A 57,671-nucleotide genomic window follows, 5' to 3' on the forward strand; every position below is an offset into this window, starting at 1 on the left:
ACGCATCAAGTCACTCTTTGCCGACACGCCATACGAACTGATTAAGGACCTCGAGAACCATTACCAGAATCAGGTGTGGCTGCTGCACAAACTCCTGGGCATGCACGTCCAGGCAGAGTATCACACAAGCAATGGCCGCATCGACATGGTGTTGCAGACGCCGCAATACTGCTATGTCATTGAGTTCAAGTTTGACGGCACAGCCCAGGATGCCCTCGACCAGATTTCGCGCAAAGATTACCCCCTGCCCTTCGCCCTCACCGGCCAGCAGATAATCCGCATCGGAATGAATATCTCCCGTGAAACCCGCAACATCGAGGACTACATAATCGGTTAATCCCATTTACTTGATATAAACAGGGTACGCTACAACTAAGTAACGTACCCTGTATTTATTATTTATTTGGGACTAATTGTCAATCGTGTCGTGAAAACGGTATTAATCACCTACATAGACCGGACGAATATTATATCCATACCAACGCGCATCTATAACATCTCTTAAATTCATCATATCCCAACCCACATCGTATGCGGATTCAAACACATATGCTCGAGTCGGATTTTCTTTTCTCCAAAGAGTACGCGTCCAGACTTCAAAGCATCTGTAAGATCCCAGCTTGTAATCATAATAGTTATCTACAGGAATATAAATGCACCTGCCGTTGATTCGGCTTGTTATTTTACTCAACTTTAGCATTTGAAAAAAACAGTGGAACTGGGCATAAAAAAAGCCAAGGAATTTTAGGTTAAATCCCTAAAAATGTGTATCTTTGTAATAGCTACAAAACAAGACACAACTTCCTTAGCTATGCACAAAGATACAACAATTTTCTCAGAACTACAGGAATTTTTCCTGCAAAATAATGCCCACAAGGCTATAAATCGCATTTCTGACGTAATGAACAGCCTTAAACTGCATAAAAGCAAGATAGGAATAGAGAAGGCCGATAACTGCAAATTTACCACCAGCCAAATCCTGCATCTTCTTCTGCTGTTTCCTTTCTTTGCGGTAAAGGATGCCTACAGCTACAGCAGCTCTGCGCTAGGCAAGGTATTTCATCTGGAGAAGGACACATTCTACCGCTTCATGCGCAATGACGACATCAACTGGCGCAACATCATGTACCTGATAAATCTTCAGTTGATAAACCGCATTGCCTGCCGTGCTGACAACAAAAAGATCGGCAATCCTGTGTGTCTTGTGGCAGATGACACAGACTTGCCAAAGACAGGTACTCACATTGAACTCATCGGCCGTATCCATTCGCATGTCAAGAATAGCAGCATCCTAGGATACAAGGGACTTTTTCTTGCTCGCACAGACGGCAAGACACAAACTATCCTAGACCATTCTCTGCATGGCGAAGACGGCAAGAATCCAGACAAGCCGCAAGGTATGACAAAAGAGCAGATCAAGAGGCGATATGCCAAGGAGCGTGATGAGAAGAGCTGCGGTCAGAAAAGGATTGATGAGTACACGGTTGACAAGCATACATGACTGCGCGAAATGATAAGCAACGCCATCAAGCGCGGTATCAGGTTTGACTATCTGCTTGTGGATAGTTGGTTCACATGCAAGGAATTAGTACACTTCATAATGCGCAGACACATCAAATGCCACTTCCTTGGCATGATCAAGATGGGCAACACAAAGTACGATACAAAGGCGTACGGTGCACTTACGGCCAAGGGCTGCATAGACAAGCTGAAGAGAATAAAAAAGGGTATCAAGTACAGCAAGAAGCTTCATTGCTATTACGGGGAGATGCAGGTAACTTTTGATGGCGTTCCCGTCAAGCTTTTCTTCTGTCGCAGAGGCAAGCATGGAAACTGGAAAGGGCTGCTTACAACCAATACCGACCTGGACTTCTTCAAAGCATACGAGATATATGCCATGAGATGGAGCATCGAGGTATGCTTTGCAGAAATGAAAGGACTACTGAATCTCGGCAAATGCCAGGCAAGAAATTTCACGGAACAGATCGCTAGCATATCTCTCTGCGCCTTGCAGTATAACATACTCGGATACGTTAAGCGCTTCGACTCGTATGAAACCATCGGAGGGCTGTTCGCGGATATAACATCTGGAACAAAAGAGCTATCAATCGTGGAAAAAATCTGGCTGCTCATCATCGAGGTTGTCACATCAATCGCCGAGCAGATATCTGCTGATTATGAAGAACTGATGACATCTGCCATCAATGGGAACAAGCACCTCAAAATGCTTTTTAATCCATATCTGACAGGTGCAGAGGCAGCGTGAAAGTCAAATGCTAAAGTTGAGTCACTAATAGTAAGAACAAATTTCTCATAATGTTTACATTTAAGTTACTACACACCAAGAATTTCTCTTTTTGGAAGTTTCCCACGCAGATTTCACTGATTTTTCTGCAAAAATAAACTTATCATTTTATCAGAACGAAATCTGCGTGAGATTATCACTTTGCTGAATAGTTGAGTGTTTACAGGAGAGCGTCGATTTTGGCTTTAAGGGTGTCTTTTGCTGCAAAGCCCACGTGCTTGTGCTTGTCAACACGCTGCCCGTTCTTGAAGAACAATACTGTGGGGATACTGTGCACGCCGTTGTCCATGGGGAAATCGCCGTCTTGCTCGATGTCATACTTGCCTATCACCACTTTGCCTTCATACTCGGCAGCAAGTTCTTCCACGATGGGTGCAAGGCTCTTGCAAGGTCCGCACCACTCGGCCCAACAGTCAACAACTACTGGCTGACCAGTTTCAATAGCCTGCTGGAGATTCTCGTCATTAAATTGAATTGCCATAATAATCTTATTTTTAATTGTTAAACATTGATTTCAAACTTCATATCCAAGTCCTGAAGAGCTTCCACGACCTTCTTGCTCAATGGTATCTTCAGTTTTGACTTTAATTCAACCGAACGCATGTTGCGGCAGTCGGTAATAGAAAAGAAAAGGTCGCAGCGATTCTCGGTTGACTCGGTCATCATGTCCTTGATGACATTCATCTTCGAAATATCATCGTCGTTGAGATAAATCTTGATGCTATGCACCATCTTGCCTTTTTTCTCTGTGAGCAAGTCGATGGATCTGATTTTAAAGCTTATCCTGTCGTTGAACTTGCTCTTCTGGAATCCTCCATTTATAATAACGGGAAGACCGATTTGGCCAAACTTGGCAAACTCAAGATAATCCCTGTCAAAGAGCATAAACTCAAAGGAGCCGCTGTAATCCTCTACTTTGAGACGGCCATACTGGTTCCCGCGCTTGGTCATACCCGAGGCAAACTCGGTGACAATGCCACCCACGATGATGGGCTTGCCGGTCTCGGCATATTCTTTCTGCACTTCCTCAAGCGATGCAAGTTCAAGATTGCAACCATATTTCATCTCAAGGAAATAGTCGTCGAGCGGATGGGCCGAGAGATACATACCCACCAGTTCACGCTCCTTGTCCAGAAGAATCATGGTGTTCCATCGCTCAGCATTGGGGATGGGCGGCTTGGCAATCTCGATGGGTTCCAGGTCACCAAAGAGCGACCCTGTCATAGTATCGGAACCAGCTTGGAATTTCTGTCCGAACCTGACAAGAACTTCGCTGAAAGTCTCGTTCTTGATATTCTTTTCAAAGAAATCCTCGCGCTTGATTTCGTTAAAGCAATCAAATGCACCAGCATAGGCAAACGACTCAATGGCCTTGCGGTTGCAAGAGCTCAGGTTAACGCGCTCGACCACATCGTAGATATCCTTGAACGGACCGCTCTTTTGGCGTTCGGCGATAACCGCTTCTACGGCACTGGTGCCCACGCCCTTGATACCTCCTAGGCCAAAGCGTATCTCACCCTTTGCATTAACAGAGAAATCGATAAATGACTCGTTAATGTCGGGGCCCAGCACACGTATGCCCATAGACTTACATTCATCCATCAGCTTTGAGATTTCCTTAATATCCGATTTGCGGCGAGTCATTAGTGCCGCAAGGAACTGCGCCGGATAATGGGCTTTGAGATAAGCAGTCTGGTAAGCCACCCAGGAATAACATGCGGCATGCGACTTGTTGAACGCATAAGAAGCAAACTTTTCCCAGTCGGCCCAGATCTTATTCAGGATCTCGGGGTCATGGCCGTTCTTCTTGCCACCCTCGATAAAGAGAGGCTTCATCTGGTCAACGATATCCTTTTTCTTCTTACCCATTGCCTTACGCAGTGCGTCTGACTGGCCGCGGGTAAAATTAGCAAGTTGTCGTGACAGCAACATCACCTGCTCCTGATAGACAGTGATACCGTATGTGTCTTTAAGGTACTTCTCCATGCAGTCGATATCGTAAGTGATGGGCTCGTTGCCATTCTTACGGGCGATAAATGAAGGAATATAATCCATAGGTCCCGGACGATAAAGCGCATTCATCGCAATAAGGTCTTCAAACACAGTGGGATGCAACTCGCGCAGATACTTCTGCATACCAGCCGACTCAAACTGGAATGTGCCTATCGTGCGCCCCTCTTGATACAGTTTGTAGGTCAATTCATCATCAATAGGGATATGGTCAAGATCCACGTCTATGTCAAGCGTCTTCTTAACCAACTTCACGCACTCCTTCATCTCCGACAGGGTTTTCAATCCCAAGAAGTCCATCTTAATGAGGCCAGTAGATTCAATCACATGGCCGTCATACTGCGTCACAGCAGTTTTGAGTTCGGGGAAATCAGGGTCGTCGGCAGTTGACACCGGAACATGGTCAGATATCGGGTCGCGGCAGATGATGAATCCGCAAGCATGGATACCCGTATTGCGAACGGTTCCTTCAAGCATCTGCGCATAGGTGATCGTGTTGCGTTCATTTTCGGTTGGCGAAGACGCTGCATTCTGCAATTCTGGCGTGCACTTCAGATAATTGGCAAGCTTTGGTTTCATGCCGTCGGGCAGTCTGTCGGGCATCGCCTTGCACCAGGCATTAACAACGCCCAGAGGCACCTGCTCTACCCTGGCAACATCTTTGAGGGAGTTCTTTGCCGCCATGGTACCGTAAGTAATGATGTGGGCGCAATTCTCATGCCCATATTTATCCATTACCCATTGCAACACTTTTCCACGTCCATCGTCATCGAAATCGGTATCGATATCGGGGAGTGAGATACGGTCAGGGTTGAGGAAACGCTCAAAAAGCAAGTCATACTTCAATGGGTCGAGTTTGGTAATACCCAGGCAGTAAGCAACAACCGAACCTGCCGCAGATCCACGACCGGGACCTACCCACACACCCAGTTTCTCGCGAGCAGAGTTGATAAAGTCTGACACAATAAGGAAGTAACCAGGGAAACCCATGGTCTTCATGATGTGGAGCTCAAACCTTATTCGGTCCTCTACGTCGGCTGGGATGCCATAAGAACCAACTATCAGCTTATCGGCGGTGATGTTGTCAGAAGTACCCGAGCCATATATCCTTTGCGCTCCTTCGTAAGCGAGTTTTGCAAGATAGTCGGCTTCAAACTTTATGCGGTAGAGTTTGTCATAGCCACCAAGTTTCTTAATCTTGGCCTCGCCCTCTTCACGTGGCATGGGGTTCATTCCATTTTCGTCGGAAGTAAACTCCTTGAAAATGTCTTCCTCCGTATATTTGCGCCTCCATTCTTCTTCTGTACCGAAGTCTTCGGGAATGGGGAAGAATGGCATGATGGGGTTGCTGTCAATATCGTAGGTTTCAACCTTGTCGATGATTTCAAGCGTGTTGCTGAGAGCTTCAGGAATGTCGGCAAAGATTTCATTCATCTCTTCCTGCGTCTTGAACCATTCTTGTTTAGAATAACGCATGCGGTTAGGATCATTCAAGTCCTTGCCTGTGGAAAGACAAAGCAGGTGATCATGAGCCTCGGCGTTATCTTCATCCACAAAGTGAGAATCGTTAGTGCAGATGATCTTGATGTCATATTTGCGAGCAAGCTTGATCAGGTATGGTTCAATCGCAATCTGCTCCTCGTAGGTCTCGCGATTAGCGAGAATACTGGGATTTGTCACCTTGTGGCGCATCAATTCCATGTAATAATCCTCGCCAAACAAATCCTTATACCATTTCACCGCATCATCAGCCTTTTGGAAAAGCTCTTCGGGAGTGAGAGGTTCGTTGGCATACCTGCCCAAACGCAAAGCTCGGCGAATGTATTCGTGAGGCTCGCCTGCCAAGCAAGCTGCACTCACAATTAGATCCTCATGAAACTCCATCAGGTCTTTATGGTCGGTACGGGGACGGCCATAAAAGCCATCAGTCCAAGCCCTAGAAACCAGCTTGATAAGATTTTTATAGCCATTGAAATTCTTGGCAAGCACAATCAAGTGGTTACCGCCACGGTCGCCATTAGCAGCCACCATGTCCTCCTTGTTGTGCCTTGCGACATACATTTCACAACCAAAAATCGGTTTAAACGGTTCTAACCCCTCTTTTTTCCTACCTTTATTAATTTTCCCGCAGTAGTCAAAAAATTCCTTGATTCCGAACATATTGCCATGATCGGTAAGCGCCATGCCCTTCATCCCGTTAGCAACGGCCTTATCTACCATCTTGGGGATAGATGACATACCGTCCAGGATTGAATATTGAGAGTGAACATGTAAATGTACAAATGGTATCATATATATCTATGTGTCTTTTGTAAATAATTCAGTTTGTAAAGTTACACAAAAAACAATACTTAATCAAACAAAAGACAGTAAAAGTTATCAACACTAGCGAAGATTGTGCTATAAAATACCGAAAACCGCGGGCACATGCTTGAAGCCCGTGTCCGCGGTTTTATCTTCTAAACCATCGTAATGCGCAGGGTATCAAATGTCATGGATACATCATGTGTCGCTTGCTCATTTGCTCCACGTCGAGTTTCTTGAGTCCGGCATTATCCATCGTGCGGAACTCGTTGTGGTCGTTGACATACATGCGAGGAGTAACTTTGAACGCCTCATTGCTCACAGCATGCTCGGGCACGTAATGCTTTGCCTTGACGCCAGCCAGGTCAAGCAAGGTGTGGAATACGACCATACTGGTTGACACGGATTTACAAGTATTTGATTGCAGAGTTTCCCATTTAGCTGCATACTGTGTGCGGTAAGCATCAGAACCCCACACCACGAGCGGCACGTGCAGCTGGTAATAAGTGGGTATGGGCGAAGCATGCAGGAAGCGCCCACGCTCGTCGTCAAAGATATCCTCGCCATGGTCGCTTGTGAATATCAAGGCCGACGGCACATGAAGCGAGTCAAGACGCGACATGATTTCTGTCAAGAACTTATCGGTTTTCACGATAGTGTTATCATAGGCGTTGATAATATTAGGACGATGTTCTGCCTTGGCCGACGGAATCTCGTCGGGGGTGAATGTTCGCTCGGTGTCAGAATACCTGTCGGTGTATTTGAAGTGTGACCCATAGCAGTGCAGCACAATAAACATCTTGCCGCCCTTGTATTGCTTGATTCGCTGGTTAAAAAGACCTAGCAACACGTCATCATTGAGCACATTGCCCACGGTAGTGTTGTCTTGCGCAAACACAACATCCTGTGCCTCGCTGCCCAGGTTGTCGATAAACGAGTGATTGCGCGCTTGATTGCTCAAGAACGCAGTTTTGTAACCAGCCTCGTTAAACACGGTGAAGATGCCACGCTGCGTGTAAAGGCTGTCAAATTTCTCGCTAGCCACAGGCGAAAGCAGCAACGGCACACTCTTGTGGGTAGTGTTAGACATGGTGATAGCGTCCTTGAATACAGCAATCTTGCTGCCCATTGCCGAGAGCCCGGGCGTGGTGTTGCGTTCATAACCGCATATTCCCATATTAGTTGCCCTCACCGTCTCGCCGATGACAAGCACATAGACTTCCGATACCGAATCAGGACGCTCTGAATGAGCGTTATAAGTGAACTTCTGCGCGGTTTCAAGGTAATTATTGCCCTTAACGAAACGCTGCACGCTCAATCCAAAGTTATAACACCCATTGAATGGGAAAAGGTCGTCCTGGAAAACAAAATTCTTGTCGATGAAGAAATTTACACCGAGCAATACCACAGCAATAGCCATGATACACATTGCACACTTGCGTTGGAATTTTCTAAATACTGATGTGAGCACCTCTTTGTTCTTTATCGACACAAACGACAAGATAATGCCGCCGCCATAGAGAACAAACACAAATGCAACAGCGGGAATGAGGTTGCCCAGCAACTCGTCAACCTCGGTGACGTTGGTCGTGGTGACGTTGAGGAACATATCCACCGCAATGGGCGACTCACCGAAGAGATATAGCAGAACCACCTGGAAAGCATCGATGAAGATGAGCAAGAACAACCACCAGAACATCTTGCCGGGCTTGCCGTTAAGAGTCATCGCAAACCAGTAGATAGCCAGTGGCAACACAATCTGGACGACACGTGTGAGCGTTCCGGTCGACTCGGTAAAAAACATCATTATGTTGGGCAGAACAAGCATGCCCAAATAAAGCCAGAACATCAGTTTCTGGCTCAAAAACAATCCTTTAAGTTTTTTAAAAAGCTTCATTCATTGAAAAAATTACGCCCGACTGACCATGCTTGCCAAATCCAAGATCTAATCTGATATTCATTCTCTTGCGGAACTCCCAACGGTAACCGATACCGTAGTTGGGCAACCAGTGCTTCTTGAATGATTCACCGTCGTGAAACACGTTGCCTATACCGCCCCACACCACGACACCGTTGCGACGCCAAATGTGCTGACGCAGCTCCACCTGAGCCGATGCCATGTGCTTGTCGCGGAAACGTCCCTTGTAATAACCACGCATCATCTCGTTGCCGCCCAAGAGAGCCATGCTTGCCCATGACGGATTGCCAAAGTTGAACTTTGTGCACACTTGGCCGGCAATAATAGCGTCACGCCATGCGGTGTGATAGTAGCTCGTAGTGAAATCCACTGTCGTGAAAGCATATTTGTTCCACATAAACTTGGGTTTAAACATAGTGTTCAGGTGAACATAAACGCCACGAGACGCATTAGTAATCAAATCGCGCGAGTCATACTGGACAGTGAATCCAAGTCCATAGTTCCGCACTACACGGTCTTGACCTGCAAGCAATTCGGGACGCTCCATTGTGCCTGCCTTATCATAAATCCACTCGGCCGACGGACCAATAAAGAAATTGGGCATCAATTTCATCACATACTCCAAGTGGACACGCGCCTCATTCTGTTTGAGGTTAACCGACATCGAGTCAATGCTGCCTGCCTCATATCCCATTCCCCAGAAGTTGCGGGGTGCATAAGCAAACGACATCTCATAGTTAAGACGGCTCTTGTCCTGGGCAAAGAAAGTAGTGCCTTCCATACCCACTGTCCAGAAACCTTTGGTTGAAATCGTGGCATAGGCCGAGGCAAATGACGGCTGCATAGAAGGATCACACCCCTTTAAGCGATAGTTGGCAGTACCAGTGATTGCGACACCAAACTTCACGTCTGATGAATAGTAAGGACCGCCAATGAAACTCCAGCTCAATCCTTTCTTTTCTAGCGAACTATTATCCTTATCATTAACATAATCAACAATCTTCTGAATGATGTTGCGATGCTTGGCCACCGTGTCAGTATTTTCTACTGTGGGCTCAACCTGCGGGCTCGGAGCATCTTGAGCGTTTACTGTTGAAGCAACTGCAAGTAACGACAGTAAAACTAAATTTTTAATTCTTTTCATTAGTCTATAACACATAAAATTTGTGCAAAGTTACTCAAAAATCGGCACAAATTAAAATTTTAAGGCATTACTATTGAAAACTTATAGCGATAATTGAGGCATTATCACTGTTTTTTTTGCAATAGCCCCGAAAATGACTTAATTTTGCAAACGATTATTTCACGAGATTTATGACACGTTATTTCTTATCCATCCTCGCATTGCTTATAAGCATAGCTTCTTGCGCCACTACAAGAATTTCGCACAAGGGCAACAAGTTTGTATCGTTGTCGTGCAACAAGCAAGCCTTCACAATTAGCGACAAAGGCACGCTAGAAGTGAACAATGCCAGCAACGAGCAACTTGTGTTGCTCGATTCCATTGCCCTGCCCCATGATTACAGCTACACAGTAAAACTATCCCTGCCCAACAATCGACCAGGAAAGACTGCAAAAGTGAAAAGCGACAACGGATCGACGGTCTTAATCAATAAGCCCATGTGGGGCATTGCATTAGACATTACACCCAGCGGAGATATGATAGTAGTGGAATGTGTAAGCGACAACAGCAGCAAGCACAACGACATAACAAGCGAACGCACTCTGAAATTGTCGCTGACCAAATACACTAGCACTGGCTACACAACCATTGCAACAGCAACACTTGACAAAGGCATTGATCTCTACGACAAGGCTAACGTGCTCAACGCTACACTCACTGGCAACACAATCACAGTTTCCATGGGGCGCAAGAAACCGCAGCAGGTGCTCAAAGCTAATGTGGAACGCAGCAATCAATACAACCACGCGGGGATAGTGGCTGGTCCCGGAACACAACTCTCCATCGAGCGCACAATGGCCTCGTTCAGCAATGACAAAACCGTCAAGATAAGCACCAAGTGGGATAAGGATAAACTCGACAAGCACTTCATGCGATCGACCGACCCCATCGAGGGATATTGGGTCTATCTGGATCGTGACCTAGAAGACAAATGGGTAAGAATGGGAGGGACTTATACCCTAGCCCTAGTTGCCAACGAAAACCAAGGATATGACATTATCTATATAGAGGGAGCAAAGACCAACCAAACATCATGGCGTCCATTCATGCTTAAAGGCACATTGAGCAAAACGATGTTTAACGGAGTGTTCCGAGCCACATGGATTGACTCAACATTCGAGCGTTTAAGTGAAGATATACAGGCGACCATTGAAAATAGTGTCATACTTACCGTTAAATACCCGGTATTAAAGAGTCAGTTGAGGTTTTCCAAGGTGCTCAGCACAGGACATTGACATCACCACATCAAGTCCCTGATTATGCCATCGCTCATCATGAATGATGCCTCGGGAATAGAAATGCGTCCATTACTGCAAACGAGCTGACCATTATCAAAATATTGTTTAGCATTTGACAATAAGTGCTTCAATGCTTTGTCGCCAAACCTGCGTGCCACATCTTTTAGCAGCAAGCCTCGCGAGGTTCTTAAAGCAACCATCACCATTTCGTCATATTGCTCCCACAACTCTGCTTCCTCGACCACACCTGGCAACTTTCCCGAGGAAACACAATTAATATAATCGGTCAACGACGGCGGGTTATAAGACCTGTTCTTCCCGTCGAAGCTGTGGGCCGAAGCACCTAGCCCCATGTAAGGTGTGAAGTCCCAGTAAGACGAGTTGTGCCTAGAATGGAAGCCTGGCAGGCCGAAGTTAGATATTTCATAGTGCTCATACCCCGCCTCACCAAGCATTGATGTGAGCAGGTCATACATCTCCACACAGGTCTTGTCGTCGGCCTCGACCACCTCGCCACGCTCACGCATCAGCCATAACCTTGTTCCTCGCTCATAGCTGAGATTGTAAGCCGATATGTGTTGAGGTCTGACTGCCAATGCAGTACCCAAAGTTTTTTGCCACGACATCATCGTCTGCCCGGGCAATCCATAGATAAGGTCAATGCTTATGTTGGTAATGCCCGCACCACGCAATGCTTGAATCGCATCCAGCGCACCCCGCGCATCATGACGGCGGTTGATAACCGCAAGTTCCTCGTCAATGAAACTCTGCACACCCATGCTCACTCGGTTCACACCCATGCCGGCCAAAGACGCGGCAAACTCATGCGACACGTCGTCGGGATTCACCTCCACCGTGAATTCATCGACATGCGACAAGTCGAGGGCATGCCTCAAGCCGTCAACAAGACTGCACAGATGCTGCACTGGCAGTTGAGAGGGAGTTCCGCCACCCAGATACAGAGTCTTTATTTCCCCCTCAATTTGCCGCATGCGGGCCTCGGCAACCACTGCCTCAACATATGAGCCAACGAGGTGATGCTGCACCGTCGAGTAGAAATCGCAATAGGCGCATCGTTGCTTGCAAAACGGGATATGAACATAGATTCCAGCCATAATAATAGGGTTTATCGCATTTTTTTGTTACAAAAGTATAAATAAAATGCGATTTTTTCAAAATTACCTAGTTTATTTCATATTGTTTTATTAAATTTGTACACTCAAAAGGCAAAGTGGACTCAACAAGTCGAGTTCACGGCTTTGCGAACAATAAACTGTAAACAATAAACATTTTAAATTTCACTAATACAGTACATGAAAGTTTACAAAAGCAATGAGATCAAGAATGTCTCACTGATTGGTGGTAAGGGCTCGGGTAAGACCACACTGGCCGAGTCTATCCTTTTTGAGTGTGGTGTTGTTAACCGTCGCGGTAAAGTTACCGATGGCAACACAGTGTGCGACTATTTCCCCGTAGAGAAAGAGTACGGTTATTCAGTATTCTCAACTCTGCTCTATGCTGAAAGAGCTGGCAAGAAGATCAACTTCATCGATTGCCCGGGTATGGACGACTTCGCAGGCAATGTTGTTACAGCTCTTAATGTAACCGACGCTGCCCTTATGCTCGTTGACGGTCAGTATGGTGTTGAGGTTGGTACTCAGAACCAATACCGCACAGTATCAGGCTTGAACAAGCCCCTCATTATGGCCATTAACAAGCTTGAGGCTGAGAAGAGCGACTTTGACAACGTGCTCAGCCAGTTGAAGGAAGCGTTTGGCAACAAGGTTGTTCCCATTCAGTTCCCCGTGACTAGCGGAACCGGCTTCAACTCTATCGTTGACCTCCTGACCATGAAGCAGTACACTTATGGCCCCGACGGCGGTAAGGCAACTGTAAGCGACATTGATGCATCTGCAGCCGACAAGGCTGAGGAGCTCAAGGCTGAACTCATGGAGGCTGCTGCTGGTAGCGACGACGCTCTGATGGAGAAGTTCTTCGAGGAAATGGAACTCAACGAGGAAGAGACAATGGAAGGTCTGCTCAAGGGCATCGCTTCTTGCAGCATCATCCCCGTCATCTGCGTCAGCGGTGAGAAGAACATGGGCGTTGACCGCATGCTCGAGGTTCTTGCTAATATCGTTCCCTCTCCCTGCGACATGCCGGGCATACCTAACACCGAGGGCGAAGAAGTTAAGCCCGATGCCAACGGCCCCGTTAGCCTGTTCTTCTTCAAGACCACTATCGAGCCCCACATTGGTGAGGTTTCTTACTTCAAGGTAATGTCAGGTACACTCAAGGTTGGTACAGACCTTAATAACGCTAACCGCGGTAGCAAGGAGCGTATCGCTCAGATCAACGTTGTTTGCGGTCAGAACAAGCAGACCGTTGACGAGGTTCACGCTGGTGATATCGCTGCAACCGTTAAGCTCAAAGACGTTCGTCGTGGCAACACCCTTAACGACAAGGGCTGCGAGAACATGTTTGACTATATCGAATATCCCGCTCCCAAGTATCAGCGCGCTATCAAGCCCCTCAACGAGAGCGAGATCGAGAAACTCGGTTCACTGCTCAACCGCATGCACGAGGAGGATCCCACATGGCTCATCGAGCAGTCTAAGGAACTCAAGCAGACCATCATCTCTGGTCAGGGCGAATTCCACCTGCGCACACTCAAGTGGCGTCTCGAGAACAACGAGAAGCTCATGGTAGAGTACATCGAGCCCAAGATTCCTTATCGCGAGACTATCACCAAGGCTGCACGTGCCGACTATCGTCACAAGAAGCAGTCAGGTGGTTCTGGTCAGTTCGGTGAGGTTCACCTGATCGTAGAACCCTTCCGCGAAGGCGATCCCGATCCCGATGTTTACCGTTTCGGCAACCAGGAGTTCAAGATGAACATCAAGGACAAGCAGGAGATTCCCATGGATTGGGGCGGCATGCTCGTTATCTACAACTGTATCGTGGGTGGTGCTATCGACGCACGTTTCATCCCCGCTATCGTTAAGGGTATCAAGGACCGCATGGAGCAAGGTCCCCTCACCGGTTCATATGCTCGCGACGTGCGCGTTTGCATCTACGACGGTAAGATGCACCCGGTAGATAGTAATGAAATCTCATTCGTACTTGCTGCTCGCCACGCATTCAGCGAGGCATTCAAGGCTGCTAACCCCAAGGTTCTCGAGCCCGTTTACGATGTTGAGATTCTTCTCCCCAGCGACGCTATGGGTGGTGTACAGAGCGACCTTCAGGGACGCCGTGGTATCATGATGGATATGTCATCAAGCAACGGTCTTGAGCGCATCAAGGCTAAGATACCTTTGAAAGAGATGGCTAGCTACTCAACCGCTCTCAGCTCTATCTCTGGTGGCCGTGCATCGTTCAGCATGAAGTTCGCTTCTTACGAACTCGTTCCCGCCGATGTACAGGAGAAACTCCTCAAGGCTTACGAAGAAGCAAACAACGAAGATTAATATCTTTCAGGATAAATTCCTCTATCATCTAGTAGGAGGTAAACACCAGTCACAGGTGTTTATCTCCTACTTTCATGTTCACCTCACTGCTATTTTACACAACAGCAATGCAAACAAAGGCTTGTCGCGACACCCTGCAATGTCACGGTTATGAACACCATTTCGTTCATGCTAGTCAAATAAAAAAAAAGGACCAGTTCAATGAGAACCAGTCCTCTACAGCGGAAAGAGAGGGATTCGAACCCACGGTACCCGAAGGTACAACGGTTTTCGAGACCGCCCCGATCGACCACTCCGGCATCTTTCCAAAGTCATGCTAATAAGGTATCAATCCCCTATTGCGGTGCAAAATTACATAAAATTTATGAGTGGAGCAACGATTTTACGAAAAATAATCAACAAAATAACAATGCAACCATTTTTATCTCACAATGTTCATGTGCTGCTCGGCTACAAACTGGGCAAACGTGTCGTCGTTGAGACTCGCCACCGCAGGCATGATGACATTGATGCAAGGCAACGATTCCAACGACAGCAAATCCTTGATTGTGTTCATCACACACACGTCGCCAGCTATGCCACACACGTCGATGGCATCAGGCCGCAACGAATCAATGATGTCTGCAAATCGGTTTACATTCTTGCGGTTGCCCAGAAATGAATATTCATCCTTGTCTACTTTGCAACCCTTCTCAAAAAAGACAGTTTTCTCAACTGGCAGTGCTTTCGCGAGCGGATCATATATTGAAGCACCACGGGTATAACGCACACAATGGTTAGGCCAGATGCCTCCGTTCTCGGTGAAAGAGCAATGGTTTCCCGGATGCCAATCCAGTGTCATCACCACACAATCATATTCGTTAGAATGATCAGCCACATAACGTGCCAGATAATCAAGTGCCTGGGTGCCGCCATCTACAGGAAGATTGCCACCCTCAATGAAATCATACTGGCAGTCAACGCATATCAATATCTTTGCCATTTTATTTACAGATTTTTTAGAGTTATAATTGCTTGTTCGGGACTCGGGGCCGCAAAAACGTAGCTTCCGGCCACTAGTGCATCGGCACCGGCCTGAGCGAGTTGCGCACCAGTTGTCTCGTTGACGCCGCCATCTACCTCGATAATCACATCAGCTCCGGCATCCTTAATCATTGACTTGAGCGCTAAGACGCGTTCGATAGACTCCGGCATAAACTTCTGCCCACCGAAGCCAGGATTAACCGACATGATTAAGACCAAATCGATATCATTGAGCAAACCGTCAAGCACGTCAAGCGGTGTTGCAGGCTTGATTGACACGCCAGCTTTCATTCCCGCTTGCTTTATTGCATTAATCGTGGCATTGATGTCCTCGCATGCCTCGTAGTGCACAGTCATGACCTGGGCCCCGCAATCACGCACGCGGTCAACATACTTGATAGGGTCAACAATCATCAGGTGAGCATCAAGCACCTTGCGAGCTAGTCCTTGAATTGACTTGATGACAGGAAAACCAAACGAAATGTTAGGCACGAACACACCGTCCATGATATCCAAGTGAATCCATTGTGCCTCGCTGGCATTTAGCATTTCTATATCATCGGCCAGGTGTGCAAAGTCGGCCGAGAGCAAAGATGGTGAAACTATCATTTTGTGTTATCTTTAGAGGCTTGCTTGTTTTTCTTATACTTATAAAATATGTATATCGCAATGAGAAGAATCAAAAAATATCCCACGGCCTTCACATATCCGTTATAGTGTTCCAGTGCATCAAACAACTCGCTCTTATTACCTACTGTTCGATGTAACAGATATCCCATGCCAGCAAGCACGAAGTTCCATAACGCAGCGCCCACAAATGTGTAGCCCAGGAATTTCGCCACATTCATGCGAGCAAGTCCTGCAGGAATCGAAATCAAGTGTCTAACAGCGGGAAGCAGTCGCCCTAAGAAAATCGATATCGCGCCCTTGCGTTGAAAATAAGACTCGGCATATTCCATCTTTTGGGAGTTAAGCATGAGCATGTGACCTATCTTGCTGTCGGCAAAGCCAAACACAAGCTGTCGGCCTATAACCATTGATACACCATAATTTACTAATGCCCCTAATGTAGCACCGACGGTAGCAAACAGTATCACCAGCCAAATGTTCAGTTCGCTGTTTTCTGACAGGGCGATATAGGCAGCAGGAGGCACAACCACCTCACTGGGAAGCGGTATAATGGAACTCTCGATTGCCATGAGCAGGGTAATCACACCATAGTTCATGTTTTCCTCGTACCAGTCATAGAGTCCCCTGGCACTAAGGTCAACATCCTTCATGAAAATAAAGCACCCCACACCAATGGCAATGAGTGCTATCACACTTAATACTATCTTCAGTTTTGAATTCATTGTCTATAAATATTACGTTCTGGACTGCAAAATTAATATAAATTACTGAAATGACGAAACGAGCAGCCCCTCGTTGTGGAACATTCGTCGATAAAACTCCGCTTTATCAGCAATCGACATTGGATAGGCCCGCGACGATGACGGCATTCGGTAAAAACTAAACATCCTGTCATTAACCTTACACTGCACGCATTGTCCCATCACCGGCGCCGTGCACCCGGCGATATCTGCCACCACGCCTGTCGCTTTCTCGCCAGCAGTAACAACGGCATGGATAGTGGGATGTTCGTCAAGGAGTTTAGACAAATCTATGGGTTCAACTATTTCCAGAAATTTGTCACTGGCATTATCTTTGAGCCGACGCACCTTCATGCCAGTATCCCACAAAGCGATACCCTTCTCGGCCAGGAATTGCTTTATCTTGTCCTCGTCAAATCTTTGTTCGTCCTTAATCCAAAAATAATCGCGGTCGTCATGAAAAACGAGTCCCATAATGCGCCACATGTCATTTATCTTGTTAGGATAATAAAAGGCCATTGACCATCTGTTAGGTTTAGGCGGAAACGTGCCTAGCATCAATAAACAGGCATTGGCAGATATGAACGGCGGCCATGGATGTGGCTCGATTACACCAGTATTGTATTCTTTCACTTGCTTCATAGTACAAATATAAGCATTTTCATTGCATCATGGCAATGTTTTTCACAATAATTATTCTCATTCTTGTTTAATTTTATTAATTTTGCAAAACAAAGCAATATAAAGATATTAATAACATCATTTTTCCCAATATGAAAATCAAATCACTACTACTCGCAGCTTGTGCAGCAATGGCTTTTGTTAGTTGCACAACAACCAAGGATGTCCCCTACATGATCGACGCCACTAAGTTACCCCAAGATGTTCTCAAAAACGCTGCCCAAGCAACCGACCCTGTGCTCATGCCTGGTGACATGCTGCAAATCAACGTTTCTGGTCCCGACGAGGAAGCCGTGAAACCTTTCAACAAGGTGCAATACATTGCTCAGGCTTCTTCTGGTTCATCGAGCATCAATAACAATGCCGAAAATTCACTCTACTATTACCTCATCGACAATAATGGCGACATTGAGTTCCCCATGCTCGGCAAGATCCACGTGGGCGGCATGTCTAAATCGGCAACCGAGTCACACATCGCTTCACTCATCTATCCCAAGTACTTAACCATCAAGCCCGGTGTGGAAATACGCATTCAGAATTTCAAGGTATATGCCCTGGGCGAGTTTAACAGTCCTGGCGTAATCAAGTCTAGCAACGGACGTCTCAATGTGCTGGAAGCAGTGGCAATGGCTGGCGACCTTACTATCAAAGGCAAACGCGACAATATCATGATCATCCGCACTAATGCCGATGGTTCACGCCAAGTGAAGAGCGTTAATCTCAACGACCCAAACATCATTGTTTCGCCCGACTTCTACCTGCAGCAAAATGACTGCATCTACGTTGAGCCCAATGCCAGCAAGGCTCGTTCGGCATGGAACGTTCCGCCTGCACTTGCCTTAACTACCAGCTCAATCGGCACTCTTATCTCTATCGTAACTTTCGTTATCACCCTCTCTAAAAAGTAAGGATAACGTGTCAATATTACTGTGCGGCAGTCACTTGCCGCACTTTTTTTGTGCCATATTGACACCACAGCGACACATATTGTCACATGGAATGCTTGTTGCTCTTCAATATCAAAACTAAAAGAATAAATACACATGAATTTCAACAACTTTACAATCAAAAGCCAAGAACTGATTGAGCAGTCAGCACAATTAGCACGCACACTGCACCACCAGAGTGTAGAACCCGAGCATCTTCTTTACACGATGATAACTAGAGATGATGCTGTGACCCGTTACATGCTCCAGAAACTTGAAGCATCTCCCCAACACATAGTAAACAACCTCGACAACGAAATCAAGAAGCTGCCACAGGTGTCGGGCGGCGATACCTACATCAGCAACCGGTTGAACCAGGTTTTCAACAATGCACTTGCATTTGCACAGGACAGCGGTGACCAATATGTGACCATTGAAGCTCTGCTTTATGCACTGCTTTCGGTAGAATCACCTGCATCCAAGGCGTTGAAAGATGCTGGAGTCACACAAAACGGACTCAAAGCAGCTATCCTCGAACTACGCAAGGGAAAAACAGCTACTGCACAAGGCGCAGAGGAACAATATAATGCACTTGCAAAATATGCAATTAACCTCAATGAGCGTGCACGTGCAGGCAAACTCGATCCTGTGATAGGTCGCGATGACGAGATAAGACGTGTGTTGCAGATCCTGAGCCGACGCACCAAGAACAACCCCATCCTGATAGGCGAACCAGGAACCGGAAAGACGGCTATCGTTGAAGGACTGGCGCAACGCATCACACGCGGCGATGTACCCGAGCAGCTCAAGAACAAGCAGGTTTTCTCTCTCGACATGGGAGCACTCATTGCCGGAGCAAAATACCAAGGTGAATTTGAAGAAAGGCTCAAAGCCGTGGTCAACGAAGTGGTTCAGGCACAAGGCGACATCATACTTTTCATCGACGAGATACACACCCTTGTGGGCGCTGGCAAGTCGAGCGGAGCTATGGATGCAGCCAACATCCTCAAGCCTGCGCTTGCACGCGGAGACCTGCGTAGCATAGGCGCTACAACTCTCGATGAGTACCAAAAATACTTTGAAAAAGATAAGGCACTCGAACGACGTTTCCAAGTGGTGATGGTTGATGAACCTAATGAAGAAAACGCCATTGCAATCCTGAGAGGACTGAAAGAACGTTATGAGAATCACCACAAGGTGCGCATCAAGGACGATGCCATCATCACTGCCGTGGAACTGAGCCAGCGATACATCAACGACCGCTTCCTGCCCGACAAAGCGATAGACCTCATCGACGAGGCAGCAGCCAAGCTGCGCATCGAGATGGACAGTGTGCCGCAGCACATCGACGAGATATCACGCAAGATTACCCAACTTGAAATTGAGCGTGAGGCGATTAAGCGCGACGGCAATGAAGAACGCATCAATGAGCTTAACTCGCAGATTTCTCAACTCAAAGAGACCGAAAACGAGTTCAAGGTCAAGTGGAAGAGCGAAAAGGAAATCATCAACACTATTCAGCAAAACAAAATCGACATCGAGTCCCTAAACTTCCAGGCTCAAAAGGCCGAGCAGAACGGAGACTATGCCCGTGTGGCCGAGATACGTTACTCGCTCATCACCAAGAAGCAGGAAGAGAACGCCGCACTTCAAGACCAACTCAAGCATCTGCAGGGCGAAAAAGGTGTAATCAAGGAGGAAGTTGATGCCGACGACATTGCTGGCATCGTGGCTCGCTGGACCGGGATACCCGTCACCAAGATGCTCAAGAGCGAGCAAGAGAAACTGCTCAACCTTGAAAGTGAACTGCACAAGCGAGTAGTGGGACAAGACGAAGCCATTGCTGCTATTGCCAACGCCGTGCGTCGCAGTCGTGCCGGACTCAATGATCCCAAGCGCCCCATCGGGTCGTTTATTTTCCTCGGCACCACCGGTGTGGGAAAGACCGAACTTGCAAAGGCTCTTGCCGACTATATGTTCAACGACGACAACATGATGACACGCATCGACATGAGCGAATACCAGGAGAAATTCTCGGTCACCCGACTCATAGGTCCTCCTCCGGGATATGTGGGCTATGAAGAAGGCGGGCAACTCACCGAGGCTGTGAGACGCAAACCTTACAGCGTGGTGCTCTTCGACGTGATAGAGAAGGCTCACCCCGACGTGTTCAATACCTTGCTTCAAGTGCTCGATGACGGACGCCTCACCGACAACAAGGGCCGCACCGTCAACTTCAAGAACACTATCATCATCATGACCTCAAACTTGGGTTCTAACTACATACGCGAGCAGTTTGCTACAATCAATGAAAGCAACAAGCAGCAAGTCATCGATACCACGCGCAACGAGGTGTTCGAAATGTTGAAGAAAACCATCCGCCCCGAGTTCTTGAACCGCATCGATGAGACCATCATGTTCACTCCGCTCAATCTCACCGAGATACAAGCGATAGTGAAACTGCAGCTCGACGGCATAGCACGCATGCTCAAGAAAAACGGCATTGACATCACCTTCACCCCAGCTGCCGTCAACTACATAGCAAACGAGGGTTACGACCCCGAGTTCGGAGCACGTCCCGTCAAGAGAGCGATACAAGACCTAGTCCTCAACCGCTTGAGCCAAGATATCATTGCTATGAGGATAAACCGCAACACCCCCATCACCATCGACCACACTTCCGCTGGTCTGGTGTTCTTGAACTGATAATTCCCAACTATAAAACAGCCATACTGCCAAGTCCTTATAGACTAAAACAGTATGGCTGTTTATTTTATTCGTTCCTTAAATGGGAACCCTATGTCAAAACAATGTTCATCTACCTAGAAGCAACATGTTGATTACCGCGTTCACATCTGTGATGTCAGTCACGCCGTCACCATTCACGTCAGTATTTTTTTCAGCCGACACGCCAGCAGCAATGGCATTAACCAACGCATTAACATCAGTGATGTCAACCACGCCGTCGCCATTTACATCCCCCGTCAGATTATGGCTGAAGCCAGTGACAACTACTGAACGCACCGACGCATTGCTTCCCGTATCGGCCTTGAGCGCCATGAGTCTTATTTGGCCCTTGCTTTGTGATGCCGCGACGGTGAACGATGCAGAAAGCTGATTAACCAAACTGTTCTTTTCCACTCCTTGCGTTACCGTCCCCACGGTTGACTCTTCATCAATGAACATAATAGTCAACGGCAGTTTCGCATAGTTTTCAACACCCTGGGTAACTACATACTCAACATCTACGGCAATGGAGTCCAGGTCATTGCAATCAAACACAGGTGAAGTGAGCGTCAAATCTATGCCGTTGCTTGTACGAAATAGTTTAACACGCTGGTGACTAATACTTTCAGCGTTCAGTTCAACATCGCTACGGTTATAATACCAATCATCATAACTCGACAAGTTGAACTCAACCAGCGTGGACTCTCCGGCCCATGATGCACAAGGCAACACCGCAAGCAACGCAATAACTGCACACTTCAAAAATACACGCATCACGATTTACTTCTTTAACGCCAAGTTAATATTAAAATAGTCGGTATTGCCCGTGATATCCTCGACAATGCGAATAAAGGGAGGAAGTTTCAGGTCCTCGTGGCAAGCGATACCCTTGGTTTCAAGGATAATAAGGTCGCTAACAGGAGCCTTGTAGGTGTCAAGTTCAAAGAACTGACCTTTCCAGATAAACGACTTGCGGTTTTTACGTATTGTGCGACGATAGGGGTCGGCTTGTTGAAGCATCGTTTCATACAGACTGTTTCCCACGTGGCGTTCTGTCACAAGTTCCTCTTGATCAGATATCTTGCGTCGAGTTGTGTGGATATTGGTGACTACACCGTTAGTCACACGCTTGCGAATACGCACCTCACAGCCGGGCTCTGCCACAAGATAGGTCTGGGTGATCTCGCTTTCCATGCACTCGGGCAACTCCCCTATCACCTCAACGATATACTTACGCTCGTTCTCGATGGGCTGCGGCAATCCGAGCACTGCACTGATTTCCTTAATCACGCGCTGCATCTTGCGGTCGAAATCCTCTCCATTGTTAATCACACGCAATCGAGGGTGTCCGGTCCACGCCTGGACAATCTTCTTGTCGAGCGAGCGGGCAATGGCAAGACCGGCTTCGTCGGCCTGTTCATAGCGCTGAGCGTTATTGGCAGTGGTGTAGAACTGTTCAGCGCCATCGGCTGCCGATACCAAGTGCAATACAGCGTCATAATGGTTGCCTCGCAGCACCTCGGTCGATGTGCCGCATGCATTAGTCAATTCGGTCCACATCTCATCGGAAATATAGGCCGAGATATCCATTGCACCGCGGTCACACACCACAATACAAGGTTCTGTGCATGTCTCGGCTAGACGAATCATCTTCTCCTCGAGTGCCAACTGCAATTCAAGAATAATCTTCTCGCCTTCTTTGTAGAAATCCTTGTTGTCAGTCAGATAGTTCCACCCCGACTGAGTCACCATAGTGGGCACCTCGGGAATGGTAAACACCTTATAACCCAACTGACTGAAGTGTTCATTGATTTTCACCAATGCTGTTGTCTTTCCGGCACAAGGACCACCGGTAAGCACGATTTTAGTTATATTACTCATTATATTTATTAGTTTTATTTTTCGGAAAATGTTTAAAGATTTAGAATTGCGCATAGATGAGCGGCTGCACATCGGCCGACGAGAATTCAATCACCAGTTGCACGACCACCAAGAAGATGATAAACTTACATATCCACCAACTATTGATATACCATGTGCGCACACGCTCGTAGAAATCCTTGGGGACAAAATGCATTGCAAAGATGATAATCATGAGTGCGCACCATGTATATCTCACCTTTAAGAATACGGGGAAATAGGCCACGTCAAAGCGAGTGACAGTGCCACACAGCATTGCCCACACAGTGTCAAAACTATCGGCACGGAAGAACACAAACAACAATGTCACTAGTGAGAATGTCAACAGCCAAGATATAAACTTGACCACAATGTTGTCAGGTATTTTCTTGAGCGACGGCATCATGAACTTGTGAACACACAGTGCCAATCCATGGCCAGCGCCCCAAATGATGAAGTTCCATGCTGCTCCATGCCAGAGGCCACCCACGAGCATCGTGGTCATCAGGTTCACATATTGCCTCAACTTGCCCTTGCGGTTACCCCCCATTGAAATATAGATGTAATCACGCAGCCAGAATGACAAGGAGATGTGCCAGCGCCTCCAAAATTCGGTTACATTTAGTGATCTGTAAGGGAAATCAAAGTTGACACCCTGGTTAAAGCCCATCATCGAGCCCAAACCTATTGCCATGTCGCTATAACCCGAGAAGTCACAATAAATCTGCATCGAGTATCCCAGAATAGCCATCAGCAACTCCACACCGCTATAACCAGTGGGGTTGCCATAGGCAATGTTGACATACTGGGCAATATAATCGGCAAAGACTGCCTTCTTGATAATGCCGAGCATAATTAGCCACATGCCTCCATATACTTGTTCGCGCGTGGGAGCTTTGTTCTCGTGCAGTTGAGGCATGAACTCCGATGCCCTTACAACAGGACCTGCAATCAAGCAAGGGAAGAAGGACAAGAAAAACACATAGTCAAGCAAGCTGGTTGTGGCCGGTATTTTCTTGTTATACACATCCACAACATAACTGACAGTCCTGAATGTGTAGAACGAAATGCCCACAGGCAATATGATGTCAAGCGGCTGGAAATTGCGTCCTACAATGGCATCGAAATTGAACAGCAAGAAGTTAGCATATTTAAAATACACCAACATTCCCACCGAGCATAGCAATGATACTGCCAACGCCAACTTGCGCATTGCCCTTTTCTTGCACTTGTCTATATACTGCGCTAGCGCCCAATCGACAACCGATGTGGCCAGTAAGAAGAAAAAGCACAACCCGCTAGACTTATAGAAAAAGAAAAGGCTGAACAATGTCACAAATATTGCCATCATCGTGCGGCGAGACTTCACCAAGGAATATATGGGCAAGAAAATTATAATGAGCACCCAGAACAATCCGCTAGAGAACATGAGAGGTTCCTGCGGGTTGTAACTGAGCTGCTGCACTATGTTGTACCACAATGTCGAGAGACTAAAACTATATTCTGCCATTTTTTATACTTCAGGTTGATATACAATAGTCTTGCACTTGCCTTTTGCCTCGGCAGGCACCTCAAGCTTTATGGGATGATAAGACGAGTCCATCACCCACTTGCAGATGCGGTCGCACCATGCGGCAGCCGACTGGCGTGTGGGATGAGCGCCATCCTTTGCACGGTCAAAATGCTGTCCGTTGCTCAAATAAAACGAACCTGGGGCCACGCTTTCAGCAAGCATGTCATTTATGCCTGTATCAGGTTTCCAATTAGGAGGGCCTATCCACACATAGGGGATATCTCCTATCTGTTCAAGCATGTTATTTAAATACTTTTGTCGTTTTTTCTTTATATCACTAACGAACAATTCGTTACCACCCAGACTGATGAAGATAAAATCAGGATGAAACTCTTCAATGCGTTCCTTCAAGCGTGTTCCTCTACCCCATATCTCGGTCGTAGAGCTATACCATATCACATTAATAAGCGTGTGACCGTTGGCTGTGGCGTATGCAGCCATTCGCGGACCCAGTCCCTCCAACATCGAGTCGCCAGCAAACAAAATCACCTTCGACGTAGTGTCCAAGGGCTGGCGCACATTAGATTTTTTCACGCTATCTTCAACATTAGCAGCAGCACTTGTAGCAGTATCGGGAGGCGTGAGCATGTTCTCGGCAAAAGAACCTGTTTTGATATGGGTTGACCCTATGTCAATACCGTCTCCCCAAAACGAGAGACCAGCAAAGACTGCCAATCCCAATAACAATATCGCAACTACACCGATAATCGGTTTTTTCATACTTTTTTCTTTAAAAACATTAACCTGAGAAGGAACAATGCACTATTAGGCACACAGTCCCTTCACAGGTGATTTCTATTCAATTTCAAGCAATTATTTGTCAAGCAACTTGATGCCCAGGCCCGGCACATCGTGAAGTGTAACCTTACCGTTTTCAACTGTCATACCGCTGAAACGATCGTTGGCAATCAACAAGTTACCATCAAGATCACAATAGTCAACAACGGGAGCCAGATTGGCAGCGGCTGTCACAGCACATGAAGTCTCGGTCATACAGCCCAGCATCACCTTCATGTCGAGCGCATGAGCCAGAGTCACCATCTTGTGAGCCTCATACAAGCCTGTGCTCTTCATGAGTTTGATATTGATGCCATCATACACGCCCTTGAATCGCACGATGTCAGGAAGACGCTGGAATGCTTCATCGGCAATAATGGGCAGTGGCGAGCGCTCGCGCAGCCATGCAGTCTCGTCGATCCAGGTCTTGTCAAACGGTTGCTCCACGAAGAGACAGTTGCGTTCAGCAAGCCAATGGCACATCTCGAGACCATGCTCCTTTGTTTTCCAACCCTGGTTAACATCAACGCACAGTGGCACGTCGGGCATCATTTCCCTGATGATATTGATAGTCTCACGGTCGTTGTCGAGACCCATCTTCACCTTGATTACCTTGTAAGGACGTGCTTCTTCCACTTTCTTGCGAACAACCTCCTCTGTGTCAATGCCGATAGTAAAACTTGTGCAAGGAGTTTTTTCTGGATTATAACCCCAAATCTTGTACCAAGGCTGACCCATGAGTTTACCCAGCAAGTCATGAAGGGCAATATCAACACTAGCCTTCGCCGCACGGTTGTTGGGCGCTACGTTATCAACATAAGTGAGAATATCATCAATACAGAATGGATCGCTGAATTGTGTCAGGTCAAGCGAACTGAGGAACTTTGTTACACTCTCAACCGATTCGCCCAGATAGGGAGGCATTGAAGCCTCGCCATAACCTATCACACCGTCATATTCCAGCTGCACCTGCACATCAGGTGTTGTTGTGCGGCTATAACGTGCCAGGTTAAAAGCGTGTCTCAACTTCAGTTCATAAGGGAAAAATGACAAGTTCAATCTTCCGCTTTTGCGAGGTTTGGGTTGAATTACATTCTCTATAGCAGAGAGCGAAATGGGTGATGCTGCGGCAAGGATACCTAGACCTGCGCCAGCAAGAAATTTACGTCTATCCATATCTTAAAATTTTAATTTATACTAATTAATTATCAAAATACCACTTGTGCTGGGCAACAGTAGTGATGCCCTTTGTGCCTATCTTTCCATCAATGCGACTTATCGACAATGTTGAGTAAAGATAAGCAGGGTCCTTGGGGTCAAGGCTGTTAATCTTCACTTGACCAGAGCAGTGAATGTACTTTCCGTCACGCAGGTATATGCCCACATGGGTCACGCGGCCAGTCTTTGCATTGCCAAAGAACAGCAAGTCGCCAAGCTTGGCATCATGATAGTCACTAAATTTCTCACCAGTGAGAGCCTGCTGCGATGCGTCGCGCTGCAAGATGATACCATTAGAAAAATAACTGATCTTTGACAAACCCGAGCAGTCGGTAACCTTGGTAGAGGTGCCGCCCCACAAGTAGCCTGAACCCATCATGCGGCGAGCTGTGCGCTCAATCAAGTCAGCGTTAAATGATTGTTGTTTCCATGTGTTGAGCGATTCAACCGACTCTTTCTCGACATATCCCACACGGCCATCAGGAGTTGCCAGGCATACCCAACCTTTTTTCTCTCCCTTGTACTCAAGGATGCATCCCAAGGTAAGGTCAGTAATCGTCTCATCCCCTTTGGGTTCAGTGACCAGGCGAGTGCAATAGGTAGTCACGATATATCGGTCGGCCTTGCGCCATTGCGCCATTTCTTCATCGGTCTTGAAACTGATTGAACTTGAGGGTACATATGAGATGTAGTCATCAGGCGTAACCACGCGGCACCAATCATCAGCGTCATATTCAAGAACTTTGACCGGTGTTCCCATTATTGCCTGGGTGGCCATCTCGGCCGAGTGGGCACCTTCACAACGGAGCGATGCAAGGCCCAACTTCACTATTGCCCATCGTTTGCCCTCAGGCACAGCGTTTTCAAGGACAATAAGATTATTAGAGAACTTGTTATAACCGTTTTTCTGGAATTCGGCAGTCACAGCTTCTTTCAAGTCAACAGTGCCCACGGTGCCCACAATTGTAAGGACACCTTTCTGCGACACGGTCTTGACATCCCACACGGCAGTGCGTTTGTCAGAAGCGATGCGCTGTTTCAGGGAATTAACGATTTCTCGGGGAGTGGCTGCCCACATGCTGCCAGCAATACAAGCTGCTACGACAACAAGCAATATTCTTGATACTTTATTCATAGTCTATATGTTTACGATAATTATTTAATAGGAGTGATGCTATTAACTTTCAATGAAGAACCGAAAGAGTCATAATAGAGGTTTCCGCCCTTCCATTCCACTTCACCGGGCTGGAAGTCAACGGTTTCACTGCGTATGTAAGTCTTACTCGGGCTCAACACATCACCCACGGCTTCGTTGGTTGCCAAGCGATACATGTCAATTCCGGTCACATAGTAGTTATTGAGCGGAGTATCAACAGTGCTGCGGCAGAACGAGGGATCGGTAGGCACCCAACCCACTCCTTCATAGTAAGTCTCTGCCCAGTCGTGGTAGTTCTCATATCCGGGGTGAAGCATGTAACCACTCTCCCACCTTGCAGGAATACCTAGGCTTCGGCACATAGTGATATAAAGCAATGCCACCTGGCCGCAATCACCATGGCCATTGGTTAGGACATAGTCGGGTATGTTGGCCAGCGTGCTGTATTCTCGGGCCCCAGCCCAGGGGAATGTGCGGCCAATCCACATGCACAGCAATGCAGCCTGCTCCACAGGGTTAGTCTCGTCGCCCACAATCTCTTTTGCTTTAGCCCTGATCTCATCAGTAATCACGATGTGACGGCCCTCGCTCATGGTGTAGCGCTTATATACTTCGCTGTTCTTGTCATAGGGTTCGAGCATTGTCAGCATGTCATCCTTAGCGATGTGGCGTTCACCCACTTCATAACTGAATGTGTATTCAAAATGGAGAGGTTTGCCTTTCTGTGCCACGTCTTCCATATACACCGTATGGTGCTTGGATACACTTTCGCTCATAGTAACGTCATGATCAGAGGCAAGCATCTTGATATTGCGCTGGCGCAATGTTTCATGCGGGAACGGCATCCACACCCTCACTGTCTCACCCGCGGGAACGGCATCGGCCTTAACATCGAGTGAGAATGTGATGTTCACTGTACTCCAGTTGCGCACGCCATTAGCGTCGGGGGCGCTTTTCATCGCTTGCAGGAAATGGTTGCGATAATACTTGTAATCGTCTTCCTTATCCTTGGCATGGTCGGTGGCAAATTCATCGGCAAGAAGCCACAAGTTGCCTACGCTCTTCTTGAACCACCATTCCTTGCCATCAATAACCATGTATTCGATTTTGTGAAGTTCTTTCCATCGCTGTATTTGTGCGTTGGTCACACCAGGCACACGTTCTTTGATTTTTTCAAGACCAGCTTCAGGAGTCAATGTGAAATCCTTGCGTATGCGATCCATGATAGTGTTGAGCGAGTCAATACGCACTGCCTGTGCCTTGCGTTCCTTGGCAGGGAGTTTATTCATCAAGGTTTCAGCGTTCTTGAACTCTCCGTTTGCTATCATTTGGTCCACAGTTGTCTGCCACGATGCCTGGGCAGCATGTCCCATCACGCCCATTATGGCGGCTGTTGCTAGGGTTAAAATAGATTTAGTTTTCATTCTTTCAGGTTTATTCTTTCAATATTTTACAAAGTTAAGAAATTTGCTTAAATTTTTCAGCATCTAGCTTTGTCTTTTTTTCATTTCGGGTCAAGAAAAGCAAAAAACACGGCCAAAATCAGCAAACCATAAGACACAAAGTGGTTCCAATGCAATGTTTCACTCTTGAAAAAGATAGTGACAAATGCCGTGAAAATAATCAACGTCAACGCCTCCTGGACAATCTTGAGCTGGAGCAACGAGAACGGTCCGCCATTGCCTATAAACCCGATCCTGTTGGCCGGTACCATGAAACAATATTCAAAGAAAGCGATGCCCCACGACAGCAAAATAACACCTATCAGCGGCCAGTTGCTGGTGACGCCCATTGTTTGCAGTTTCAAGTGCCCATACCACGCCAGGGTCATCACCACATTCGACACGATGAGCATGGCGATTGTCGCCACGCCAGTCCATATAGTACTATTCATCATATTATTTCTGTTGCAGTTTTTTTCGTTTTTCTTCAAGCATCTTATACCCTTCGGCATATTTCCTCATATTCTCCTTCACAAGTGTCTGACAATAACCTGTTCCCTTCTTGTTATACAACTTGCTCAAATCAACATATTGCTTCCCGTTATCACGTTTCAGCGAGAACACCTCGCTTTTGCGTTTTTGCACTTTGTCGCATTGAGGCGAATGATTATCTTGGCCTGTACCGCTCAATTCGGCAGGGACACCGCCCTCTCCTGTATTTACCATGTGGATGTCGGCACAGGGAGGATAACCCAGAGCAATCCACATTGTGGTGAGAGATGCATCCTCGCCGGGCAGCACCCCTTCGATTACCGTTGACGCAGTACTTATCCTGCGCGGTATGAAATCTTGGTCCACAACATATCGTTGCGACCCATTGTTATAGTTCTTGCCTAGCACGCTGTGATAGAATGTGCGTGAAATCTCTTCTGTGAAAACCGACGGAGTTATATCCTTGGCGGCAATATGCTTTTTCAGCAGATACTGCTCGTTCTTTTCCCTCACATATCCATAACCTTTGTCTTTCACGCCACTATAAGAGTAATTAGTTCGAGTGATAATACCACTGGGCTCGTCTTTCAAGTCATACTTCACGTACTTATAGTTACCAGTCTCAAAATAAGCACCGTTACCTTGTGCGTCGATTACTCCGAAATTTGCCTCCACGCCCATCGGTTTGGGAAGGTCGTTGAGCAATTTCTCAAAGTCATCGACAGTGACGCAACGTTCCAGAGCCATGCGCATCACCACGCCCTCTTTGTCCATGTCTTTCTCGGGCACATTATCGTTGTTCAGGTTATATGACGCAGTGTTCATGATAGCGAAACCCTTCTCGTTGAAACCCATCCATGCAGCCGTGTCACGCAGGTCGCGAGCATCAAAAAGTCCCACAAACTCATACAGGCCGTCGTGGGCCTTTACTCGCTCCACCCTATTGTTCTGGTCGTTGGTGTCACGGTTTTTCCACAAGAGCGGGCGACCATTGGCCGTGAGACTGCCGCTCACGATTGCCGAGGTACATGCCTCGCCGAGCATCACACTGCATAGCAGCGACATTACTATTATAATTCGTTTCATATTTATATATATTTTCTCCAAAATTACAAATAACTTGTAAACTGACCAAATTTATTTGTATCTTTGCACACAAATAAACTACATGATGCATGGATAAATTTATTTTTGAACTAGAACTCGACGTTCGCGATTACGAACTCGACAGCGAAGGCATCGTCAATAATGCCAATTACTTGCACTACCTCGAGCACACCCGGCACGCTTTCTGCAAGCATGCTGGATACTCCTTTGCACAAATGGAAGCCGACGGCATCACGCCTGTGTTATCACGAGTTGAGATCGACTACAAGAAACCTTTAAAAAGCGGTGACACCATGGTGAGTAAACTCTGGGTCGAAGGCAAAGGCGTGCGATTCATCTTCCACCAAACCATTTTCCACAAGGACTCTGGCGACATCGCAGTCAAAGCCGACGTGAGCGTTGTCACTCTTGAAGGAGGGAAACTGTCTCGAGGCGAAAAACTTTTCAATGCTTTCAAAGATTATCTAGAACCTAATCCATAAACTATCATCATGCAAGACTTGTTGTATAAAATTGCATTTGCTTCTATCAGGGGCATGGGCATCGAACTGGCACAAAAACTACTCGACGTGGTGGGCAGTGAAAAAGAATTCTTCTCAATGCCCGAAGAGCAATTAAAACAACTCACCGGCGGACGTAGCCGCATCTACAAGCAAGACTACCGCAACCAGCAAATAAGAAAAGCCGAAACCGAGTTAAAGTTCTTGCAAAACAATAACATAAAGCTATTATACTATACCGACAAAGACTATCCCACCCGCCTACTTGAAGCATGCGATGCACCATTATTGCTATACGCATCGGGCAGTTGCAACCTTAATGCCAGGCACATGATCAGCATCGTGGGCACAAGGCATGCCACCAGCTATGGCATCACCATGTGCCGCGACATCGTGCGTGATTTACACGACAGAATTGACGACCTGGTTATTGTAAGCGGACTTGCTTACGGCATCGACATCACCGCCCATCGTGCAGCACTGACCACCAGCACGCCCACCGTTGCAGTTATGCCCCGAGGACTGAACCGAATCTATCCTGCCGACCACCGGAACGACGCCATTAACATCGTGCGTGACGGCGGCATGGTGCTCACCGACTACCAAAGCCAAGACGAGATACACAAGGGCAACTTCCTGGCGCGCAATCGCATCATTGCCGCTTTGAGCGACTGCACGCTTGTCGTCGAATCGGCAGCGCGTGGCGGAGCGCTCGTCACGGCTTCCCTCGCGCAAAATTATAACAGAGACGTTTTTGCCGTCCCGGGGCGAGTGAGCGATGAGTTCTCTCGCGGATGCAACAAACTCATTCACAACAACCAGGCGTTGTGCATCACTTCGGCCGACGACATCACTTCGGCAATGAGATGGGACACTAAAAGCACAGCAGCGAAGCAGCTCGAACTATTTCCCCAACTCAACGACGAGGAGCAAAAGATACTCGATTTCCTTAAAGCCAACAGCGATTCGCACATCAACACCATCTCGTCGCAAATGGGCATCCCCATCTACAAAGTGATGAGCACCCTTGTTGACCTCGACTGCAAAGGACTTGTCATTGCCCTCCCCGGCAGCCGATACGCCCCACATTAAAAACATTCACACACGGTGATTGCCTCCCTCGTTTCAGAGGGCACGACCAAGCGGTTAACTAAAAAAACACATTTTCACCCACAAAAACAGTGAATTTGTGTTTTTTGGGGCCAGTTTTTGTGTGAAAAAGAATTAAAGGGGGTAAGTGCTTTGGTGGTATGCGAGTTTTTGAGTATCTTTGTGGGTTGAAAAATAGAACATTGAATATATTAACATATAAAACAAACTAAAAAGGTATTATGAGTTTGAACATCGTTGTACTGGCCAAGCAAGTGCCAGATACTCGCAACGTGGGTAAAGACGCGATGAAGGCCGACGGCACAATCAACCGTGCTGCCCTTCCCGCAATTTTCAACCCCGAAGACCTCAATGCGCTTGAGCAGGCTCTGCGCTTGAAGGAACAACACCCCGGATCAACTGTTGGAATGCTTACAATGGGTCTCCCCAGTGCTGGCGAAATCATTCGCCAGGGTCTCTACCGCGGAGCTGACACAGGTTGGTTGCTTACCGACCGCGGCTTTGCCGGTGCCGACACTTTGGCAACAAGCTATGCGCTCGCAACTGCCATCAAGAAGATTGGCAATGTTGACATCGTGATTGGTGGTCGCCAGGCTATCGACGGCGATACAGCACAGGTAGGTCCCCAGGTGGCACAGAAACTTGGCTTGAACCAGGTAACCTATGCCGAAGAGATCCTCAAGATTGAAAATGGCAAGGCAACTATTCGCCGTCACATCGACGGTGGCGTTGAGACCGTCGGGGCTCCGCTTCCTGTGGTTGTTACTGTTAACGGCAGCGCTGCTCCTTGCCGCCCCTGCAATGCCAAGCTGGTGATGAAGTACAAATATGCAACTTGCCCCATGGAGCGCAAGGGTGATGAGCCCTGGGCCGATCTCTATAACGAGCGTCCCTACCTCACCCTCAACCAGTGGAGCGTTGCCGACATCGATGCTGATCCCGCACAGTGCGGTATGAGCGGTTCGCCCACAAAGGTGAAGAACGTCGTAAATATCGTGTTCCAGGCGAAGGAAAGTAAGACTCTCACTGGCAGTGATGCCGATGTTGAAAGCCTTGTACAAGAATTGTTGAATGATAAGATTATCGGTTAATAGTAGAACTTTATGAATAATGTAATAGTATATTGCGAGATTGAAGGCACTACTGTTGCCGAGGTATCTCAAGAGCTGCTCACCAAGGGCCGCAAACTCGCTACCGAACTGGGCGTTGACCTCGATGCGGTTGTCGCTGGTACAGGTATTAAGGGCAAGGTTGAAGAACAGATCCTGCCCTACGGTGTTGACAAGTTGTTCGTTTTCGATGCCGAAGGATTATTCCCCTACACATCGGCTCCTCACACCGACATCCTCGTGAATCTCTTCAAAGAGGAGAATCCCCAAATCTGCCTCATGGGTGCTACCGTGATTGGCCGCGACCTGGGTCCCCGCGTTTCTTCTTCACTCACCAGCGGCCTTACTGCCGACTGTACCGAACTCGAAATCGGCGACTATGACGACGTGCGCACAAAGCAGCACTATGACAACCTGCTTTATCAGATTCGCCCCGCATTTGGTGGTAACATTGTAGCCACCATCGTTAACCCCGAGCATCGTCCCCAGATGGCAACAGTGCGCTCAGGCGTGATGCAGAAGGCTCTCTACGAAGGCAAGGCCAAGGGTGAAGTTGTTTATCCCGAAGTTGCAAAGTATGTTCCCGAGACCGACTTCGTGGTTAAGGTGCTCGACCGCCACGTTGAGGCTGCTAAACACAACCTCAAGGGTGCTGCTATCGTTGTTGCCGGTGGTTACGGTGTGGGTAGCAAGGAGGCATTCGACCAGCTGTTTGTTCTCGCAAAGGAACTCCATGGCGAGGTAGGTGCTTCTCGCGCTGCTGTTGATGCAGGCTGGGTTGACCACGATCGTCAGGTCGGCCAGACTGGTGTAACCGTACATCCCAAGGTTTATATCGCTTGCGGTATCTCTGGACAGATCCAGCACATCGCTGGTATGCAGGACGCAGGTATCATCATTTCTATCAACACTGATCCCGATGCTCCCATCAACAAGATTGCTGACTATGTAATCGTGGGCTCGGTTGAGGAAGTTGTACCCAAACTCATCAAGTATTACAAACAAAACAGTAAGTAAAGAATCACATCATGGCAAATTATTATACTGATCATCCTGAGATTGGGTTCCACCTGAATCACCCACTCATGAAGCGCATCGTTGACCTCAAGGAACGCAACTATGCCGATAAAGAACAATATGCCGATGCTCCCGTAAACTATGAGGATGCTATCGAGAACTATAAGAGAATTCTTGACATCACTGGCGACATCGCTGCTAATATCATTGCTCCTAATAGCGAGGACGTGGACCTCGAAGGCCCCCACTTGGAGAATGGACGCATGATTTATGCATCAAAGACTTACGAGAATCTTGACGTGACTCGCAAGGCTGGTTTGTGGGGCGTCTCAATGCCTCGCCGCTTTGGCGGTCTCAACCTGCCCAACACCACTTTCTCAATGTTAAGCGAGATCATCAGTGCAGCCGATGCAGGTTTCCAGAACGTGTGGAGTCTCCAGAGCTGTATCGACACTCTGTATGAGTTTGGTAGCGAAGAGCAGCGTGCAAAGTACATCCCCCGCATCAGCCAGGGCGAGACAATGTCAATGGACCTCACCGAGCCCGATGCAGGTAGCGACTTGCAGCGTGTGATGCTCAAGGCGACATTCGACGAGGAGAACAACTGCTGGCGTCTGAACGGTGTGAAGCGCTTCATTACCAACGGTGACAGCGACATTCACCTGGTGCTCGCTCGTAGCGAGGAAGGCACAAAGGACGGCCGCGGATTGTCAATGTTCATCTATGACAAGCGCGACGGCGGCGTTGACGTTCGTCACATCGAGCACAAGCTTGGTATCCATGGCTCACCCACATGCGAGCTTACTTACAAGAACGCTAAGGCAGAACTGTGTGGTAGCACTCGTCTGGGTCTCATCAAGTATGTTATGGCGCTGATGAACGGTGCTCGTCTGGGTATCGCAGCACAGAGTGTGGGCGTGGAGCAAGAGGCTTACAACGAGGCTCTCGCTTATGCCAAGGAGCGTGCACAGTTTGGCAAGAAAATTATCACCTTCCCCGCTGTTTACGACATGCTGTCTCGCATGAAAGCTAAACTCGACGCTGGCCGATCACTGCTTTACATGACATCTCGTTACGTTGACATCTACAAGGCACTCGAGGATATCGCTCGAGAGCGCACACTCACTCCCGAAGAACGTCAGGAGATGAAGAAGTATTCTCGCATCGCCGATGCGTTCACTCCACTTGCAAAGGGTATGAACTCTGAGTATGCTAACCAGAACGCCTACGACTCAATTTCAGTACACGGCGGTTCAGGCTTCATCATGGAGTACAAGTGCCAGCGACTCTTCCGTGACGCTCGCATCTTCTCTATCTATGAGGGTACAACTCAGCTGCAGGTTGTTGCTGCTGTTCGCTATATCACTAACGGTGCATACCTCGCTCACATCAAGGAGATGCTTCAGAGTGAGGTTGCCGAGAATCTCAAGCCCCTCAAGGCTCGCGTTGAGAAACTCGTTGAGCTCTACGAGGAGGCAGTAGCAATCCTCAAGGGTAGCGACATCGACTCTCACGACTTCTTGGCTCGTCGCCTCTATGACATGACTGGTGAAATCATCATGTCTCTGCTCATTCTTGACGATGCAACAAAGGCTCCCGAGCTGTTTGCCAAGAGTGCACAAGTTTATGTACAGATGGCTGAAGCTAACGTTAACGGTCACTACACTTATGTGAAGAATTTCAAGGCCGAAGACCTCGAGAGCTTCAAAGCTGAGTAAATTACAATTTACTTAATATACCAAGAGGGATGCTCACAAATGAGTGTCCCTCTCGTTTTTTCTGTTAGTGAATCTAGATTAGCGAATTTCCCTAGTTGGTGTCACGTTGTGACCATCCCATAGGAATGGAATACGGTAGCCAGCATGAAGGCCTGCAAATGCAGGACGATATGGCTGGAATAAAAGTACCACAAGCAAACCATACCTTTGGGTATTAAGGGGAGTTACATTAATATCTATTAGTGCCCGGTAAAAACATCGGAGACGTTAGAGGCTTGAAGAGTCTCACCATGCGAACCGAGCCTTGGCGAGCTCGATGAAATCAAACCCCATGCAAGCAGCCTCGAAGAGGTGCGCAGCATGGGATGGAAGCTACACGAAAACGTGCCTCGGAGAGGAACACCAACGCGATATTGCCCGCAATCAGGACGATGTAGCCCCTCTACGAGGCTCCTATATACTGTATAGCCTACCCCATGCTCATGTGCATCTTCGACGCACATGGCATGGAGTTTTATGAAGCAGGCCGCCGACATCTTCGATGTCACAAAGCAAGCCGCCTCTGATTGTTTTTGTTATAATGTATTTGTTATCAATAAGTTCTGGCTTATATTTCTATTTTTACCGGACACTAATAATTAATATCATATGCTGTAGTGGCAAGTTGTTTGGTGATTCATTATTCTTACCAATATTAACAGCCATGCAGGCGTACCATGGCACGTCTGCATGGCTGCATACCATATCACATACCTAGAGGGATGTTTCACCCACTCTCCCCTTTCCATTTCATGCTTTACCAACCGGGAAAATCAGCTGGTCCGAAAGTCAGATGATTACACTGATTTCTTTAGACAATAAAAGTAAAAAACGAGCGATGGTATAATACCATGCTCGTTTTTTCAGTTACTTTACGCGACTAGTGATTAGGCGTTCTTTGCCTTCTCAACGATAGCCTTGAAAGCCTCGGGGTTATTCATTGCCAGGTCGGCAAGCACCTTGCGGTTGATTTGGATACCAGCCTTATGGATGAGACCCATCAACTTGCTGTAAGAGAGGTCCTCAAGACGTGCAGCTGCGTTGATACGCTGAATCCAAAGCGCACGGAAGTTGCGTTTTTTCTTCTTGCGGTCAGCATAAGCATAGGTAAGACCTTTCTCCCAAGTGTTCTTGGCAACGGTCCAGACGTTCTTACGGGCGCCGAAATAACCTCTTGTAAGTTTTAAGATTTTCTTGCGTTTAGCTCTTGAAGCTACGTGATTAACTGATCTTGGCATTTTTTTAAATCGTTTTGAATGTCAGCGGTTTGGCTTGCAAACTCTTTGTGCTGGGCATTCGGTTAGTAAAAATGATAAAAATCTCTTGTGAAAGATAATAAAAAGGAATTACTTCTTGACAAGCATCAAGCGAACTGAATTCATGTTAGCTTTGTCAACGAGACTAACGTGAGTAAGTCTGCGTTTCTGCTTCTTTGTCTTTTTAGTCAGAATGTGACTCTTGTAAGCGTGACCTCTTTTGATCTTTCCTGTTCCGGTAAAGGAGAACCTTTTTTTGGCACCGGAATTAGTTTTAACTTTTGGCATTTTGTTGTTGTTTAAAAAAATAATTATTATTAATTACCGGGGACCAGGCACTTACCAAGCCTAATGCCCCTTTTCTTTTTCTTAACTCGAAATTACTCAGCAGGTTTTTCTTCCTTCTTCTTCGCAGCAGGTTTGCGCGGTGACAGCATGATGGTCATGCGCTTACCCTCAAGCACGGGAAGCTGGTCAACCTTTCCATACTCTTCCAGGTCGTTGGCAAAGCGGAGCAGTAACTCCTCGCCTTGTTCCTTGAAAAGGATAGAACGTCCTTTGAAGAACACATAAGACTTCACCTTGGAACCTTCTTTGAGGAACTCAATGGCGTGCTTCATCTTGAAGTTATAGTCATGCTCGTCGGTCTGCGGGCCGAAACGGATCTCCTTGACTACGACCTTAACAGACTTGGCCTTTTGCTCCTTGAGACGCTTACGCTGCTGGTACAAGAACTTCTGATAGTCCATGACGCGGCACACGGGAGGCTGAGCCATGGGAGCAATCTCAATCAAGTCGAGTTCAAGTTCATCGGCTACCTTGAGCGCCTTGGCTATGGGGTAAATACCTTCCTCCACGTTGTCACCCACGAGACGCACCTCGCGTGCTTTGATCTCGTCGTTAATAGCGTGGGCATCTTTGTCTTTTTTTCCGCCCTGCTGACGACGGCCACCCTGTGGACGAGGGCCATTGTTGCCTGCGGCTGGTGCTGACGGACGCTTCGGTCCTGACCAATAAGGTTTTTTCTGCATTCAGTAATTTTAAAATTAATATAAATTCAAGCATTATTACAACCCGTTATCCCCTGAGGGACAACAGGTTGAATTATCACTTATTCATCATCTCTGCCACTTCGGCATTGATTTCGTCTGCAAAGATAGTAATTTTTTTCGAACCTTTATCACCTTCGCCCTGTTTTCTTACAGAAACTTCTTCATTTGATGCTTCTTTTTCACCCACGATGAGCAGGTAGGGTATGCGTTTGAGTTCGTTATCGCGTATCTTTTTACCGATTTTTTCGTTGCGATCGTCGATGATAGCGCGCACGTCCTTGTCGTTGAGTTCGTCGACAACGTGTTTAGCATAGTCGTTGTATTTCTCACTGATGGGAAGCACAACGACCTGGTCGGGCACGAGCCACAAGGGGAGCTTGCCGGCAGTGTGCTCAAGCAGCACAGCCACGAAGCGTTCGAGCGAGCCGAAGGGTGCACGATGAATCATGATGGGACGGTGCTTCTTATTGTCGGTGCCTGTATATTCGAGGCCGAAGCGTTCGGGCAGGTTGTAGTCAACCTGGATAGTACCCAGCTGCCAGCGACGACCTAGGGCATCCTTAACCATGAAGTCGAGTTTGGGACCATAGAATGCAGCCTCACCCTCAACTTGCTTGGCGGGAAGACCCTTCTCGGCGCAAGCCTCGATGATAGCCTGCTCGGCACGCTGCCAGTTCTCGTCGCTGCCTACATACTTGGTGGGATTCTTGGGGTCGCGCAATGAGATCTGTGCCTCATACTCGAAACCGAACACGCCCAAGATGTGATTGATGATGTCCATCACGCTGAGGAATTCCTGCTTGAGCTGGTCGGGCGTACAATAGAGATGGGCGTCGTCCTGGGTGAACGAGCGCACGCGGGTGAGGCCATGGAGCTCACCACTCTGCTCATAACGGTAAACGGTACCGAACTCTGCAAAGCGCAGGGGAAGGTCTTTGTAGCTGCGAGGTGATGTGCGGAAGATCTCGCAGTGGTGAGGACAGTTCATGGGTTTCAACAGGTATTCCTCGCCCTCCTCGGGTGTGTGGATGGGTTGGAATGAGTCTTTACCGTATTTAGCATAGTGGCCGCTGGTAACATACAGGTTCTTGTTGCCGATGTGCGGAGTGATCACCTGCAGGTAACCATATTTCTTCTGGATTTTAGCAAGATAGTCTTGCAAGCGATTGCGCAGTGCAGCGCCCTTGGGCAGCCACAGGGGCAAACCGGCACCCACATTTTGAGAGAACGCGAAGAGCTCCATGTCCTTACCTATCTTGCGGTGGTCGCGCTTCTTTGCTTCCTCGAGCAGAGTCAAATACTCATCGAGCATTGATTTCTTGGGGAAAGTGATACCATAAACGCGCACCAGTTGCGGACGCTTCTCGTCGCCACGCCAGTAAGCGCCGGCGAGTGAAAGAATCTTCACAGCCTTGATGGGTGCGGTGGTGGGAATGTGCGGGCCACGACACAGGTCAGTGAAGTTACCCTGAGTATATGTAGTGATGTGACCATCCTCAAGTTCGTTGATGAGCTCGCACTTGAGAGTCTGGCCTCCGTCGCCGAAGAACTTGAGTGCATCGGCCTTGCTGATGTCGCGGCGCACGACTTCTTCCTTGCGTGCCACGAGTTCCAACATCTTCTTTTCAATCTTAGCAAAGTCGGCGCTGGTGAGGGTATTCTCACCGGGATCGATATCATAGTAGAAACCATTCTCAATGGCGGGACCAATACCGAACTGGATTCCCTTGTAAAGTTCTTGCAGAGCCTCGGCAAGGAGGTGGGCCGATGTGTGCCAGAAGGCGTGCTTGCCTTCCTCGTCTTCCCACTTGAAGAACTTGATTGCGCCGTCGTGTGTGATGGGGCGAGAGATGTCCCACTCCTCATCGTTAAGTGTAGCAGCCAGAATGTTACGAGCCAGTCCGGCGCTAATGCTCTCGGCAACCTGGAACGGAGTTACACCATCCTCAAATTGCTTGATGTTTCCATCAGGAAAAGTAATGTTAATCATACTGTAAATATTTTTTTGTTAGATAGTGCCATACAACGGCACTATGTGGTTTGTGAAATAACATGCAAAGATAACACATTATTATATAAAAAGCAAATTTAAACCCAAGAATCTGATATTAGTTTGCCATGCGTTTCAGCACGTTGTAGCTAGGGAGAATGCCAAGTTCGCCTGCTTTGCTCAGGTCGGCCACTCCAAGGTCTTTGTTGCCCAAACGCAAATACATGAGACCACGATTGTAATAGGCAGGAGCAAGGTCGGGTTTGAGCTCGATGGCCTTGGTGTAGCAGCTGATGGCTGATGTATAGTCGTTGACAGCCATGTAGGCATTGCCTTTGTCGTAAAGGGCATAGACGTTTTTAGGCGTGAGTTTAATCACGTCGTCGAGCGAAGCAATTATGTCCTGCATCAGCACGATGTGCTCCTGCTGGCGCAACATGGCCTTAGCACTAGCATCGTTGCCATCGGCAGCAGCATCTTGCATGGCATCGGTCATGCGGTATTTCAGGTATTTAGCATTAGCAAGCAGGAAATGAGCCATGGCAAACTTGGGATTGACAGATATAGCAGCCTTGGCATCGGCAATAGCGGCCTCGGGGTTGCGCACGAGCAGATAATCCACACCACGGGCAAAGTAATCAATGGCGCGTGGTTTGCTCGACGACAGCACGCTATTGTAATACTCAATGCTTGCAAAATGGCGGTTTATAGCTTCCTCGTCAATCGGCTTGTCGTCCTCGGTGAGCGACAGCACGCCTGGCAAGAGGCGGGTGTCGTTGAGTTCGGCAATCTCTTTCACATAATAGGTGTTGCCATTGAGTTTGTTGTCATGGGCATAGTACGACAGGACAAACATTGGTTCTGGCTCGATTTCCATGTTAGTGTTCTGGATGCGTCCGCGCTGACGGTTGGCATACTCGGGTTTGATGGGGTTCTCAGGAGCAACGGTGAGCAAGGTGTTGAACTTGTTCATGATTTCGTCTTGAGTCTCGGGATCCTCTTCGCCCAATTCTCGCTTCTCGGCTTTCTTCTTGGCCTCGTCCACCTCAATCTCGATAGGATTGAAATCACTCACATGAGTTTTTTTCTGCTTGAAGATAGCAAGAGCCTTGTCATAGTCGGCATCGCCCCCCTTGCGGTCGCCCATGCGTCGCTTCGTCTCGCCACGCGCCATATAACCGGCCTCAAATGACGGATACTTGCTGAGCACGGCATCATAGTCGGCAATTGCCTTCTTATACTGGCCAGTGCGGAAGTATAGCATCGCGCGGTTGTAATGAGCCATGAAATTGTCGGAGTTGCTTTTGAGCACATAAGTGAGATCCTCGATAGCCTTGTTGTTCTCCCCCACCTCGGCCAGCAGCAACGCGCGGTTGAAGTGTCCCTCGAGCGACGACGGGTCTAGCCCAATGGCGTAATCGTAGTCGGCCATCGCCCCAAAGTAGTCGTCAAGGTTATATTTGATGTAAGCACGGTTGATGAAATATCCGGCATATCGAGGTTCTAGTTCGATAGCAGCGTCAATGGCCTTGAGCGCGCCGTCATAGTCTTTTTTGTTGCGCATGAGCACATCGGCCTTCATGAGATATGCCGATGGATTCTTGGTAGCCAGTTCGATGCTCTTTTCGATATACTCGAGTGCCTGGGCGGTGTCGTTGCGGGCAAGGTTGAGGTGAGCGAGACCCAAATAGGTCTTGTCGTTCTTGGGGTCGAGCACACACATTCGCTGATAAGCGCTGTCGGCTTCTTCGTAGCGTTTTAGTTCGGCCAGGCACACTGCACGGTTCATGATGAAAATCTTCTCCATGGGATTGAGTTTGAGCCCCGACTCGTAGTCCTCGATAGCCCCCTTGTAGTTGCGCATGTTCTGCCTGGCTATGCCTCTCACCTGATAGGCGTCAACAATGAACGGGTTTCGCTCAATGGCCAGCGCAGCATCGGCCTCGGCCCCGCTGTAGTCCTCAAGGTTAATCTTCGCCACAGCCCTGTAGAAATAGGGCTCGGCAAGGAACGGCTTAACCTTAATGACTTGATTGAAATACTGTATTGAGAGAATGTAATCTTCAAAGTAAAGAGCGTTGCGACCTATGCGCATGACCTGGTCAGTGTTGATCTGGGCGGCAGCAGGCAGCGAGAACAACAGCATGAACAGCATGAAAACTATATGTTGTATTACCTTTTTCATTGTTTAGATTTGCAAAAGTACTAATTAATTGGCAAGGGACAACATAAAATGTTTTAATAAAGTATTAAAAACCGCAAACAATTTGGTTAATATGTAAATTTTTGAGTAATTTTGGGGAATTATTTAGTGAAAAAGGCAAAATTCAAATGAAAAAAATCATATTCATTTCCCTTCTTGCACTTGCAGTGATGATCCCCATGGAAGCTGCCGCAAAGAAGAAAAAAGACAAATTTGAAAAGAAACAAGTGACCGTGGAGCGCGTGACAGTCAAGCTTACCCCCGAGGAAGTCATTGCCATCACATCGCCCGCTAAACAACTATATGGCGAGTGGAACGTGGACTCAATAAGAAAAAAACCACTTTCCACAACCGAACGCCCGTATATATACCTGGACTTTGACAGAAAGATGTTTTATGGCAGCAATGGTTGCAACACCATCAACGGCAAGTTTGCCAACAACGGCGTCAACATGAGTTTCAAGGACATCATCAGCACATCAGAGAGTTGCCACAACCACAACGACCGCAACATGCTCAAGACGCTGACCGAGGTAGCACGAGTCCAACTCACTAAGACCACAGGAAACGTGGAACGCATGAAACTGCTCAACAACAAGGGAGCTCTGCTCATGGTGCTCACCAGGCACAACATGGACGAGCTCAACGGAGCATGGACCGTGAAGGAAATGAACAACAATAACGTCCTTGACCAGAAAATCAACCTCGTGGTAGACGTTGCACTGCAAACCATACACGCCAACACCGGATGCAACATTATCAATGGTGTGATACATATCGACGCCACCAAGGATTTTGCAATCCAGTTTGAGGACCTCCGCTCTAGCGAGAACCAGTGCAACAAGATAGGTTATGAAACTGAGATGCTGCTAGGACTAGAGCAAACCGAATACTACAAGAGAATCAATGACCACGAAGTGGCATTCATGACCAAAGACGGCACAACAGTGATAGTGCTCACCAAATTAGACCTTAAGCAATTGGTAAAAAACAAGAAATAAGAAGTAGTTTCGCCCATTATTTCTGTTAGGTTGTATGCCTAAAATAACGCGAGTATGGGAGTTTTCAATGTTGGGTAAATCGTTGCGATATCAATATGGCTGTAATACAGGTTACTCAAGAACTCTATGACGCAGCAGTTGCTGTGGCGCAGGAGTATGCACGGGTTTACGATAAGGTGTGGGACACTCCTAGCGTCAATCCAGGAGCGAGCAGCATCAAATGGAGCAAGGGATTATACCCCAAGACGATGAAGAATGTAAACAGCGTGTACATTCACGACCTGTTCTTGTGCATGCATCGCATGGGCTACACATTCTCGATGTCTTGTGCCGAGAGCGTTGCCGTTTTCTTGTGTCTCAACCATGTATTGGAGCCCGATTTCCTCGCCACACTCACTTTTCAGAACATAGAACACCGCATGCAGACCATCGGTCAGGAAGAGGCGAAGATTGCCAACTTCAAGCCTGACACCATCTACTTTGTGGGAGCCGACCATTATGAGTTCAGTCTCGTGGCCTTACTCATGCAATGCAACGAGCAGGCACTTGCCGCAGCCTATCTCGAAGTGATGCACCGCTTGTGCTCACACATGCATCAGGTTCACGGCACAGCCAGCAAGCAGGCTAAGGAGTGGCATGCAACGATTCTTGATGATTGGACGCGACAGCTACGCACCGAGCTTCAGTTGAAGCACGAATACCAACACGAAAACACTCAAGTCCACCTCGATCCCAGGAATCTCATCGACACTGACTTGTGCCGTGTCGTGAAGCAAGGAGAGCTCTCCGTGTTGAGTCCAGGCATGCGGTACACCATCTATGAAACGCCCGAGGGCGAGATATATGGCGAAACCGCAACATGCCAGTTCCGCATAGCAAATTCTATGCAGGATTTCCAGCAAATAACCGCCGAAAAACTTGAGAGAATCATCTACAACGCCGACCAGAGCATCGCAAGATAGATATCAAAATATTGTTGTCTGGTAAAAAAAAGAAAACATTTTTATTTTGATTTTTATGCTTCGCTTAGAAAATAGCTTGCTCTGCAAGCAAAATGGAATCACCTCACAGATAGTGTATTATCATTTTGAGGACAGAGTCCTCTATTTTAAGGAAGGTTCGCTGGTCGCGGCACGGGCTTTGCCCACTTACCGCTGCTCACTCCCATGAGCACGGTTCTTGGCGTGAGCCATATAAACTAAAAAAAAACATTTTCTTTTTTTATTCTATACCAAGCCCAGGTTATGCCAAAGTGTCGTAACTAGCAGTGTTTTGGGGAAGTTAGAACAACTCTCGCAATTTTAACCGAACACTACTAAATTATTTCAGCAAAAGCAATTTAAGAACTTGCGGAATGACAGGTTGCACGTTGTCGTTGATGATGACATGTGCGTTGGTTATGCGATCATTGCTTTGATTGCTGATGCGCTCTCGCACTTGCTCCTCACTCATTGAATTGCGTTTCATGACACGTGCTATGCATGTTTCGACGGGGGCAGTCACAGTCCACACACTATCAATAATCGAGGTCATGTTGCTCTCATGCAGCAAGGCAGTCTCCACAAAGCACTCGTCTCTGTCGGTCTCACTTGCCCAACGCTCAATGTCGCGCAGCACAGCAGGATGAACCAGGGCATTCACAGATGCCACCAAGCCGGGGTTTGAAAAGATGCGAGACGAGACAAAGGCCTTGTTCAGCGACCCGTCAGGAAAATAAGCATCATCACCCAGCAACTCCTTTATGCCTTCAACCAGTGGAGCCGAAGCAACCATCAGCCTCTTGGCCTCGCTGTCACAGTCATACACGGGATACCCCAAAGCTCGTAATATGCTTGAGACTACACTCTTGCCAGCACCTATGCCGCCTGTTATTGCAATTAGCATAATAATTTAGTGTTTTTCAATGATATACTCAACGCTATCAAGTTCCAGACTGACATTCTCAAACGCTCCAGGCACTTCGCCCACCATCAATTCCACCTTGTTGCCGGGGGTATTGATGTTGATTGAGTTATAGTCCACAACTGCAGTGATCGCATTATTCTTATTATTATTGTTAAAATAACTCATAGGAGCACGGTAAGTAACTTCAACCACCGACGGGAAAACGATCACATTGACATTGGGAGGCATATTGCGTACCGAGACGTGCACCTTCTGCGTCCTCAATACCATTCTCTCCACAGGTATCATGACTTCGATGGCACGGGGTTCGATGACAGCACCATTAATAGGAGCAAGAGTCACCTTGCGGCGCAATGTGTCGGTCAGCCCCGACTCGCTGAAATGATAAGTATATACTTGAGTTATTGACTTCAAAGTCTTACTGTCGCCATATACCAGCACCGAGTCATTACTGCGTTCGACCACACCGTTAAGGGTATGGGAAGGAGCTGCCGCAAGATCCATATCTAGAACCACGGGCACAAGTTTGCCAGGCAAGTCGGTATAACGGGCAGAGATATCCCCCGGCAAGACCGAGTTAATGACAGTAGTTCTGCTCAAGGTGTTAGCTATTGCCTTTTTGAGCTGCGCAGGCTCAACCCTGAAATTGCCGCTACCATCGCAATAGTCGCTGAACTTCAGTTCAAGCCTGGGCGCAGGCATAAAAAGGTATTTCAAGAAAGCCGTCCCGCGATTGCTCACATTGACAGTGAGCGTATCGGGCACGTTGCTCAAGAAATGGACATTTGCCGGACAGGATGTCACCTCTACTGGTATCTCAATATCCATAGATATAGTGCTGTTGAATGTAACCATACACCACAGCACGCATGAGATGCACACAAATGCCAAATATTGGATTACCGACTTCGAACGAATGTTCTCGCCTGGCATTTTATGGCACCACCCTATGAATCTATCCAGCAAACCCACTTTGAGACTAATTATTTAGTTTTGTTGGCGTCATCAGCAGGATTTGCGCCAAGTTCAGCAACATCCTGTGTTGACTGGTAAACCATAGTCTTGTCAATCTTGATGGTACAGCCTTCGGCTATCTGCAGCAAGATGACTGTATCCTTTACTTCCTTGATGCGTCCATAAATGCCACCAGCAGTCATCACATGGTCTCCTTTCTTGAGACTATTGCGAAATTCATTAACCTTCTTCTGTCTCTGTGATTGAGGACGAATCATGAAGAAATAGAAAATTGCTATCAAAGCAACAATCATGATAATGGAAGTCCAGCCACTGCCTCCATCGCTACCATTAGCAGCAGGAGCGCCAAATAATAAAATGTAGTTCAACATAGTTCTAAAATAGATGTTATTTTGTTTATAATTAATTCTTTATGTTATGCCTTAACAATGATGCCACGGTCACGCAGATTTTTAACTACAGAATGCAGGATGCCATTGACAAACTGTCCGCTGTTAGGAGTGCTGAATTCCTTGGCAAGCTCGATGTACTCGTTGAGGGTTACCGATGTGGGGATGCTCTCAAATCCTTTGAGTTCAGTGACTGCAACACACATGATGAGGCGATCCATGAGAGCGACACGGTTCTTGTCCCAACGCTCCGACTTGATGAACGAGTCGATTAGTATATTGTTCTCGTCCATAATCTGAACTGTGCGAGAGAACAATTTGTCGCCAAATACACGGTCCTCGTCGTCCTTGTACATGGGCATGATGGGATTGTCCTGACCATCCTGGAACTTGCGAATGCTCTTGATGATGAACTGTCCCATAGTATCAATATCCTCAACACTCCAGAAGAGTGACATGTTTTCTAACTGCTCGGCGATATCTTCGTCGTTGAGGAAAATCTGACGCACCACTTGTTTCCAAAACTCACAATCGGTAGCGCAGTCGGTGCTCGGTGCAGCCATGTACTCTTTGTAGAGGTCGCTACGCAAGATTTTGTCAAGTGTGAGACGCTTGAAGATAATCTCATCCTGCCATGAAATCAATTTGTCGTTGAAAAACACATTTAATTCCTCATTTTCACGCAACTGCGACACAAGCCAGTTGTCAACAAAACGAGTGTTAGGATTTAAGTCTTCAGCGGTGGGCATGAACTTGTTGCGAGCATCATCAAGCGCACGGTCCTGGAGATCCGTCAGTTCAATGATGAGCTTAAACAAGTACATGTACAACTCATAAGATTTCTCAAAACTCAACTGCAAGTCCTTTTTCGCTTGCTCAAAGGTGCGGTCGGGGCGAGTGAGCACATAACTATAGAGTGCCTGCACTACCTTGACCCTGATAAGAACACGATTAATCATTATATCTATTATTTTTTTATTTACACATTAATATTATATTACACCCTGATTGTCGTTGAGACGCTGACGAACCACCTCATAGATCATGATGCCCGACGCTACCGAGACATTCAATGAGTTAATCTCGCCAAACTCGGGAATCACAGCACGAGTATCACATAGTTTCATGATCTCGGGCGAAATGCCTTCGTCCTCACTACCCATCACAAGGGCCACAGGACCTGTATAATCGCAATGAGTATAGTTGTGCGAATTCTTGTCGCTAGTGCCCACAATCTTAAACCCGCTGTCGTGCAGGAACTTCACTGCGTTCACAAGGTTTCTCTCGCGGCACACAGGCAAATAATTCAATGCACCCGCCGAGGTCTTGACTGCATCGGCATTGACGCTCACACTATTACGTTCAGGAATAACTATCGCACTCACTCCTGCACACTCGCAAGTGCGAGCAATGGCGCCAAAGTTACGCACATCAGTCACGCCATCAAGCACAACAACAAAAGGGTTAACACCATCCTCATATAGCTGTGGAACCAACGAGTCTAGGTGATAATAAGTGACCGCCGAGAGCACTGCAAGCACCCCCTGGTGGTTCTTGCGCGTGATGCGGTCGATGCGCTGCACGGGAACGCGCTGCACGAGCACGCCATGAGCACGAACAACTTCGAGCAACTCCTTGCTCAAGTCGCCAGAGAGGTCTTTCTTGACATATAATTTGTCAATTTCCTTTCCCGATTCGATCGCTTCGATTACGGGACGAAGACCAAAGATATATTGAGTTTTATCTATCATACTTTCACATATTGATTGATTAGAGACTTTGCATTGTTGATTGCCGCCTCGTCAAGTCCCTTGCCGCTGAGCATACGGGCAATCTCCATAACATGCTGTTCCTGGTCAAGACCTGTGACACTGGTGAATGTGCCCTGGTCGTTGTCGCTCTTGAACACTTTGATGTGGCTTGATGCACAAGCCGCCACCTGTGGAAGATGCGTGATGGACATGACCTGGATAGACTGAGCAATGTGAGCCATCATCTCCCCTATCATGGAGGCTATGTCGCCCGACACGCCGGTATCCACCTCGTCAAATATTATCGTGGGCAAGTGCATGCTTCGTGCCACAATCGACTTGATGCACAACATGACGCGCGAAATCTCACCACCCGATGCTGTATCCTTAACTGGCATGAGAGCCTGGTTCTTGTTGAATGCCATCATAAACTCCACAGCATCAATGCCTGTCGAAGTCATCTCGGTTTCAGTAAATGCAACTTCAAACGCAACATTCTTCATACCCAAGCCAGCAACAAGAGGTTTCAGTTCATGAGCAAACGACGTAGCAGCTTTCCTGCGCGCATCGCTTAGACATCTGGCAAGCGACATTGATTCGGCCTTTTTCTTATCATACTCGGCAACCAACTCCGCAATCTCGTCATCCCCCTTTGTGATACTGGCAAGCTTTTCCTCCAGTTGATGCTGCAAGGCTATCAGTTCGTTGACACTTCCCACGTTATGTTTACGCTCAAGGGAATAAATAGTGTCGAGTCTCTCATTGATCCGGTCCAGTTCGGCAGGGTCTAGGTTCAGGTTTTCCTGTGCTTGCGACACACTCATGACAATATCTTTCAGGTCGATAATGCAGTCAGCCACACGCTGCGACATGCCGCGTGTCTCTTCCATAACCTCTTCCGTGAAAGAGAGACGTTGCCCCACAGTCTTGAGTTGATCTATTACCGAATTCTCCTCACTGCCAAGTATATTGTCAACAGTCCACAATGCATCCTTAAGCTCAGTGATATTGCTCAACTTGTTTTGCAGCGCCTCGAGTTCTTCGTCTTCGTTTTCATGAAGGTTTATCTCATGGAACTGCTCAAGCTGGAATGTGATATAGTCTTCTTCGGCTTTATTCTGGGCTATTTGCTTCTTTCGAGCTTCTATATCACGATTGAGTTCGACGCACCTGCGGTAAACAGCCTCATAGTCGTCGAGCAACTGGTCATTGTGCGCAAGTCCATCAAGTATATCAAGTTGAAATCCCGACTTGGCAAGCAGCATATTGCTATGTTGCGAATGGATATCAATAAGTCTTGTGGTAATATCCTTGAGAACACCCAATCCCACAGGGGTATCGTTGACAAAAGCCCTCGAACGTCCTGCAGCACTCACTTCGCGCCTGATGATGCATTCTGTCTCGCAATAATCAATGTCATTATCATTAAAGTAGCCGTCTAGTCCATATCCAGTGATATCAAATGTCGCCTCCACGATAATCTTATGTTCAGCATCACGCACAGCTTTAGAGTCGGCCTTGCCGCCCAGCAACAAAGACAATGCTCCTAGCAAAATAGATTTTCCGGCACCTGTTTCACCTGTTACCACAGTGAATCCGCCATTGAAGTCTATCTCTAGATGTTCAATGAGAGCATAGTTGGATATAAATAGACGCGATAGCATTTTATACGATTAGGGTTGCTTTAATAATAACTTAATTAGTAGCTTCTTTCTTGATGTTTTCGAGTCGAGTCTGCTCTGTGGGCCATAACGGGTAAAGGATCTCATAGACGCTTTCTTTCTCCGTCATATTAGCTTTAGAATAGACATTCACCAACTCATCAAGTTTGGCATCCTTAAACATTGACAGACACACCGACATGGGTGCAGCATCATAAACCTTCTTAAGGGTTTCAAGTGATTTGGTGATATTTGCCCTACCCTTATCTACACTGACACTCATCTGGTCAAGCCCCAGTCGATGATAATTATACATGATTTCCCTGATGCCCGAGGTAGATTTGTCGGTGAAGGCACTCAACACAGCACTGCGGTTTTTGGTGTCCTCAAATGCTTTCCAACCAGTTTCACCCGAACTTTGGGCCAGTCGCACTACCGCAGCAGCCTTCTCATAGTAAGGATCACCGCCGTTTTGTGCAAACGAGTCAAAGTCGATAGCGATAATCATAAATGCATAGAAGTTGAGTATCGCCGTGAGGTTACTTTCCATTTCAACTTCGGAATAAACAAGAGGATCACCCGACTGATAGGTGAATTCAATCTTTGTGTCCTTGAAGTTTATCAGGGTTGTCATGTAAGAACTATTGTAAACTGGGCGTTGTGCCTGGACTTGAAGGTCTCCTGTCATCTTGCCTGTACCATCGTCATAAGTGGCTATGGTGAAAAACATTTTGCATTCAATGCGTTCATTCATGCTGAACACAGCATCAGTCCATTTGGTCGTATTCATGTACTCCGAAATAGCCTCCTTGAGTGCATTAAACACATCCTTGTTAGCGTTAGCAACTTTCTGGCTGTTGATTTCTACCGTGCAATTAAGTTCATTTGACTCCGTTTGAGCCAATGACACCAATGATGCACATGCTATGACTAACGTCAATATGAGGTTCCTTAAGTTCATGAATCAAATGAGATTGTCAGTTTTTAAAAATTTCTGATTATAATTTGCCTGCCATGCGCAGTTTTATGCGAGTCAGCACGTTCTTGGTGTTCTCTGGAAAATCACCATTGAGCATCCAGCCATAGTAACCCGAGTCCTTGTTTAAGACATCCTCCACAAGCTGGCCTTTGTATTTTCCGAAATTGAACACCTCCTGCTTCTTGTCGTTGTATATGAAACGGCCAGCAAGATCAACGTTGCGATTAAACGTGCCATACTGTTCCGACAGTTCCTCGATGCTCATTCCTGCAAGGTCGGCATAATGTTCAAGCTGTGCCATGAACACCTCGTAGGTAACTCTGGTATCGCACGATGCCGAATGATGATTTTCCATCTCTCTGCCGCAATAAAATCTATAAGCGGCTTCAAGGTCACGCTTCTCACGCTTGTGGTAAATCACCTGGACATCAACAAAATTGCTTTTCTCCAAATCAAGGTCAACGCCTGCCCTATTCAGTTCTTGAACCAAAATGGGGATATCAAAACGATTACTGTTGAACCCTGCTATATCAGCTCCTTGGAAAACTGCCTTGATGTCCTTGGCCACCTGCTTGAAAGTGGGTTTATCCTTAACATCCTCATCGCTAATATGATGCACTGCCTGCGACACCTCGGGAATATGCATTTCGGGATTGATGCGCAAAGTCTTCTCCTCTTTTTCTCCATTGGGGAATACCTTGAGATAGCTCAACTCTATAATGCGGTCCTTCACTATGTCAAGTCCAGTGGACTCTACATCAAAAAATACGATGGGCTTTTTGAGATTCAAATCCATAACTACGGCTTAAATCATCATTGGCATTTGCAAGATGAGCAGGTCCTCGCCTTGCTTTTGCTCACTAGGCAGGAAAATACCGGCACGGGCAGGGTCAAGCAGTTTGAGGGTAACAGATTCGTTGTCAATGTTGTTGAGCACTTCAATAACATCGCTGTTCTTGAATCCCATGGTCATGGGTTCGCCGTCATACTCGCAATGGATTTTCTCCTCGGCCGAGGTTGAGTGGTCAAGGTCTTGTGCTGTAATGAGTATTGCATTCTGATCAAGTTGGAGCTTCACCAAACCGCCAACGCTAGCAAATACCGACACGCGACGCAGCGCTGTGAGCAATGTCAAGCGGTCAGCCTGCACGCTGTAGGGGTTATTCTCGGGGATAACCGAGTTATAGTTGGGATAACGTCCGTTGATGAAACGGCATGTGAGCGAATAATCACCAGTCTCAAATGTCGCGCTTGTATCATCAACCGTGATAGTAACGGGAGTTTTCTCGTTCTTGTCCAGGATGTTGCTCAAAATAGAAGCAGGTTTAGAAGGCAAGATGAAAGAACGCTCGATGTTTGGCTCCACGTTGAGTTTCCTGTAACGAACCAACTTGTGTGAATCGCTTGCTACAAATGTAATTCCGTCGTGCTTTATGTCCCAGAAAACACCCATAAATTGAGGATGCATGTCGTCGGTACCCACTGCAAAGATAGTGTGCTGGATGCCGTCAATGATGTCTTTAGGTGCAAGGGTGAATTGCTGGGTCTCGCTTGAACTTTGGTTCTTGAGAGGATATTCATCGCCATTGAGCGCAATAATATTATACTGGCCGCTCACATACTTGATCACAACCTCAAGGTTCTCCTCGTTCACGTCAACTGTCATCGCAGTGTCGGGAAGCTCTTTAAGAAGACTGAGCATGCGCTTCACGTCAACAGCAAACTTACCAGAGCCTTCGGCATCAGCAACCTCAACGTTAGTTGTCAATCGTGTCTCCATGTCACTACCTGTAACCACGAGGCGATCACCCTCAAGTTCGAACAGGAAGTTATCAAGAATCGCATATGCGTTCTTGTTGATAATCACCTTGCTAACTGCATTAAGGTGAGAAAGCAGTTTTTTGCTTTGAATGTTAAATTTCATATCGATATGTATTTTAAAATATTTTTTCTTATTGAATTTTAAGACGCAGAAACGTCTCCGCACCATAATTAACTTACAAAGATACTTATTTTTCGTCAATTACACATCAAAATCTCCCCCCATTTTTCACCACATTAAGTTAAAATAACAGTTACACGCACATGTGATAATAACCCTAAAAGCCATAAACCACAAAACCCGCCACCATAAAACAAATAAAAACAAAGCCATAACAACAATAAAAATCACACAATATCTAACCAACTGAATCTTCAAGTAATTCAGATAAAGAATCTTTTAATCTCGCAAAAAAAGTATCTTGACAAAAAAAATACAGCGAAGACTATCCAATACATAAATCAATCTATTAACCAACAAGATGTCCCATACCCAAAAAACTAAATAATTTGATAGACATAAAAGAACATCTAACATCTCCTTCAACTTTTCATCTATTAAGCGAATTCAAAATATATCCATAAATTTTACAATAACAAAAATCCCCCTATTCTCTCGAACGGGGGAATTTCAACTCCAATTCTCTTTAAGGCTAAAACCTTAAAAATTTCAATAAGAGAAAATATTACTTAATAATTTTTTCGAGTGTATCTATGTTGTTATCAATAGAATCTTGTGTTACTTCGTAATTTGACAAGTCGCCAGCAATATACTGGTCATACGCAGCCATGTCAATGAGTCCATGTCCCGACAGGTTGAACAAGATCACCTTGCTCTCGCCGCTCTCCTTGCAAGCCTTTGCTTCGCGTATTGTGGCAGCAATAGCATGAGAAGATTCTGGAGCAGGAATGATGCCCTCGCTCTGTGCAAAGAGCGTTGCTGCTGCAAATGTCTCAAGTTGAGGAATATCTACCGCCTCAATAATCTTGTCTTCAAGCAACTGGCTCACAATTGCACCAGCGCCATGGTAGCGAAGTCCACCAGCGTGAATATTAGCAGGCGCAAAATTGTGGCCAAGCGTACGCATGGGAATAAGCGGTGTATAACCAGCCTCATCACCAAAGTCATACTGGAACACGCCTCGAGTCAGTTTGGGACACGACTGGGGTTCGGCAGCGATGAAGCGAGTTGCTGCACGCGAGCCGTCAAACTTACCTTGCAAGAAGGGGAATGAAATACCCGAGAAGTTACTGCCGCCACCGAAGCAACCTATCACGATGTCAGGATATTCGCCTGCCATCTCCATCTGTTTCTTTGCCTCCTGACCGATAACTGTCTGGTGCAGTGATACATGATTGAGCACAGAACCCAGAGTGTAACGGCAGTTAGGTGTCGACATTGCCAGCTCTACCGCTTCACTGATTGCTGTGCCTAGCGAGCCTTGGTAATTGGGATGCTCGGTGATAATCTTTCGTCCGGCTTTTGTCGACATGCTGGGAGACGCAATCACCTCTGCGCCATAAGTCTGCATGATTGAGCGACGATATGGTTTCTGATGATAAGATACCTTAACCATATAAACAGCTAGTTCAAGGCCGAAATGTTTTGCCGCAAGCGATAATGCAGCACCCCACTGGCCAGCACCAGTTTCGGTAGTTATATTGGTGATACCCTGCTTCTTGCAGTAGTATGCTTGTGCGATTGCAGAGTTGAGTTTATGAGAACCCACAGGACTCACGCTCTCGTTCTTGAAATAAATGTGAGCAGGCGTGTCGAGAGCTTTTTCAAGACCACGGGCACGCACCAATGGTGTTGGACGATAGATTTTGTACATCTCGCGCACCTCTTCAGGAATCTCAATGAAACGATCAGTCATGTTTAATTCCTGGTTGGCCAGTTCCTCTGCAAAGATAGGATAAAGATCCTCTGCTTTGAGCGGCTGTTTGGTGCCGGGATGAAGCATAGGACGTGGTTTGTTGGGCATGTCAACTGTGACATTATACCATGCTGTGGGTATATCCTTCTCTTGCAATAAAAATTTCTTTGAATCTAAGCTCATGTTTATGGATAATTGTAAAATTATACAGTTAATTTCTTTTCAAAGCACTTGTTTTTCTTTGACTTTGCAAATTTATAATAACTTTTTTATATATACAAGTATTTAGTATATTTTTTCGCAAATACTTTTTATTCTTTCTAAAATATACACATTTGTGTATATATATACATAATTAAATTGACTTGATTATTTTCTTGTATCATCGTCAGCATTACGGATTGTAAAAAAAAGACTACACATAATCGTCTGCTTTTTCGACTATACATAGTTAAGATAAGCCTCTTGAAGTGAATTTTTCTTGGTTTTATTTTTTCCAAATACATTTTTTTCATAACTTTGTGGTTGATATAACTGTGATTCATTATGATTGAGACTAACTCCCACAAAATCTACGGCCTGATAGGCCATCCCCTAGGACACTCGTTCTCCAAGGACTATTTCAACCGCAAGTTTGATGCCGAGAGCATCAATGCTGAGTATATCAATTATGATCTTGAAGACATAGGCGAACTGATGGAGCTCATAAGCGAGACTCCCATGATTGGAGGTCTCAATGTCACTATACCTTATAAGGAACAAGTGATGCCCTATCTTGCGTCTATCGACGACGCGGCACATGAGATTGGAGCAGTCAATGTGATCAAGTTTATAAAGGACTCCGAGGGCGAACTTCTCGAACTCAGAGGTTACAACAGTGACGCACCTGCATTTGGACAAACCATCAAGCCTTTGCTCAACAACGCCCGCACTAGTGCCTTGGTGCTCGGCACCGGTGGTGCTTCTAAAGCAGTGAAATATGCTTTGGAAAAACTGGGCGTTAAGGTCAACTTTGTTTCTAGACGCAAGTCGGCTACAACAATCGCTTACGAGGAATTGACTAAGGCAATGGTGGCACAACACAAGATTATCGTCAACACTACCCCACTCGGAATGTATCCGCACGTTGATGAATGTCCCGACTTCCCTTACCGTTTCCTCACACACGAGCATCTGTGTTACGACCTTATTTACAACCCCGATGAGACTATGTTCATGAAAAAGAGCAAAGAGGCGGGAGCCGAGGTGAAAAACGGTCTTGAAATGCTTCTGCTGCAAGCGTTTATTTCTTACGAAATTTGGAATAAAGAGGGTATCTAATCCCCCTTTACCTATACCCCGAATGCAACAGGCACAACAGTCTATTCTGGCACGCGTTCCTCTTGCAAGAATCCTAGTGCCCATGCTGGGCGGCATTGGCGCTGCACAGTGGAGCGAGTCGGTCATTATCCCTGCATTGATCATTCTTGCAGGAGTTTTGCTCTACGCTTTCTTGAATTGGATGGTCCCCCACACGCCGCAATGGTCTATGAACGTCAGGCCATGGTGGATTGTCCCTATCGCTGCCGTTTCTTTTGGACTAGGGTGGATAAACACCAGCTTAAATGCTCCGCCATCACTAAACATACAGGAAATCAAGGGATGCATGGCCCAGGCCCGTGTCAATGACATCTATTATAGCGATCGGTCGATGACAATTGATGCTACAATGCTTTGGGCTGCCGACCGTGACGGAAAGCTGAAGCTCGACAGAAAGCATGACATATCAATCTCGACCAATGGGTGCAACTACAATCTTGAGCCCGGTGACCTTATCATGTATGAATGCCAGCTAGACACGATTAAGAACATGGGCAATCCCGATGGTTTTGACATGGCCCAGCACATGAGCCGCCAGGGGGTGCTCTACTCACAGCATTTACCGGTAACGGCAATCATGGTAACCGGCACTTCTCACACTCTCATCACCCAGTGTAACAAACTGAAAAAGCAGCTGATATCCATACTTTTCAATACGCACACGAGTGCCGAATGCCAAAACTTCATCGCGGCTACCCTGCTGGGCAACAGCAAGTTTATCACACCCGAAACTCGCAACACATTTGCAATGGCTGGAATCTCACACATACTGGCATTGAGCGGAATGCATGTGGGCGTCATCATGGCAATAGTATGGTTCTTGCTTTTCCCGCTTAACTACACACGCCTGCGTCCGCTACGATTTTTTATCACTATAATTATCCTTGCAGCCTATGCCGTGTTCACAGGAATGTCGCCGTCGGTGGTCAGAGCCACCATAATGATGTCAATAGTTGTGGCCGGACTGATGTTTCATCGCAAGACATTATCTCTAAACTCACTAGCCCTTGCTGCCATTATTATTCTCCTTCTATATCCGTCATCGCTCTATTCTGTTGGTTTCCAATTAAGTTTCGCTACGGTAGCATTCTTGATCATCTTTAACCAACAGACGTTTTCCAAGAATCTAAAAAAATCCTC

Annotated in this window: 47 protein-coding genes, 1 tRNA gene and 1 pseudogene (1 of these 49 running past the window's edge); 15 read left to right on the forward strand and 34 right to left on the reverse strand. The window is 47.0% G+C overall.

Annotated features, from left to right (window positions below; genetic code table 11):
• Positions 1-337 (forward strand): PD-(D/E)XK nuclease domain-containing protein (locus tag ACKI3C_RS08390; RefSeq protein WP_407403973.1); only part of this gene is annotated, 337 nt, incomplete at its 5' end.
• 474 nt (positions 338-811) lie between these two features.
• Positions 812-2,266 (forward strand): annotated as a pseudogene (locus tag ACKI3C_RS08395) (transposase).
• 199 nt (positions 2,267-2,465) lie between these two features.
• Here ACKI3C_RS08395 and trxA read toward each other — a convergent pair.
• The 4 genes from trxA to ACKI3C_RS08415 all read right to left on the reverse strand — a co-directional run bounded on the left by trxA (position 2,466) and on the right by ACKI3C_RS08415 (position 9,681).
• A complete protein-coding gene (gene trxA / locus ACKI3C_RS08400) occupies positions 2,466-2,786 on the reverse strand; it encodes a thioredoxin (RefSeq protein ID WP_407403975.1) in 321 nt (106 codons plus the stop codon).
• 20 nt (positions 2,787-2,806) lie between these two features.
• Complete coding sequence (gene dnaE, locus ACKI3C_RS08405; RefSeq protein WP_407403977.1) at positions 2,807-6,607, reverse strand: DNA polymerase III subunit alpha; 3,801 nt, start codon at positions 6,605-6,607, stop codon at positions 2,807-2,809.
• Positions 6,608-6,806: 199 nt separating this feature from the next.
• Entirely contained in the window at positions 6,807-8,516 is a 1,710-nt protein-coding gene (locus ACKI3C_RS08410) for a sulfatase-like hydrolase/transferase (RefSeq protein ID WP_407403979.1), read from the reverse strand.
• Entirely contained in the window at positions 8,503-9,681 is a 1,179-nt protein-coding gene (locus tag ACKI3C_RS08415; protein ID WP_407403981.1) for a BamA/TamA family outer membrane protein, read from the reverse strand. Before ACKI3C_RS08415 ends, ACKI3C_RS08410 begins: the two co-directional genes overlap by 14 nt.
• 170 nt (positions 9,682-9,851) lie before the next feature.
• Between ACKI3C_RS08415 and ACKI3C_RS08420 the strand changes: the two genes are divergently transcribed.
• A complete protein-coding gene (locus tag ACKI3C_RS08420) occupies positions 9,852-10,955 on the forward strand; it encodes a hypothetical protein (protein ID WP_407403983.1) in 1,104 nt (367 codons plus the stop codon).
• A 2-nt stretch (positions 10,956-10,957) separates the two neighbouring features.
• Here the strand turns inward: ACKI3C_RS08420 and hemW are convergent, their stop codons facing one another.
• Positions 10,958-12,073: a radical SAM family heme chaperone HemW gene (gene hemW / locus ACKI3C_RS08425; RefSeq protein WP_407403985.1), complete on the reverse strand. Its 1,116-nt coding sequence runs from the start codon at positions 12,071-12,073 to the stop codon at positions 10,958-10,960.
• Positions 12,074-12,271: 198 nt separating this feature from the next.
• Between hemW and ACKI3C_RS08430 the strand changes: the two genes are divergently transcribed.
• Complete coding sequence (locus ACKI3C_RS08430; protein WP_407403987.1) at positions 12,272-14,428, forward strand: elongation factor G; 2,157 nt, start codon at positions 12,272-12,274, stop codon at positions 14,426-14,428.
• 222 nt (positions 14,429-14,650) lie between these two features.
• On the opposite strand, the gene ACKI3C_RS08435 is transcribed toward ACKI3C_RS08430, so the two are convergent.
• The 5 genes from ACKI3C_RS08435 to ACKI3C_RS08455 all read right to left on the reverse strand — a co-directional run bounded on the left by ACKI3C_RS08435 (position 14,651) and on the right by ACKI3C_RS08455 (position 17,340).
• A tRNA-Ser gene (locus ACKI3C_RS08435) sits at positions 14,651-14,735 on the reverse strand.
• Between the two features lie 114 nt (positions 14,736-14,849).
• Positions 14,850-15,410: an isochorismatase family protein gene (locus ACKI3C_RS08440; protein WP_407403989.1), complete on the reverse strand. Its 561-nt coding sequence runs from the start codon at positions 15,408-15,410 to the stop codon at positions 14,850-14,852.
• Positions 15,411-15,415: 5 nt separating this feature from the next.
• Positions 15,416-16,060, reverse strand: coding sequence for a ribulose-phosphate 3-epimerase (gene rpe, locus ACKI3C_RS08445; protein WP_407403991.1), 645 nt, complete (start codon positions 16,058-16,060; stop codon positions 15,416-15,418).
• A complete protein-coding gene (locus ACKI3C_RS08450) occupies positions 16,057-16,731 on the reverse strand; it encodes a DedA family protein (protein WP_407404075.1) in 675 nt (224 codons plus the stop codon). The genes rpe and ACKI3C_RS08450 overlap by 4 nt, the downstream gene beginning before the upstream one ends.
• 114 nt (positions 16,732-16,845) lie before the next feature.
• Positions 16,846-17,340, reverse strand: a complete 495-nt coding sequence (locus ACKI3C_RS08455; protein WP_407403993.1) for a uracil-DNA glycosylase family protein — start codon at positions 17,338-17,340, stop codon at positions 16,846-16,848.
• A 254-nt stretch (positions 17,341-17,594) separates the two neighbouring features.
• Between ACKI3C_RS08455 and ACKI3C_RS08460 the strand changes: the two genes are divergently transcribed.
• Together ACKI3C_RS08460 and clpB are read left to right on the forward strand one after the other, a co-directional pair.
• Positions 17,595-18,410 carry a polysaccharide biosynthesis/export family protein gene (locus ACKI3C_RS08460; protein ID WP_407403995.1) on the forward strand — a complete coding sequence of 272 codons (816 nt, stop codon included), beginning with the start codon at positions 17,595-17,597 and terminating at the stop codon, positions 18,408-18,410.
• 135 nt (positions 18,411-18,545) lie between these two features.
• Entirely contained in the window at positions 18,546-21,134 is a 2,589-nt protein-coding gene (clpB, locus tag ACKI3C_RS08465; RefSeq protein ID WP_407403997.1) for an ATP-dependent chaperone ClpB, read from the forward strand.
• Positions 21,135-21,242: 108 nt separating this feature from the next.
• Here clpB and ACKI3C_RS08470 read toward each other — a convergent pair whose 3' ends face one another.
• The 9 genes from ACKI3C_RS08470 to ACKI3C_RS08510 form a co-directional block, all read right to left on the reverse strand.
• Positions 21,243-21,929: a dockerin type I domain-containing protein gene (locus ACKI3C_RS08470; RefSeq protein ID WP_407404077.1), complete on the reverse strand. Its 687-nt coding sequence runs from the start codon at positions 21,927-21,929 to the stop codon at positions 21,243-21,245.
• Between the two features lie 6 nt (positions 21,930-21,935).
• Positions 21,936-23,036 carry an AAA family ATPase gene (locus ACKI3C_RS08475; RefSeq protein ID WP_407403999.1) on the reverse strand — a complete coding sequence of 367 codons (1,101 nt, stop codon included), beginning with the start codon at positions 23,034-23,036 and terminating at the stop codon, positions 21,936-21,938.
• 40 nt (positions 23,037-23,076) lie between these two features.
• On the reverse strand, positions 23,077-24,564 hold the full coding sequence (locus tag ACKI3C_RS08480; RefSeq protein ID WP_407404001.1) for an MBOAT family O-acyltransferase: 1,488 nt from the start codon (positions 24,562-24,564) through the stop codon (positions 23,077-23,079).
• Between the two features lie 3 nt (positions 24,565-24,567).
• On the reverse strand, positions 24,568-25,347 hold the full coding sequence (locus ACKI3C_RS08485; protein WP_407404003.1) for an SGNH/GDSL hydrolase family protein: 780 nt from the start codon (positions 25,345-25,347) through the stop codon (positions 24,568-24,570).
• A gap of 93 nt (positions 25,348-25,440) precedes the next feature.
• Positions 25,441-26,580 carry a dipeptide epimerase gene (locus ACKI3C_RS08490; RefSeq protein ID WP_407404005.1) on the reverse strand — a complete coding sequence of 380 codons (1,140 nt, stop codon included), beginning with the start codon at positions 26,578-26,580 and terminating at the stop codon, positions 25,441-25,443.
• A gap of 25 nt (positions 26,581-26,605) precedes the next feature.
• Positions 26,606-27,757, reverse strand: a complete 1,152-nt coding sequence (locus ACKI3C_RS08495; protein WP_407404007.1) for an NlpC/P60 family protein — start codon at positions 27,755-27,757, stop codon at positions 26,606-26,608.
• A gap of 20 nt (positions 27,758-27,777) precedes the next feature.
• Positions 27,778-29,202, reverse strand: coding sequence for a transglutaminase family protein (locus ACKI3C_RS08500; RefSeq protein WP_407404009.1), 1,425 nt, complete (start codon positions 29,200-29,202; stop codon positions 27,778-27,780).
• A gap of 80 nt (positions 29,203-29,282) precedes the next feature.
• Positions 29,283-29,675 carry a DMT family protein gene (locus ACKI3C_RS08505; protein ID WP_407404011.1) on the reverse strand — a complete coding sequence of 131 codons (393 nt, stop codon included), beginning with the start codon at positions 29,673-29,675 and terminating at the stop codon, positions 29,283-29,285.
• A 1-nt stretch (position 29,676) separates the two neighbouring features.
• Entirely contained in the window at positions 29,677-30,798 is a 1,122-nt protein-coding gene (locus ACKI3C_RS08510; RefSeq protein ID WP_407404013.1) for a carcinine hydrolase/isopenicillin-N N-acyltransferase family protein, read from the reverse strand.
• Positions 30,799-30,887: 89 nt separating this feature from the next.
• Here ACKI3C_RS08510 and ACKI3C_RS08515 point away from each other — a divergent pair, with 89 nt between their 5' ends.
• The 5 genes from ACKI3C_RS08515 (at position 30,888) to ACKI3C_RS08535 (ending at position 36,273) form a co-directional block, all read left to right on the forward strand.
• Positions 30,888-31,301 (forward strand): acyl-CoA thioesterase, encoded by a 414-nt coding sequence (locus tag ACKI3C_RS08515; protein WP_407404015.1) that lies wholly within the window; start codon positions 30,888-30,890, stop codon positions 31,299-31,301.
• Between the two features lie 9 nt (positions 31,302-31,310).
• The gene (gene dprA, locus ACKI3C_RS08520) at positions 31,311-32,411 is read left to right on the forward strand and encodes a DNA-processing protein DprA (RefSeq protein WP_407404017.1); all 1,101 of its coding nucleotides are present in this window, start codon (positions 31,311-31,313) and stop codon (positions 32,409-32,411) included.
• A 239-nt stretch (positions 32,412-32,650) separates the two neighbouring features.
• Positions 32,651-33,520, forward strand: coding sequence for an electron transfer flavoprotein subunit beta/FixA family protein (locus ACKI3C_RS08525; RefSeq protein WP_407404019.1), 870 nt, complete (start codon positions 32,651-32,653; stop codon positions 33,518-33,520).
• Positions 33,521-33,532: 12 nt separating this feature from the next.
• Positions 33,533-34,555, forward strand: a complete 1,023-nt coding sequence (locus ACKI3C_RS08530) for an electron transfer flavoprotein subunit alpha/FixB family protein (RefSeq protein ID WP_407404021.1) — start codon at positions 33,533-33,535, stop codon at positions 34,553-34,555.
• Between the two features lie 11 nt (positions 34,556-34,566).
• A complete protein-coding gene (locus ACKI3C_RS08535) occupies positions 34,567-36,273 on the forward strand; it encodes an acyl-CoA dehydrogenase family protein (RefSeq protein ID WP_407404023.1) in 1,707 nt (568 codons plus the stop codon).
• Positions 36,274-37,199: 926 nt separating this feature from the next.
• Here the strand turns inward: ACKI3C_RS08535 and rplT are convergent.
• From rplT to ACKI3C_RS08560, 5 genes are all read right to left on the reverse strand, one after another.
• Positions 37,200-37,550 (reverse strand): 50S ribosomal protein L20, encoded by a 351-nt coding sequence (gene rplT, locus ACKI3C_RS08540; RefSeq protein WP_407404025.1) that lies wholly within the window; start codon positions 37,548-37,550, stop codon positions 37,200-37,202.
• Positions 37,551-37,658: 108 nt separating this feature from the next.
• Positions 37,659-37,856, reverse strand: coding sequence for a 50S ribosomal protein L35 (gene rpmI, locus ACKI3C_RS08545; protein WP_407404027.1), 198 nt, complete (start codon positions 37,854-37,856; stop codon positions 37,659-37,661).
• A 92-nt stretch (positions 37,857-37,948) separates the two neighbouring features.
• Positions 37,949-38,599 (reverse strand): translation initiation factor IF-3, encoded by a 651-nt coding sequence (gene infC, locus ACKI3C_RS08550; RefSeq protein ID WP_407404029.1) that lies wholly within the window; start codon positions 38,597-38,599, stop codon positions 37,949-37,951.
• Between the two features lie 76 nt (positions 38,600-38,675).
• A complete protein-coding gene (gene thrS / locus ACKI3C_RS08555) occupies positions 38,676-40,610 on the reverse strand; it encodes a threonine--tRNA ligase (RefSeq protein WP_407404031.1) in 1,935 nt (644 codons plus the stop codon).
• 118 nt (positions 40,611-40,728) lie between these two features.
• Positions 40,729-42,795 (reverse strand): tetratricopeptide repeat protein, encoded by a 2,067-nt coding sequence (locus ACKI3C_RS08560; protein ID WP_407404033.1) that lies wholly within the window; start codon positions 42,793-42,795, stop codon positions 40,729-40,731.
• A 146-nt stretch (positions 42,796-42,941) separates the two neighbouring features.
• On the opposite strand from ACKI3C_RS08560, the gene ACKI3C_RS08565 reads away from it, so the two are divergent.
• Together ACKI3C_RS08565 and ACKI3C_RS08570 are read left to right on the forward strand one after the other, a co-directional pair.
• The gene (locus ACKI3C_RS08565; RefSeq protein ID WP_407404035.1) at positions 42,942-43,814 is read left to right on the forward strand and encodes an META domain-containing protein; all 873 of its coding nucleotides are present in this window, start codon (positions 42,942-42,944) and stop codon (positions 43,812-43,814) included.
• Between the two features lie 95 nt (positions 43,815-43,909).
• Positions 43,910-44,776, forward strand: a complete 867-nt coding sequence (locus ACKI3C_RS08570) for a hypothetical protein (RefSeq protein ID WP_407404037.1) — start codon at positions 43,910-43,912, stop codon at positions 44,774-44,776.
• Positions 44,777-45,134: 358 nt separating this feature from the next.
• Here ACKI3C_RS08570 and coaE read toward each other — a convergent pair whose 3' ends face one another.
• The 10 genes from coaE to ACKI3C_RS08620 all read right to left on the reverse strand — a co-directional run bounded on the left by coaE (position 45,135) and on the right by ACKI3C_RS08620 (position 55,355).
• Entirely contained in the window at positions 45,135-45,698 is a 564-nt protein-coding gene (coaE, locus tag ACKI3C_RS08575; RefSeq protein ID WP_407404039.1) for a dephospho-CoA kinase, read from the reverse strand.
• Positions 45,699-45,704: 6 nt separating this feature from the next.
• Positions 45,705-46,547, reverse strand: a complete 843-nt coding sequence (locus ACKI3C_RS08580) for a hypothetical protein (RefSeq protein WP_407404041.1) — start codon at positions 46,545-46,547, stop codon at positions 45,705-45,707.
• A gap of 155 nt (positions 46,548-46,702) precedes the next feature.
• On the reverse strand, positions 46,703-47,065 hold the full coding sequence (gene yajC, locus ACKI3C_RS08585) for a preprotein translocase subunit YajC (protein ID WP_407404043.1): 363 nt from the start codon (positions 47,063-47,065) through the stop codon (positions 46,703-46,705).
• 44 nt (positions 47,066-47,109) lie between these two features.
• The gene (locus ACKI3C_RS08590) at positions 47,110-48,042 is read right to left on the reverse strand and encodes a transcription antitermination protein NusB (RefSeq protein ID WP_407404045.1); all 933 of its coding nucleotides are present in this window, start codon (positions 48,040-48,042) and stop codon (positions 47,110-47,112) included.
• Between the two features lie 33 nt (positions 48,043-48,075).
• On the reverse strand, positions 48,076-48,834 hold the full coding sequence (gene rlmB / locus ACKI3C_RS08595) for a 23S rRNA (guanosine(2251)-2'-O)-methyltransferase RlmB (RefSeq protein ID WP_407404047.1): 759 nt from the start codon (positions 48,832-48,834) through the stop codon (positions 48,076-48,078).
• Entirely contained in the window at positions 48,831-50,498 is a 1,668-nt protein-coding gene (gene recN, locus ACKI3C_RS08600) for a DNA repair protein RecN (protein WP_407404049.1), read from the reverse strand. Before recN ends, rlmB begins: the two co-directional genes overlap by 4 nt.
• Positions 50,499-50,529: 31 nt before the next feature.
• Positions 50,530-51,456 (reverse strand): DUF4835 family protein, encoded by a 927-nt coding sequence (locus ACKI3C_RS08605; RefSeq protein WP_407404051.1) that lies wholly within the window; start codon positions 51,454-51,456, stop codon positions 50,530-50,532.
• Between the two features lie 37 nt (positions 51,457-51,493).
• The gene (locus ACKI3C_RS08610; RefSeq protein WP_407404053.1) at positions 51,494-52,270 is read right to left on the reverse strand and encodes an exonuclease domain-containing protein; all 777 of its coding nucleotides are present in this window, start codon (positions 52,268-52,270) and stop codon (positions 51,494-51,496) included.
• 9 nt (positions 52,271-52,279) lie between these two features.
• Positions 52,280-53,398 carry a DNA polymerase III subunit beta gene (gene dnaN / locus ACKI3C_RS08615; protein ID WP_407404055.1) on the reverse strand — a complete coding sequence of 373 codons (1,119 nt, stop codon included), beginning with the start codon at positions 53,396-53,398 and terminating at the stop codon, positions 52,280-52,282.
• Positions 53,399-53,981: 583 nt separating this feature from the next.
• Complete coding sequence (locus ACKI3C_RS08620; RefSeq protein ID WP_407404057.1) at positions 53,982-55,355, reverse strand: TrpB-like pyridoxal phosphate-dependent enzyme; 1,374 nt, start codon at positions 55,353-55,355, stop codon at positions 53,982-53,984.
• 363 nt (positions 55,356-55,718) lie between these two features.
• Here ACKI3C_RS08620 and ACKI3C_RS08625 point away from each other — a divergent pair, with 363 nt between their 5' ends.
• Positions 55,719-56,492, forward strand: coding sequence for a shikimate dehydrogenase family protein (locus tag ACKI3C_RS08625; RefSeq protein ID WP_407404059.1), 774 nt, complete (start codon positions 55,719-55,721; stop codon positions 56,490-56,492).
• A gap of 22 nt (positions 56,493-56,514) precedes the next feature.
• Positions 56,515-57,671 carry the 5' portion of a ComEC/Rec2 family competence protein gene (locus ACKI3C_RS08630; protein ID WP_407404061.1) on the forward strand. Its footprint extends 919 nt past the window's final position, so 1,157 of the gene's 2,076 nt are visible here — the first part of the coding sequence; the start codon lies at positions 56,515-56,517; its stop codon lies beyond the right edge, outside the window.

Origin of the sequence: Sodaliphilus sp. (genome assembly GCF_045598405.1) — a bacterium.
Lineage (GTDB): Bacteria > Bacteroidota > Bacteroidia > Bacteroidales > Muribaculaceae > Sodaliphilus > Sodaliphilus limicaballi.

Coding starts and splice junctions, on each gene's coding strand:
- trxA (WP_407403975.1), bottom strand. CDS start 2,786: ATGGCAATTCAATTTAATGACGAGAATCTCCAGCAGGCTATTGAAACT.
- dnaE (WP_407403977.1), bottom strand. CDS start 6,607: ATGATACCATTTGTACATTTACATGTTCACTCTCAATATTCAATCCTG.
- ACKI3C_RS08410 (WP_407403979.1), bottom strand. CDS start 8,516: ATGAAGCTTTTTAAAAAACTTAAAGGATTGTTTTTGAGCCAGAAACTG.
- ACKI3C_RS08415 (WP_407403981.1), bottom strand. CDS start 9,681: ATGAAAAGAATTAAAAATTTAGTTTTACTGTCGTTACTTGCAGTTGCT.
- ACKI3C_RS08420 (WP_407403983.1), top strand. CDS start 9,852: ATGACACGTTATTTCTTATCCATCCTCGCATTGCTTATAAGCATAGCT.
- hemW (WP_407403985.1), bottom strand. CDS start 12,073: ATGGCTGGAATCTATGTTCATATCCCGTTTTGCAAGCAACGATGCGCC.
- ACKI3C_RS08430 (WP_407403987.1), top strand. CDS start 12,272: ATGAAAGTTTACAAAAGCAATGAGATCAAGAATGTCTCACTGATTGGT.
- ACKI3C_RS08440 (WP_407403989.1), bottom strand. CDS start 15,410: ATGGCAAAGATATTGATATGCGTTGACTGCCAGTATGATTTCATTGAG.
- rpe (WP_407403991.1), bottom strand. CDS start 16,060: ATGATAGTTTCACCATCTTTGCTCTCGGCCGACTTTGCACACCTGGCC.
- ACKI3C_RS08450 (WP_407404075.1), bottom strand. CDS start 16,731: ATGAAGGATGTTGACCTTAGTGCCAGGGGACTCTATGACTGGTACGAG.
- ACKI3C_RS08455 (WP_407403993.1), bottom strand. CDS start 17,340: ATGGCCTTTTATTATCCTAACAAGATAAATGACATGTGGCGCATTATG.
- ACKI3C_RS08460 (WP_407403995.1), top strand. CDS start 17,595: ATGAAAATCAAATCACTACTACTCGCAGCTTGTGCAGCAATGGCTTTT.
- clpB (WP_407403997.1), top strand. CDS start 18,546: ATGAATTTCAACAACTTTACAATCAAAAGCCAAGAACTGATTGAGCAG.
- ACKI3C_RS08470 (WP_407404077.1), bottom strand. CDS start 21,929: ATGCGTGTATTTTTGAAGTGTGCAGTTATTGCGTTGCTTGCGGTGTTG.
- ACKI3C_RS08475 (WP_407403999.1), bottom strand. CDS start 23,036: ATGAGTAATATAACTAAAATCGTGCTTACCGGTGGTCCTTGTGCCGGA.
- ACKI3C_RS08480 (WP_407404001.1), bottom strand. CDS start 24,564: ATGGCAGAATATAGTTTTAGTCTCTCGACATTGTGGTACAACATAGTG.
- ACKI3C_RS08485 (WP_407404003.1), bottom strand. CDS start 25,347: ATGAAAAAACCGATTATCGGTGTAGTTGCGATATTGTTATTGGGATTG.
- ACKI3C_RS08490 (WP_407404005.1), bottom strand. CDS start 26,580: ATGGATAGACGTAAATTTCTTGCTGGCGCAGGTCTAGGTATCCTTGCC.
- ACKI3C_RS08495 (WP_407404007.1), bottom strand. CDS start 27,757: ATGAATAAAGTATCAAGAATATTGCTTGTTGTCGTAGCAGCTTGTATT.
- ACKI3C_RS08500 (WP_407404009.1), bottom strand. CDS start 29,202: ATGAAAACTAAATCTATTTTAACCCTAGCAACAGCCGCCATAATGGGC.
- ACKI3C_RS08505 (WP_407404011.1), bottom strand. CDS start 29,675: ATGATGAATAGTACTATATGGACTGGCGTGGCGACAATCGCCATGCTC.
- ACKI3C_RS08510 (WP_407404013.1), bottom strand. CDS start 30,798: ATGAAACGAATTATAATAGTAATGTCGCTGCTATGCAGTGTGATGCTC.
- ACKI3C_RS08515 (WP_407404015.1), top strand. CDS start 30,888: ATGGATAAATTTATTTTTGAACTAGAACTCGACGTTCGCGATTACGAA.
- dprA (WP_407404017.1), top strand. CDS start 31,311: ATGCAAGACTTGTTGTATAAAATTGCATTTGCTTCTATCAGGGGCATG.
- ACKI3C_RS08525 (WP_407404019.1), top strand. CDS start 32,651: ATGAGTTTGAACATCGTTGTACTGGCCAAGCAAGTGCCAGATACTCGC.
- ACKI3C_RS08530 (WP_407404021.1), top strand. CDS start 33,533: ATGAATAATGTAATAGTATATTGCGAGATTGAAGGCACTACTGTTGCC.
- ACKI3C_RS08535 (WP_407404023.1), top strand. CDS start 34,567: ATGGCAAATTATTATACTGATCATCCTGAGATTGGGTTCCACCTGAAT.
- rplT (WP_407404025.1), bottom strand. CDS start 37,550: ATGCCAAGATCAGTTAATCACGTAGCTTCAAGAGCTAAACGCAAGAAA.
- rpmI (WP_407404027.1), bottom strand. CDS start 37,856: ATGCCAAAAGTTAAAACTAATTCCGGTGCCAAAAAAAGGTTCTCCTTT.
- infC (WP_407404029.1), bottom strand. CDS start 38,599: ATGCAGAAAAAACCTTATTGGTCAGGACCGAAGCGTCCGTCAGCACCA.
- thrS (WP_407404031.1), bottom strand. CDS start 40,610: ATGATTAACATTACTTTTCCTGATGGAAACATCAAGCAATTTGAGGAT.
- ACKI3C_RS08560 (WP_407404033.1), bottom strand. CDS start 42,795: ATGAAAAAGGTAATACAACATATAGTTTTCATGCTGTTCATGCTGTTG.
- ACKI3C_RS08565 (WP_407404035.1), top strand. CDS start 42,942: ATGAAAAAAATCATATTCATTTCCCTTCTTGCACTTGCAGTGATGATC.
- ACKI3C_RS08570 (WP_407404037.1), top strand. CDS start 43,910: ATGGCTGTAATACAGGTTACTCAAGAACTCTATGACGCAGCAGTTGCT.
- coaE (WP_407404039.1), bottom strand. CDS start 45,698: ATGCTAATTGCAATAACAGGCGGCATAGGTGCTGGCAAGAGTGTAGTC.
- ACKI3C_RS08580 (WP_407404041.1), bottom strand. CDS start 46,547: ATGGATATTGAGATACCAGTAGAGGTGACATCCTGTCCGGCAAATGTC.
- yajC (WP_407404043.1), bottom strand. CDS start 47,065: ATGTTGAACTACATTTTATTATTTGGCGCTCCTGCTGCTAATGGTAGC.
- ACKI3C_RS08590 (WP_407404045.1), bottom strand. CDS start 48,042: ATGATTAATCGTGTTCTTATCAGGGTCAAGGTAGTGCAGGCACTCTAT.
- rlmB (WP_407404047.1), bottom strand. CDS start 48,834: ATGATAGATAAAACTCAATATATCTTTGGTCTTCGTCCCGTAATCGAA.
- recN (WP_407404049.1), bottom strand. CDS start 50,498: ATGCTATCGCGTCTATTTATATCCAACTATGCTCTCATTGAACATCTA.
- ACKI3C_RS08605 (WP_407404051.1), bottom strand. CDS start 51,456: ATGAACTTAAGGAACCTCATATTGACGTTAGTCATAGCATGTGCATCA.
- ACKI3C_RS08610 (WP_407404053.1), bottom strand. CDS start 52,270: ATGGATTTGAATCTCAAAAAGCCCATCGTATTTTTTGATGTAGAGTCC.
- dnaN (WP_407404055.1), bottom strand. CDS start 53,398: ATGAAATTTAACATTCAAAGCAAAAAACTGCTTTCTCACCTTAATGCA.
- ACKI3C_RS08620 (WP_407404057.1), bottom strand. CDS start 55,355: ATGAGCTTAGATTCAAAGAAATTTTTATTGCAAGAGAAGGATATACCC.
- ACKI3C_RS08625 (WP_407404059.1), top strand. CDS start 55,719: ATGATTGAGACTAACTCCCACAAAATCTACGGCCTGATAGGCCATCCC.